Below are 57671 nucleotides of genomic sequence, written 5' to 3'. Positions count from 1 at the left end.
GGCCTTGGGAAAAGGCTTGCTGCCCCAAGACGGCTCGCCGCCGCGGCTGTCCGGATAGATCCAGATCTGGAAGATGCGGGTGGCGACAGGCTCCAGGTTGTATTCGGAATGGACGATGCCGCTGCCGGCGCTCATCACCTGCACGTCGCCGGCCTCGGTGCGGCCGCGGTTGCCCAGGTTGTCCTGGTGGCTGATCGCGCCCTCGCGGACATAGGTGATGATCTCCATGTCGGCGTGCGGATGCGGTGCGAAGCCGCTGCCGGCGGCGATGGTGTCGTCGTTCCACACCCGCAGCGCGCCCCAGTGCATGCGCGCCGGATCGCGGTAGTCGGCGAAGGAGAAATGGTGCTTGGCGTCCAGCCATCCGTGTTGGGCTGCGCCCAAGCTGGCGAAGGGGCGGCGTTCGATCATGTCGGTCTCCTGAAATGGATACGCACACTATAAGCAGCCGGGAGTAGGATTAAAATGGAATAGATTGAATAGCATCATTTCTATTTTTATCATGATCAATGCGCCATCCTGGCAGTTGACTGATAGAATCGGCGCGTATCTCCTCTCCCTATTCCGGCATGCACATGAAGCGACTCCCCGATCTGGAAGCCTGGGCCATCTTCGCCAAAGTGGCCGAATGCGGCTCCTTCGCCCGCGCGGCGGCCGAACTGGCGCTGTCCCAGGGCACCGTGTCCAAGGCGGTGACCCGGCTGGAAGCGCGGATGAAAACCACGCTGCTGCACCGCACCTCGCGCCGGCTGGCGCTGACGGCGGCCGGCGACGCCGCGCTGGAGCGCGCGGCGCGCATCCTGGCGGAAGGCGAGGCGGTGGAGGCAGACGTCGCGGAACAATCCGGCAGCCTGCGCGGCAGGGTGCGCGTCGCCGCGCCGATGTCCTTCGGCATCTCCCACCTGGCGCCGCTGCTGCCGGAGTTCATGGCGCGTCATCCCGAGGTGGAGCTCGATTTTCACTTCAGCGACGAACAGGTGGACCTGGTGGCGCAGCGGATGGACCTGGCCCTGCGCATCGCCTCGCCGGCCGACTCCAGCCTGCTGGCCCGGCGGCTGTGCGCGGTGCGCATCCTGCTGGTCGGCGCGCCCGGGTATTTCGAGCGCCATGGCAGACCGGAGCACCCGAGCGAGCTGGCCCACCACCGCGCCTTGCAGTACAGCAACGCGCCAGGCCGCCACTGGCGTTTCCGGCATGCGGAAGAGGGGGAGTTCGCGCTGGAGGCGCCGTCGCCGCTGCGCGTCAACAACGCCGAGGCGCTGACCCCGGCGCTGAGGGCCGGCCTGGGACTGGCGCTGCAGCCGGAATTCCTGGTCTGGGAAGACCTGCGGGCGGGTCGGCTGGAAACGGCGATGGCGGGTTGGGAAGTCGATCCGATCGCGCTCTACATCCTGACGCCGCCCGGACGCGGCCGGCCGGCGCGGGTGCAGGCGCTGATAGCCTATCTGGCGGAAAAACTGGCCGGCGCGCCCTGGGTGCGGGCGGAAGACCCCACCGGCTGACAGGCAAAAAAGCCCCGCTCAAGGCGGGGCGGATATGCCGAGACGGTGGCCTTACAGATCGTCGGCGGTGAAGAACAGCGGAATGCCGTCGCGGCTTTCCGGCTGCAATTCGGGCAACACGTGCACATCGCGCACGTGGCACTCGCGCATCAGCTCGCGGAAGTTCTCCTCGATCAGCTTGACGTTGTCCAGCGAGGCCAGCGGCCAGACGAAGCCTTCCCAGTTGCGATCGTCGCCTTTGGCCGACAGGGTGAAGTGCAACTCGCCGTTGTCGTGGGCGGACAGGATGGCCACCGGCTCCTTGTCCAGCTCGCGCAGGCGGCGGATCTGGCTGCTGGCGAACACCTGCAGCGCCACCTCGAAGCGGGCAAAATTGCCGGCCACCAGCGCCTGCATCGCCGGCAGCGGCGCGCGGGCGATGGGGAACAGCGTCACGCCGTCGGTCTTCAGCTGCTCGCCCAGGAACTTCATCAGCGGCATGCCCCAGGCGCCGACCGAGCCGCCCAGCCTCACCGGCGGCTCTTCGCCGTCCCGCAACGTCGCCACGCCCAGCAGGTAGCGCAGGAACACGCCCTCCTCCTTCACCGTGACCGGCGCCGGCTGGTTCGGCAGATCGGCGCGCGCGCCGCCCTGCCGCGACATCCGATACAACTTGGCGGCGTCCAGGCCGGTCAGGCTGTCCGGATGCAGCAGCACGCCGGACAATGCCGCGTCGCCGCCGGCGGAAAACACGCCATGCCGGCGCAGCAGCTCGTTCAGGCCGTCGACGTCGGCGATTTCGGCCGGCAGCGTCGCCTGCTCGCGGCTGCCCGCCACCAGCACCAGCGGCAGCGCGAACAAGGCCGCGTCGGCATCCCCGCCCTCGACGGTCTGGCGCAAGGCATCCCACACCACCTGATAGCAGGCTTGAGACGGCACCATCGCCAGCGCGACGGAAATGGACAGCAATTCGCCGCGTTGCAGCATCTCGTCCATCGCGCCCGCCAGCGCCTGCCGCCACATCTCGCGGTCGTCCGCGCTCGGCGCGTCCAGCGCCGACTGGGCATGATGGATCAGGCGATTGGTCAGGGAAACCTGCGGGTGATACTGGCGCGGATCGGGAAGAATATGGCGGACGGCGTCCATGGTGCTGACATCCTGCAACTATCGAAAACGCCTATTGTGGCACAGCCGCCACGTTCCTGCCTGCCGTAAAACCTATTATGCCGACGCGCTGAAGCCCAGGAAAATCAAGCATTCCGGCAGGCAATGTATCAAGGAGCGACAAAAACTTACATTTCTCGACATTTTCGAAAACGCACATGTTGACACTCGGTACCGCAATCCGGATAATCCGTTCTCTTTGAGATGCAGCAATTGCTTCTTGATAGTTTCTCCTCTATTTCTCCTTTGTAGACTTGGCGCGGGCCGCAAGGCACCGCGCATTTTTTTTATCCTCCCCGTCCCCTGCCTCTGCAAAAATATTAAAAATCATTGCGATACGGACATTTCGTCACATTGGCGCCGTTCTTATCTGCGCCCATCCACCGCGCGTCATGCAGCATGGCGCAGCGAGAGGCTTGCTCTGCTCAGCAGTCTATCAAAATGCCAATGGATTTTATGTGAAAATATATGCATGCCATATGCATTTAACAGATATTTCACTTTCGAAACAAAACGAACCTTAAACGGGGAGTATTGTTCGATTCCTCACGAAACGAACCGAACAATTTGGAGAAAAGGCATGGCGGGAAATCAAGGAACTGACTCTGCGCCGCTTGACGAGTTCCCTACTGTCTGACAACGCAGGCATATGCTAACAGGATCGCGCTGCGGCATTGTGACAATAATCAATACCCAATCACTTTAGCCTATCCCAGCCAACCTTCACCCAAGACTGGAACCGTCTGTCGGCCATCCGGTCTCACCGGTTCCCGTCTCTCCCCCACCGCGCCTCATGCCGATACACAGTCTTTCCCTCGCCGGTTTTCGCTCGATCCGCAAGCTCACGCTTGAGCTGGACGCGCTCAACGTCGTCGTCGGCGCCAATGGCTGCGGCAAGTCCAATCTGTACAAATCCATACAGTTGCTGCATGCGGCTGCAGAAGGCGGGCTGTCCGCCGCGCTGGCCGCGGAAGGCGGCGCGCAGAAAGCGATGTGGGCGGGCGGCACCCGGCGCGGCGACAAAGCCCGCGTGCCGAAGCGGATGATCCTGTCCGCGCGCCTGGACGACTACGACTACGAGCTGCAACTGGGCTATCCCGAACCCAGCTGCAGCCTGTTCGCGCTGGATCCGCTGGTGAAAGAGGAAAGCCTGTGGCTGGCCGGACATGGCCGGCGGCCGTCGACGCTGCTGCTGGAGCGCCGCAACCAGGCCGCCTTTCTCTGCGGCGTGGAAGGCGAGCGCAACAGCTACCCCGCCAGCCTGCGCGCCGAGGAATCCCTCTTCGGCCAATTGGCCGAGCCGCACCGCTACCCGGAACTGTCTCAGGTCCGCGAAACCTTGCGCAACTGGCGCTTCTACCACGAGTTCGCCATCTGGCCCGGCTCGCCGCTGCGCGCGCCCCAGGTGGGCATACGCTCGCCGGTGCTGGCGCATGACGGCGCCAACTTGGCCGCCGCATTCCAGACCATTGTCGAAATCGGCGACCACGAACTGCTGCATAGCGTGCTGACGGACGCCTTCCCCGACAGCCGCTTCCTGGTGGACGCCCAGCAGGGACGATTCCAGATGCTGATGCGGCGCGACGGCCTGCTGCGGCCGCTGGAGGCCGCCGAGCTGTCCGACGGCACGCTGCGTTTCCTGTGCCTGGCGGTGGCGCTGCTCAGCCCGCGGCCGCCCGCCTTCATGGCGCTGAACGAGCCGGAGAACAGCCTGCACCCCGCGCTGCTGCCTGCGCTGGCAAGGCTGATCGCCGAGGCCAGCCGCCACAGCCAGCTGTGGGTAACCAGCCACTCGCCGGAATTGGCGGAACGGATCCGCCGCCACCGGCCGCTGAAAACCTTCCAGCTCTCCCTACGGGACGGCGAAACCGTGCTGCAGGACGACTGACGCGTCCGAGCCCCCAAGCCGCCGCCAGGCGGCTTTTTTGCGTGCGCTCCCGGGACAAAATTCGCCGAATTCCCGCCATATGACGATGCCGCATCAGGATATGCGGGGAACTCCGCCAGCGGGGAGTCAGTCCTATCCTCGTCTTGTTTATTTTATTTAACACTATGTATAAAAAATTCTTCTCTCCATTGATCGTCGCCTGGCTGGTGCTGCTGGCGGCCATCGTCTGTGAAATCGTCGGCACCTCCTTCATGGCGGTCGCCGCCCGCAGCGGCGGCTATCTGGGCTATGTCTGGATGTCGCTGGCGCTGGCGCTGTCCTACTACCTGCTGTCTCTCGCCCTGCGCGCGATTTCGGTCGGCGTCGCCTACGCGGTGTGGGAAGGTTTGGGCCTGGTCGGCCTGACCGCGGTCAGCGTCTTGCTGTTCGGCGAAAAGCTGGTGCCGCAGGAAATCGTCGGCCTCGGCCTCGCCTTGCTGGGCCTGGTCTGCGTGACGATGGGCGAAACCCATGATGAGGAGGCCGCGGCATGAAAACCGTTTACCTGCTGTTCGTGCTGGCTTCCGCACTGATAGAAGTGGGCGCCAACCTGATGCTGGAAAAATCCGACGGCTTCCGCCGCCGCGCCTGGGGCGTCGGCGCCATCCTGCTGGTGTGGCTGGCCTTCGCACTGCTGGGCCAGGCGGTAAAGGGCATGGACCTGGCCATCGCCTACGCCTTGTGGGGTTCCATCGGCATTCTCGGCACCGCCATCGGCGGCCGCCTGCTGTACAAGCAAAAACTGAAACCCATCGGCTGGGCCGGCATCGGCATCGTCGCGGCGGCGGTGGTGACCTTGTCCACCGTGTAAATCAGTCAGGCCCGAAAATTCCACCGTCCCGGCCGGAACCGCGGCGAAATTTTCAGGCCCGCCTGGAAACTGGAAACATGAAGAAGGGGAGGCGCTCGGCCTCCCCTTCCTATTCGGTGCGTCGCCCCTACGGGGTGACGGCACCCTACCTCGGATTATTTGCGTTCCACTTGCGACACATCGCGCACCGCGCCGGTGTCGGCGCTGGTGGTCATCGCCGCGTAGGCGCGCAGCGCCGGGCTGACCACCCGTTCGCGGCCCAGCGGTTTCCAGGCGTCGCGGCCTTTCGCCTCCATCGCCGCGCGGCGCTTGGCCAACTCCTCATCGGAAACGGCCAGATGGATGCGGCGGTTAGGGATGTCGATCTCCACCGTGTCGCCCTCTTGCGCCAGACCGATCGCGCCGCCCTCGGCCGCCTCCGGCGAGGCGTGGCCGATGGACAGGCCGGAGGTGCCGCCGGAGAAGCGGCCGTCGGTCAGCAAGGCGCAGGCCTTGCCCAGCCCCTTGGACTTCAGATACGAAGTCGGGTACAGCATCTCCTGCATGCCTGGTCCGCCCTTCGGTCCCTCGTAGCGGATGATGACGATGTCGCCGGCGACGATCTGGTCGGCGAGGATGCCTTCCACCGCCGCGTCCTGGCTTTCGAAGATGCGGGCGCGGCCGGTGAATTTCAGTATCGATTCGTCAACGCCGGCTGTCTTCACGATGCAGCCGCGCTCGGCGATATTGCCATACAGCACCGCCAGGCCGCCGTCCTGCGAATAGGCGTGCGCCTGGTCGCGGATGCAGCCGTCGGCGCGGTCGTCGTCCAGCGTCGGGTAGCGCATGCTCTGGCTGAAGGCGATGGTGGTGGCCACGCCGCCCGGCGCCGCGCGGAACAGGCGGTGCGGCTCGCTGCCTTCGCCGTGGCGCATCACGTCCCACTGCTCGATGGCTGCCCCCAGGCTGGGGCTGTGCACGGTGGCGACGTCGCGGTGGATCAGGCCGGCGCGGTCCAGCTCGGCCAGGATGCCGATCACGCCGCCGGCGCGGTGCACGTCCTCCATATGGTATTTTTGCGTCGCCGGCGCCACCTTGGACAGGCAGGGCACGCCGCGGCTGATGCGGTCGATGTCGGCCATCTTGAAGTCCACGCCGGCCTCGCTGGCGGCGGCCAACAGGTGCAGCACGGTATTGGTGGAGCCGCCCATCGCCACGTCCAGGCTCATCGCGTTCTCGAAGGCCTGTTTGGTGGCGATGCCGCGCGGCAGGATGGAATAGTCCTCGCCCTCGTAATGGCGCTTGGCCAATTCGACGATCAGGCGGCCGGCCTTGAGGAACAATTCTTTCCGGTCCGCGTGGGTGGCCACCAGGCTGCCGTTGCCGGGCAGGCTGAGGCCCAGCGCCTCGGTCAGGCAATTCATCGAGTTCGCGGTGAACATGCCGGAGCAGGAGCCGCAGGTCGGACAGGCTGAGCGCTCGACGCGGTCGACGTCGGCGTCGGACACCGCGCTGTTGGCGGCCTCCACCATCGCGTCCACCAGGTCCAGCTTGCGCACTTCGTTGCCCCACTGCACCTTGCCGGCCTCCATCGGCCCGCCGGAGACGAACACCACCGGAATGTTGAGCCGCATCGCCGCCATCAGCATGCCGGGGGTGATCTTGTCGCAGTTGGAGATGCACACCAGCGCGTCGGCGCAGTGGGCGTTGACCATGTACTCGACGCTGTCGGCGATCAGGTCGCGGGAAGGCAGGCTGTACAGCATGCCGCCGTGGCCCATCGCGATGCCGTCGTCGATGGCGATGGTGTTGAATTCCTTGGCGACGCCGCCGGCTTTTTCGATCTCGCGCGCCACCAGCTGGCCCATGTTCTGCAGGTGCACGTGGCCGGGCACGAACTGGGTGAAGGAGTTGGCGATGGCGATGATGGGCTTGCCGAAGTCGGCGTCGGTCATCCCGGTGGCGCGCCATAGCGCGCGGGCACCCGCCATGTTGCGGCCGGCGGTGGAAGTGCGGGAGCGGTATTGAGGCATGATGCTTCCTTGATCTGTAAACAAAACCGGTCGCCGTTCCGTCACGCCGGCAGGGTAAGCTGGCGGCGGCTGATCCGCGGGTGCCGGGTGGACCAACCAGGATGCCGTGTCGCCGCGGGTGGGCGGCGCGACGGCGGGGAACGCTTTCCGTATAATCTCGTCACATTTCTTTTACCGCAAACGCACATCACTGACAAATGCTGATTCATCCTCAGTTCGATCCGGTGGCCATCCACCTGGGCCCGCTGGCCGTTCACTGGTACGGCCTGATGTACCTGCTGGGCTTCGCCCTGTTCCTCACCATGGGCAAGTACCGCCTGAAAAACGGCAACGACGTGCTCACCGTGCCGCAGCTGGACGACATGCTGATGTACGGCGCGGTCGGCGTGGTGGTCGGCGGCCGCCTGGGCGAGGTGCTGTTCTACCAGCCCGGCTACTATTTCAGCCATCCGCTGGAAATCTTCATGGTGTGGAAAGGCGGCATGTCCTTCCACGGCGGCTTCCTCGGCGTGCTGATCGCGGTGGCGATCTACGGCCGCAAGGTGGGCCGCGGCTTCTGGCAGCTGACCGACTTCGTCGCGCCGCTGGTGCCGCTGGGCCTGGCGGCCGGCCGCGTCGGCAACTTCATCAACGGCGAACTGTGGGGCCGCGTGGCCAGCCCGGAGCTGCCGTGGGCGATGCTGTTCCCGCAGGCGCGGATGGAGGACATCGCCGAGGCCCAGCAATCGGCCGACCTGATGAATATGCTGATGCAGTACGGCGGCCTGCTGCGCCATCCGTCGCAGCTGTACGAGTTCGCGCTGGAAGGCATCGTGCTGTTCGGCGCGCTGTGGATCTACAGCGCCAAGCCGCGCGCCACCGGCAAGGTGTCGGCGCTGTTCCTGATCGGCTACGGCCTGGCCCGCTTCGTCAGCGAGTACTTCCGCAATCCGGACGCCGGCATCTTCGGCAAGTCCGACGTGATCAGCATGGGGCAGTGGCTGAGCCTGCCGATGATCGTGATCGGCGTCGCGCTGCTGGTCTTCTTCGGCCGGCGCAAACAGGGCTGAGCGGTTTGAACGCGAAAGGCCGGGGCATCCCGGCCTTTTTTGCGCCCGAAAAATGCAACACACCAGCTTTAAAACAAATTCCGGAATATATAACTAATTTTTTATAATTTCTGGATATTAATTGATTCGGGTAAGATGGCGGCAATCAGCTTCACATCGGCAAACAACTCTACAAGGCTCGCCATGAAAAAGACCATTGCCCTCGCACTCGCCGTTGCCCTGACTTCCACCGCCGCCTTGGCCGACCGCCTGGACGACATCAAGAAAGCCGGCGTGCTGCGCGTCGCCGCCTTCGACAGCAATCCGCCGTTCGGCTTCCTGGACGCCAAGACCCGCCAGATTTCCGGCCTGGACGTCGACGTGGCCCAGCACATCGCCAAGAAGCTGGGCGTGAAGCTGCAATTGATCCCGACCAACCCGGCCAACCGCGTGCCGCTCTTGGTGTCCGGCAAGGCCGACATCGTCGCCGCCAACTTCACCGTCACCGACGAGCGCAAGAAGCAGGTGGACTTCAGCCTGCCCTACTTCGCCTCCGGCCAGCAGTTCATCGTCCGCAAGGGCGCGCTGCAGAAGCCGGAACAGCTGGCCGGCCTGCGCGTGGGCGTCGACAAGGGCACCACCCAGGAAGTGTATCTGCGCGAGAAGTACCCGAAGACCACCGTCGTCGCCTATGACGACACCCCGCTGGCCTTCACCGCGCTGCGCAACGGCAACGTCCAGGCCATCACCCAGGACGGCTCCAAGCTGGCCGCGCTGCTGGCCAATGCGCCGGACAAGGCCAAGTACGAGCTGGCGCCGTTCACGCTGACCCGAGAATTCCAGGCCATCGGCCTGCCGAAGGGCGAAGCCCGGCTGACCAAGGTGGTCAACGAGACGCTGCGCGAGCTGGAAAAGAGCGGCGACGCGGCCAGGATCTACGACCGCTGGTTCGGCCCCAAGACCAAGGCGCCGCTGCCGCGCGACTTCAAGATCGGCGACGCGGCCTGATCCCAGGCTGGTCCCCGTCCGCAACCGCCGGCTCCCCCGGCGGTTTTGCCGTTTCATGTCGCAGAAAGAAAACCGCATGACCCCACCCGCCTGGCTCGGCCACAACTGGCTGGAGCCGCACTATCTCATCTGGCTGGGCAAGGGCGCGCTGCTGACCGGCTGGCTGTCGCTGCTGGTCATCGCCGCCGCCAGCCTGCTCGGCATCGCCCTGACCGCGCTGCTGGACGGCGGCCCGCGGCCGCTGCGGCTGGCGACGCGGCTATTCGTCGGCCTGCACCGCAACACGCCGCTGATGGTGCAGCTCTTGCTGTGGTATTTCGGCGTGTCCGGCCTGCTGCCGGACGAGGCGAAAATCTGGCTGAACACCCCACGCGCGCTGATGCTGCCCTTCGATCTGGCCCTGCCCTGGCCGTCGTTCGAATTCCTGGCCGCCTTCACCGCGCTGACGCTGTACAGCGCCGCCTTCATCAGCGGCGAGCTGCAGGCCGGGCTGAACGCGGTGCCCAAAGGCCAGCGGCTGGCGGCGCGCGCGCTGGGCATGAGCGGCTGGCAGGTCTTGCGCCTGGTGGTGCTGCCGCAGGCCTGGCAGCTGGTTAAGCGGCCGCTGGTCGGCCAGTACACCGCCATCGTCAAGAACACCTCGCTGACCATGGCCATCGGCCTGGCGGAGCTCTCTTACGCGTCGCGCCAGGTGGAGACCGAAACGCTGCTGGCCTTCCAGTCCTTCGCCGCCGCCACCGCGCTCTACCTGGCGCTGGTGCTGATCACCCAATTGCTGGCCCAGCGGCCGGAGCCGGCCTGGAGGACGATGCGATGATGCCTGCGGTGATACAGGACAACCTCGACTACCTGCTGTGGGGCAATCTGGCCGGCGGCGAGCCCGGCGGCCTGCTGCTGACGCTGCTGCTGAGCCTGGCCGCGGCGCTGCTGGCTAGCCTTCTGGGGCTGGCGCTGGGCATCGCCCAGCTGATGGGCGGCGCGGCGCTCAGGCGCATGCTGACGGCCATCACCGCGGTGCTGCGCGCGATCCCGGTGCTGATGCTGATCTTCTGGTGCTATTTCCTGCTGCCGCTGCTGTTCGGCGTCGACATCCCCGGCCTGCTGACGGTGATCCTGGCGCTGGCGCTGATCCACTCCGCCTATCTGGGCCAGGCGGTGCTGGCCGGCCTGACGGCCGTCGGCCGCGGCCAGTGGCACGCCGGGCTGGCGCTAGGCTTCTCGCGCTGGCAGACGCTGCGCTGGCTGATTCTGCCGCAGGCGCTGCGCATCATGCTGCCCTCCTTCATCAACCAGTGGGTGTCGCTGCTGAAGGACAGCTCGCTGGCCTACATCGTCGGCGTCGCCGAGTTCACCTTCGTCGCCACCCAGGTCAACAACCGCGAGCAGGTGTATCCGCTGGAAATCTTCAGCGCCATCGCCATCGGCTACCTGCTGCTGTGCGGCCTGCTGCAGCTGGCCGGCCATCTGGCGGAACGCCGCTGGCGGCGGACAGCCTGATCACAGTTCGCGGCCGCCGCTGGCGATCGCCCGCTGGTACCAGAAGAAGCTGTCCTTGCGCACGCGGCGCAGATCGCGGGCGTCGGTCTCATCGCGGTTGACGTAGACGAAGCCGTAGCGCTTCTGGTAGCCGTTGAGCCAGCTGAGGATGTCGGTGAACGACCAGGCGCAGAAGCCCAGCAACGCCACCCCGTCGCTGATCGCCTCGCGGCAGGCATGGAGATGGCTGCGCAGGTAGGCGATGCGGTAGTCGTCGCGCACCCGGTCGCCATCCTCCAGCCGGTCGAACTCGCCCAGGCCGTTCTCGGTGATCAGCACCGGCAGCCCGTAGCGGCTGGTCAGGCGGCGCAAGGCGATGCGCAGACCGGCGGGATCGATCGCCCAGTCCCAATTGGAGGTTTCCAGCGCCGGATTCGGCGCGGTGCGGTACAGGCCGGGCACGCCGCTGGCCGGCGTGCTGCCCTTCTGCCCGGTGGTGTTGATTCGCTGCATGCCGACGCCGTCCGGCGGATTGTGGGCGTAGCTCAAGGTGTAATAGTAATTGAGTCCGATGAAATCGGGCCTCGCCGCCGCCAGCGCCTCGATGTCGCCCGGCCGGATGTCCGGCGCCTCGCCCCGCTCCCGCAGCCAGGCCAGCGCGATCTGCGGATAGCGGCCGCGGCAGTAGACGTCCAGCCACCAGTGGTTGGTGAACTCCTCGGCGTTGTCGAAGGCCAGCATGTCCGCCGGGGCGCAGGAGGCCGGATAGGCCGGAGAATAGGCGAAGCTGGGCCCGATGCGGCCATCCGGCACCCATTGCCGGAACAGCCGGATCGCCCGCGCGTTGGCCAGGAAGGCGATGTGGTTGGCGGCGTAAAAGCGCTTGCGGTCGGCCGCCGCCGGCGGATGCGTCGCCAGCAGGTAGGCATTGCTCAGATTGTAGTTCTGCTCGTTCAGCGACACCCAGGTCTTCACCCGGTCGCCGTAGCGGCGGAACAGCAGCGCGCAGTAGTCGCCGAAGTCGTCGACGATGCGCCTGTCTTCCCAGCCGCCGTATTCGTCCTGCAGCGCCTGCGGCATGTCCCAGTGGTACAGCGTCAGCACCGGCTCGATGCCGCGCGCCAGCAGCGCGTCGATCAACCTGTCGTAAAAGGCGAGGCCGGCCTCGTTCGGCTCGCCGCGCCCCCGCGGCAGCACGCGCGGCCAGCTGACCGAGAAACGATAGGCGGTCAGGCCCATCTCGGCCATCAGCGCCACGTCCTCCTCCATCCGGTGATAGTGGTCTACCGCCACGTCGCCGTTGCTGCCCTGAAAGGTGCGGCCCGGCTCGCGGACGAAGACGTCCCACACCGACGGCCCCTTGCCGTCGGCGTCGAAGGCGCCTTCCACCTGGTAGGCGGCGGAGGCGGCGCCCCACAGGAAATCATCGGGGAAAGGCTTGAGGCTGGGGTGATGCATGCTGGTCTCCGGTGAAAACGGCTATGCCCTGTTGGTCGGCGCGGCGGCCGGCAAGTTCGGCGATGATGCGGCATCGCGCCGCCGGCGGGAAAGCCCGCCGGTCAAATCCCGGCGCAAACGCGCCGGCCGCTTCAAGCCGCCTGGGTTTTCCGTTATCGTGTGGCGCTCCACCACCCGCCATGCGCGCCATGATTCCACACGACACCGTACGCGACCGCGGCTTCTGGCGCATTCTGCTGGTTTTCCTGAAGCTCGGCCTGACCTCGTTCGGCGGCCCGGTCGCCCACCTCGGCTACTTCCGCGCCGAATTCGTCGAGCGCCGACGCTGGCTGCCGGAGCGCGATTACGCCGACCTGGTGGCGCTGTGCCAATTCCTGCCGGGCCCGGCCAGCAGCCAGGTGGGCATGGGTTTGGGCCTGGCCCGTGGCGGGCTGCCCGGCGCGCTGGCGGCCTGGCTGGGCTTCACGCTGCCGTCTGCGCTGATCATGCTGGCGCTGGCGGCAGGCCTCTCCGGCCAGGCGCAGGCGATTCCGCCCGGTCTGCTGCACGGACTGAAGCTGGCGGCGGTCGCCGTGGTGGCGCAGGCGGTGTGGAGCATGGCGCGCCAGCTATGCCCGGACCGCCCGCGGCTGACGCTGATGGCGGCGGCCTGCTGCCTGGCCCTGCTGATCCATGCGCCCTGGCTGCCGCTGGCGGTGATCGCGCTGGCGGGCGTCGCCGGCCGTTGCTGTTTGCCCGCCGCAGCCGCGCCTCCCATCGCCGCCGACTCCGCGCTCCCGCCGTCCCGCCGCCGCGGCGCGCTGTGGCTGGCGCTGTTCTTCGCGCTGCTGGCCGGCCTGCCGCTGCTCGCCGCCATCGTTCCCGGCCGCGGCCTGGCGATGTTCGACGCCTTCTACCGCAGCGGCGCGCTGGTGTTCGGCGGCGGCCACGTGGTGCTGCCGCTGCTGGAGAACGCCGCCGTGGCCAGCGGCTGGGTGGAGAAGGATGCTTTTCTGGCCGGCTACGGCGCGGCGCAGGCGCTGCCCGGACCGCTGTTCGCCTTCGCGGCCTTTCTCGGCGCCGCCGGCGGCGGCTGGCTGGACGGCGCGCTGGCGCTGGCCGCCATCTTCCTGCCCGGCTTCCTGCTGCTGGCCGGCGCGCTGCCGTTCTGGCGCCGCTTGCGCGCCGCGCCCGGCGCCCAATCGGCGCTGGCCGGGGTCAACGCCGCGGTGGTCGGCCTGCTGCTGGCCGCGTTCTACCACCCAGTCTGGACTGAAACGGTGCGCGCGCCGGCCGATTTCGCCGCCGCGCTGCTTGCCCTGCTGGCGCTGGCCGCATGGAGGCTGCCGCCCTGGCTGGTGGTGGGCCTGTGCGCGGCGGCGGGTTGGCTGACGCGGTAAACGAAACAGCCCGCCGGGCGGCGGGCTGAGATGGCTGACGCAGCGGACGATCAGTCCAGGTATTTCTTGAAGAACCGCTCCATCGCGCCGTAGGCGGCGAAGCGGTTTTCCTCGTTGTGGAAGCCGTGGCCCTCGTTATCCTTGACGATGTACTCGACATCCACGCCGCGCTTCTTCAGCGCCTCGACGATCTGGTTGGACTCGTTGATGTTGACGCGCGGATCCTTGGCGCCCTGCAGCACCAACAGCGGCGACTGGATGCGGTCGACATGGAACACCGGCGAGCGCTCGCGCAGCAGTTCCTTGTCCTTTTCAGGATGACCCACCATCTCGTACATCGAATCCAGGAACGGCTTCCAGTACGGCGGAATGGTCTTCATGAAGGTGAACAGATTGGACACCCCGACGTAATCCACCGCGCAGCGGTACAGCTCCGGGGTCTTGGTGATGCCGGACAGCGTCGCGTAGCCGCCGTAGCTGCCGCCGTAGATGCACACTTTCTTGGGATCGGCCACGCCCTGCTTGACCAGCCAGTCCACGCCGTCGGTGACGTCGTCCTGCATCTTGCCGCCCCACTCCTTGAACGAGGCTTCCCAGAACTGGCGGCCATAGCCGGTGGAGCCGCGGAAATTCATCTGCAGCACCGCCCAGCCGCGGCTGGCGAAGAACTGCACTTCCGGATTGAAGCGCCAGCTGTCGCGATACCACGGTCCGCCGTGCGGGTTGACGATCACCGGCAGATCCTTGGCGTCCTCCTTGCCGCGCGGCAGCGTCAGGTAGCCGTTGATGGTCAGGCCGTCGCGGCTGCGGTACTGGATCGGCTTCATGCTGGCCATCTTGTCTTCCGGCAGCCAGGGCGTGATCTCGGCCAGCAGCGTCAGCTTGTCGCGCTTCTTGTCATACAGATAGCGCTTGCCCTGGGTCTTGTCGCTCCAGGCCGCCACCACGAAGCGGTCCTCGTTGCGGCTGCCGGAGGTGATGTCCACCTGGTAGCCCGGGAAATGCGCCTGCAGCCTGGCGTACAGTTCGCGCGCTTGCGGATCGAAGCACTCGCGCCCCGGCTTGTCGGTTTCGAAGCCGGCGCAAGTGATCACCTTGCGCTTGTGCGAATAGTCCAGGCTGGAGACATCGACATCCTGGCGCGCGTAGATCTCCTTCGCCTCCTTGCCGGTCTTGGGGTCGTATTCGACGATGGCGGCCTTGTCGCGCCCCAGGCTGCTGGCGGCGTAGAAACGCTGGTTGTCGAAGGTGAAGAACAGCGGCGTGAAATTCTCGCGGAAATTGGTGGTCATCAGCTTGCGGAACTTGCCGCCGGGCTGGTCGCGGTACAACACGGTGTTGTTGACGCCGTCGGTCTCGATCGCGATGCGGATATTGCCCTTGTGATCGGTGATCCAGCTGGCCACCTTGCCCGGGTTTTCCGCTTCCAGCGTCAGTTGGCCGGTTTGCAGGTCGATGCGGTAGACGTCGAAGATCTCCGGCTTGCGCTTGTTCAGGCTGATCAACAGCTGCCTGTCGTTGTCGATCAGGCCGTCGACGATCTCGGCGCGCACGCCGGGGAATGGCGTCAGGTCGCGGGTCTTGCCGCTTTTCAGATCCACGCTGTACAGGTGGAAGTTCTCGTCGCCGGCATTGTCCTTGACGTAGACCAGCCGGTCGTTGCCCTTCCAGAAATAACCGGACAGGTCGCGGTCCTTGATGGCGGTGACGCGCTTGTCGGGCTGGCCGGGGCGGCGCACCACGATGTTGCGCCTCGACTCCCACGGCGACAGGAAGGCCACGCTCCTGCCGTCCGGCGACACCGTGAAGTTGCTTTGCTCGGGATTGCGGAAAAAGTCGCGCAGCGGGATGTCCGCCGCCAGCGCGGAACCGGACAACAACGACGCCAGCAGCACAGTCAGGGTTTTCGTTTTCAACGCGGTTTCTTTCTTGGTGAGGACGTGGAATCCGGCCATCGCTGCGGCCCGGCGCCAAGCGCGGCATGCGCGCGGAAAAATCATGTTACCGCCAGGGCAATCCATCATCAACATGCGAATGGAATTTTTACTGATTAAAATTTTCATAGCAAAAACAACCACAAAAAAGCAGGAAAAACCTCCTGTTTGACAGCCATCAAGCAGGATGGATCAGGCGATCCGAAACCCGCGGCACAAGGCGTAAGCTGGCGCGATTCCAACTCCCGGAGCCTTCCATGAGCCGCCTCCTCCCTTCGCTGACTTTCCTCGCCGCCGCGCTGGCCAGCCTGCCGGCCGCCGCCGCACCGGCCGCGCCGGACTATGTCGATCCCGGCCAGTTCCTCAAGGCCGCCGGCCAGCGCGTGCTGCCCCCCGACATTCCCTGGCACGGCAAAAGCCAGCAGTTCGCCGCCGCCAAAGACGATCCGTGGGCCACGCCGCTGGAAGCCTCGGGCTTCGCCCACACGCCGCCCTACCCGGAAACGCTGGCCTATCTGCAAAAGCTGGCGGCAGCGAAGCCTGACTTGATCCAGTTGACCGAGCTGCAGGAGAAAACCGGCGAGGGCCGGCCGTTCATGATGGCGGTGGCGTCCAGCAGCGCCGACAAGTCCGCGGCCGGACTCAAGGCTTCCGGCAAGCCGACGATCTACATCGAAGCCGGCATCCACCCGGGCGAAGCCAACGGCAAGGACGCCGGCCTGATGCTGCTGCGCGACCTCACCGTCGGCGGCGCGCAACGCGCCTTGCTGGACAAGGTGAACATCCTGTTCGTTCCCACCGTCAACATCGACGGCGACGTGCGCTACGGCAAATACGGCCGCATCAACCAGAACGGTCCCGACGAGACCGGCTGGCGCGTCAACAGCCGCAACCTCAACCTGAACCGCGACTTCGCCAAGCTGGACAGCCCGGAAATCCGCAACGTGGCGCGGGTGCTGGGCCAATACCAGCCGGACTTCTTCATCGACACCCACAGCACCGACGGCGTCAATTACCAGTACGACGTCACCTACTGCAACAACGGCCAGGGCTGGTCGCCGGCCTCCAGCCGCTGGATGGACCAGGTGATGACGCCCTATGTCTACCGCCAGCTGCGCGCCTACGGCCATGAGCCCAATGTCTGCATCTCGATGAACGACAACGAGGACATCGGCAAGGGCTACTACCCCTATTACAGCGATCTGGCGCGCTTCTCCAACCAGTACGCCGACGTGCGCGGCATTCCCGCCATCCTGGTGGAGCTGCACGCGCTCAAGCCGTACAGACAGCAGGTGCTGGGCAATTACGCGCTGTACAAGGCCATCCTGGAAAGCGTGGCCGCCAATAAGGACAGCTTGCGCGCCGCCATCGCCGCAGACCGCGCGGCGCGGCCCAAGAACGTGACGCTGACCTGGAAGGCAGCCGACGGCCAGCCGCAGATGGTGGACTTCAAGGGCGTCAAGTTCGAGAAAACGCAATCGCCGATCACCGGCGACAAGATCGTGCGCTGGAGCAACCAGCCGCAGCACTACCAGATCCCGATCACGCCGCAGTCCGAGCCCGATCTGGTCGTCGCGCGGCCCAAGGCCTACGTGGTGCCGGCGCAATGGCGGGAAGTGATAGAGCGGCTGAAGGTGCACGGTATCGCCATGACCACGCTGGACAAGCCGACCGCGCTGGACGTCACCGCCTACCGGCTGGACGAGGTCAAGCTGGGCACGCCGTTCGAGCCCGACCGCGAATCCGCCGACAAGATTCCCGGTTACGAAGGCCGGCTGCTGATCAGCGGCAAGCCGGTGGCGATGCCGCGCAAGGTCACTTATCCGGCCGGCTCGGCGGTGATCGATCCCGATCAGCCTTTGGGCGCGCTGGCCATGGTGCTGCTGGAGCCGTCGAGTCCGGACTCCTTCCTGAGCTGGGGCTTCTTCAACGCCAACCTGACCTCGGCCGAAGCGCCCGAAGCCTACGTGATGGAGCCGATGGCGCGGCGGATGCTGGCGGAAAGCCCCGAACTTCGCAAAGCCTTCGCCGACAAGCTCAAGGCCGACCCCAAGTTCGCCAAGGACCGCAACGCCCGGCTCAACTGGTTCTACGAGCGCACGCCGTTCGCCGACAGCAACCGCTACCTCTACCCGGTGGGCATCATCCGCTGACGGCGTCCCGGCCGCGCCTTGGCGACGGCCGGGCCTACAATGCAAGTATGAGGCTCGGAGCCCGGCATGCGCATCAGGATGCTGGCCGCAGCCGCCGGCATCGGCCATTGCGGCCTGAGCGCCGGCTCAGGCCGCGGGCGGGACGCGCTGATGGCTTGCGGCGCGCTTGCTCGGCCGGCGCCTGCCGGGCTGGACGTCTGCCGGCGGAAAGAAGGTACACTGATCCAACTGTGATCCGGATATCTGGAGACGAGCGATGCAAGGCTACCAACTGTCTTTCTTCACCCAGCAGGGACACCGCCATCACGGCGTGCCGCTGGCGGAATGGATCCTGCAGGAAGCCCACAGGCTGGGCATAGGCGGCGCGACGCTGTTCGCCGCCAGCGAAGGCTTCGGCGGCGACCGCCGCATCCACGCCGCCCGCTTCTTCGAGCTGGCCGATCAGCCGGAAGAAGTGACGATGGCGCTCAGCGCGCAAGAGGCCGAGCTGCTGCTGGACCGGCTGCGCGGCGAGGGCGTCAAGGTGTTCTACGTGAAGACGCCGGTGGAATACGGCATGCTGGGAGAGAAGTGAGGCCGTCCCTGGCCGAGAGCCGACGGCAATGACAAAGACCGCCTCCGCCCGGCAGGGCTGCGAGACGGTCCGGACCTGGCTGCGGAAAGTCAGAATGTCACGTCGAAGCCGGCATCCGCGACGGCCGCCGCCAACTCCTCCGGCGACACGGTTTCAGCGTCGTAGGCCACGCGCGCCTGCTTGTCTTCCAGGCTCACCTGGGCATCGCTGACGCCGGCCATGCCGTTCAGCAATCCGGTCACGCTCTTCACGCAGCCGCCGCAAGTCATGCCGTCTATGTTCAAAATCAGTTCTGCCATGTTCATCTCCATCGTGGTAAGGATTGATTGCAAGCCTCAGCGCCAGCGGCGCAGCAGCAAAGAGTTGGACACCACCGACACCGAGCTCGCCGCCATCGCCGCGCCGGCGATCACCGGGTTCAGCATGCCGACGGCCGCCAGCGGGATGCCCAGCACGTTGTAAACAAAGGCGAAGGCCAGATTCTGGCGGATCTTGGCCAGGCTGGCGCGCGACAGGCGGATGGCATCCACCGCGTGCGCCAGGTCGCCGTGCATCAGCGTGATGTCGGCGGCGGCGATGGCCACATCGGAACCGGCGCCCATCGCCAGGCTGACATCGGCCGCGGCCAGCGCCGGCGCGTCGTTGACGCCGTCGCCCAGCATCGCCACCTTGCCGCCCTGCCGCTGCCAGTATTTGACCACATCGGCCTTGTCCTGCGGCTTCATGCCGGCGCGCCATTCGTCTATGCCGGCCTCGGCGGCGATGCTGCGCGCGGTGCTTTCGTGGTCACCGGTCAGCATCACCACCTTGACGCCCAGCCCCCGCAGCGCTTTCACCGCGCCCTTTGAACTGTCCCGCAGCGGATCGGCCAGCGCCAGCAGGCCCAGCGGCTGGCCGTCCAGGCTGACCGCCACCACCGTGCATCCTTCCTGCGGCCAGGCGGCCGCCTCGGCCGGCAGCTCCAGGCCTATCCAGGACGGCACGCCCACCTTGACCGTGCCCGCGCCCGGCAGCGCGGCCTCGACGCCGTTGCCGACGTCGGCGCGGAAGCGCTCGCAGGCCAGCAAGGGCAGTTCCCGTTCTTTCGCCCGCTGCAGCAAGGCGTGGGCCAGCGGATGCTCGGAGCCGGCTTCGGCGCTGGCGGCCAGCCGGATCAAGCGATTTTCGTCGCCGTCCAGCGCCAGCGCGTGGCGCAGCGTCGGCCGGCCCTCGGTCAGCGTGCCGGTCTTGTCCACCAGCAGCACGTCCACCTTGCCGGCCTGCTCCAGCGCGGCGGCGTTGCGGAACAGGACACCGCGGCGCGCGCCATTGCCCACGCCCACCATCACCGCGGTCGGCGTGGCCAGGCCCAGCGCGCACGGGCAGGCGATCACCAGCACCGCCACCGCGTGGATCAGCGCCTGCGCCCAGTCGCCGTTCAGCCAGCCGGTCAGCAGGAAAGTCAGCAGCGCCACCGCGCTGACCGCCGGCACAAATACCGCCGAGATGCGGTCCGCCAAGCGCTGGATCGGCGCCTTGCTGCCCTGGGCCGCCGCCACCATGCGCACGATCTCAGCCAACTGGGTGTCGCCGCCGACGCCGGTGGCGCGCACCTTGAGCATGCCGTCCTGGTTGCGGGTGGCGGCGTAGACCTTGTCGCCGGCCTGCTTGGCCACCGGCCGGCTCTCGCCGGTCAGCATGCTCTCGTCCAGCCAAGCCTGGCCGTCCACCACCTCGCCGTCCACCGGCAGGCTGTCGCCGTGGCGCACCACCACCACGTCGCCGCGCTGCAGCTTGTCCACCGCCACCTCGACCAGCTCGCCATCGCGCTCGACGCGGGCGGTCCTGGGCGCCAGCTTCACCAGCGCGGCGATCGCCGCCGAGGTCTTGCCCTTGGCCCTCGCCTCCAGCAGCTTGCCCAGCAACACCAGCGTGATCACCGCCGCGCTGGCCTCGAAATACACGTGCTGGTCTTCCAGACCCAGCAAGGTGACCGCCGCCGACAGCAGCCAGGCCATGCTGGTGCCCAGCGCCACCAGCACGTCCATATTGGCGACGCCGCCCCGCAGCGCCTGCCAGGCGCCGCGGTAAAAGCGCCAGCCGACGACGAACTGCACCGGCGTCGCCAGCGCCAGCTGCCACATCCTGGGCAGCCAGCCATGGTGGCCGCCGGCGAACATCGCCGCCATTTCGATCAGGAAAGGCAGCGTCAGCAGCGCCGACGCGGCGAACCACGCCAGCTCGCGGCGATAGCGCGCCGCGGCTTCGGCCTCGCCGCCGCCATCCTCGCGCAGCGAGGGCTCGAAACCGGCCTTGCGCACCGCGTCCAACACCCGGTCGCGGTCCATCAATCCGGGCAGGAAGTCCACCCGCGCCGACTCGGCGGCGAAATTGACGCTGGCCTCCACGCCGGGCAAGCGGCCCAGCGCCTTCTCCAGCCGCGCCGCGCAGGCGGCGCAGCTCATGCCGCCGATGCCCAGCTCAAGCGTCTGGCGCGGCACCTCGAAACCGCAGCGGACGATGGCGTCCACCAGTTGCTGCGGCTTGGTCTGATCCGGGTCGTAGCGCAGCTGGGCGCTTTCATTGGCGAAGCTGACCGCCGCCTCCACGCCGTCCATGCGGTTCAACTGCTTCTCGATGCGGGCCGCGCAGGCGGCGCAGCTCATGCCGGAAACCGGCAGCGTCAACAGGGCTTGTGTCATCGCATCCTCCTGCCTTCTTTATACCCCCACGGGGTATTAAACGCAAGCATGGAAAGCCCCGCGCCCCCTTTACCGGCAGTCCCGCCCGTGTTAACAAGATGGGAGACGACAACAACTAGGTAGTCCCATGCCCCTGAAACGTTATGGTGCCGACTGCGCATTGCTGGTGGTGGATGTGCAGAACAGTTTCTGTCCCGGCGGCGAACTGGCCGTGCCGGGCGGAGACGAGGTGGCGCCCTTGATCAACCACCTGTCGCTGCTGTTCGAAAACGTGGTGCTGACCCAGGACTGGCACCCGGCGGGCCATATATCGTTCGCCTCTAGCCATCCCGGCATGCAGCCCTTCCAGAGCGTGGATCTGCCCTACGGCCCGCAGACGCTGTGGCCGGACCATTGCGTCGCCGGCAGCCATGGCGCGGACTTCCACCCGGAACTGGAAACCCAGCATGCCCGGCTGATCGTGCGCAAAGGCATCCACGCCAAGGTGGACAGCTATTCCGCCTTCGTCGAGGCAGACCGCGCTGCCAGCACCGGCCTGGCCGGCTACCTGCGCGAGCTGGGCGTGAAAAAGGTGTGGCTGGCCGGCCTCGCCACCGACTTCTGCGTCGCCTGGAGCGCCATCGACGCCTGCGCCGCCGGCTTCGAAACCTTCGTGGTGGAGGATGCCTGCCGCGCGATAGACATCGACGGCTCGCTGGCAGACGCCTGGATGAAGATGCGCCAGGCCGGCGTCAAGCGGCTGCGATCCGACGAGGTGTGAAGCCGAAATAAAAACGGGGAGAATCGCTCTCCCCGTTTTCCCGTCCCGGCCGCGGGATCAGATCCAGCGCCGCTTCCAGAACCACCAACCCATGCCGGCGGAAATGCCGCCCATCGCCAGCAGCACGATGTAGTAGCCGTAGTGCCACTTCAGCTCCGGCATGTTCTCGAAATTCATGCCGTAGATGCCGGCGATCAGCGTCAGCGGCATGAAGATCATCGTGATCACGGTCAGCACCCGCATCTGCAGGTTGAGCCGGTGCGATTGGGTGGACAGGTAGAGGTCCATCATGTCGCCGACCATCTCGCGGTTCATCTCCAGCGACTCCAGCACGTGGACCACGTGGTCGTAAGCGTCGCGCAGGTAAACGCGGGTATCGTCGCCAAAGCGCTCGTCATCTCCACGGTTCAGCGACAGCAGCGCCTCGCGCAGCGGCAGCAGCGCCCGCCTGAGCTTCAGGCAATCGCGCTTCAGCCGCTGGATTTGCCGCAGCACGCCGTTGTCGCGGCCGGCCAGCAACTGGCCGTCTGCGCGCTCCACCTTGTCGTTGAACTGGCCGAGCACGCCGAAGTAGTCGTCGATGATGGCGTCCAGCAGCGAATAGGCCAGGTAGTCGGCGCCGCGCCGCCGCAACGCGCCGCGCCCCTTGCGCAGCCGCTCCCGCACCTGCTCGAACACGCCGGTGGGCTTTTCCTGGAAGGTGAGCACGAAGCCGTCGCCCAGCACCAGGTACATCTGGTCGGACTGCAGCCGCGCGCCCTGCTGGTAATCGAACACGCGGCAGGCCAGGAACAGGTAGTCGTCGTAATCTTCCAGCTTGGGCCGCTGGCGGGCGTTGAGGATGTCCTCCTGCACCAGCGGGTGCAGGCCGAAGCGTTCGCCTATCGCCTGGATGGCGGCGGCGTCGCTCAGGCCGTAGACATTGAGCCACATCACCTCGCCGCGCAGGCGGTAGGCGGCCAGGTCGGCGATCGGGAAGTCGGCCACCTCCGCCATGTCCTCCGGCCCGAAGTCGAACAGCGACAGCGCGGTGCCGGCGTGCTTGGCATCGCCCACCGACAGCAGCGTTCCCGCCTGCTCCCCCAGCGTCGGCAGCCTTTCCTTCAATTCCGGATGGCGCATCGGCAGCCTATTTCTGCACGATGTCGAGCTGGAAGCCGACATTCTTCCACTGGTTCACTTCCTGGCGGAAGCTGCTGGCGGACAGCGGATTGGCCTCCAGCCAGTCGCCGCTCAGCGACAGCGTGAAGCCGCGGGCGTGCTGCCGCAGGTCCAGTTCGTCCGGCAGGACGACGTTGATCCGGCTGCGGTAGAACAGCACGGCCAGCCGCAGCGCCACCACCGCCTGCCACAGCGCCGGCTGGCTGATGTACTGCGCCATCTTGCCCATGTCGCCGCGGTGGCCCAGCACGATGGCGGACAGCGTGGCTTGCTCGCGCTTGGAGAAGCCGGGCATGTCGGCGTTCTGCAGGATGTAGGCGGAATGCTTGTGATAGGCGGTGTGGGCGATGGTCAGGCCGATCTCGTGCAGCTTGGCCGCCCAGGACAGGCGCTTCAGCATGTCCTGGTCGACGTCTTCGCCGGCCAGCATCCGGTACAGGCGTTCGGCCAGCAGGTTGACGCGCTCGGCCTGCTGGGTATCGGCGTGGTAGCGGCGCTTGAACAGCGCCACCGTGCTGTCGCGCATGTCCTTCTCGCGCTGGCGGCCCAGCAGGTCGTAGAGCACGCCGTCGCGCAGCGCGCCCTCGGTGACGATCATCTTCTCGATTTCCAGCTCTTCGAACACCGCGATCATGATGGCGAGGCCGCCGGCCAGCACCGGCGCGCGGTCGGCCTTGAGGCCGTTGACCTTGATCGAGTCGATATTGCCTTGCTTGATCAGCACTTCGCGCAGCTGCTCCATGCCCGCCAGCGTGATGTCCGCCCGGCTCCAGTCGTTGATCTCCAGCACGTCGCGCAGCGAGCGCGCGGTGCCGGAAGTGCCGACGGCGAGCTGCCACTCGCTGGGACGGTACTCGTGGCGGATGCGCTGGATCTCGTTGCGGGCCGCCATGGTGGCGTCGCGGAAGTTGCCGCGGGTCAGCTTGCCCTCCGGGAAGAAGCGCAGCGTGTAGCTGACGCAGCCGAGCGGCAGGCTCTCGGTGACCAGCGCCTTGTAATGGCTGCCGATGATGAATTCGGTGGAGCCGCCGCCGATATCCACCACCATCCGGCGCTCCTTGGTGTCCGGCAGCGAGTGGGCGGCGCCCAGGTAGATCAGCCGCGCCTCTTCGCGGCCGGCGATCACCTCGATCGGGAAGCCCAGCCTCTCCTCGGCCTCGGCGATGAAGGCCGGCGCGTTCTTCGCCACGCGCAGGGTATTGGTGCCGACCACCCGCACCTGGGCCGGCACGAAGCCGCGCAGCCGCTCGCCGAAGCGGGCCAGGCAGGCCAGCGCGCGCGCTTGGGTGTCGTCATCCAGGTGTTTGTCGGCGGTGAGGCCGGCGCCCAGGCGCACGGTCTCCTTCATCACGTCCAGGGCGTACAGCTGGTCATCCACCACGCGGGACACTTGCAGCCGGAAGCTGTTGGAACCCAGGTCTATAGTGGCCAGCACGGTGTGCGGGGGCGTGGCGTGTGTCAAGGACACCCCTTTTCTTGTTCGGTTGCGCCCGCGGGGCCGCCTCGGGGCGAACATCGCCCGGCGCGCCCGGCAAGCAAAATGGCGGTAACCGCGAGATGTTACCGCCATTTTGCACTCAGCGTCATGTCCGGACCGCGCCGCTCAGCGTCCCATGGTTTCCCGCTTGATGTCTTCCAGCGTGGTGTGGCGGATGTCCTTGCCCTTGACCAGGTAGACCACGTATTCGGAGATGTTCTTCGAGTGGTCGCCGATGCGTTCTATCGCCTTGGAGATGAACAGCGTGTCGATGGACATGCTGATGGTGCGCGGGTCTTCCATCATGAAGGTGATCAGCTGGCGCAGCTCGGACGCGAAATTCTCGTCCAGGCGCTGATCCTCCTCGGCCAGCTCCAGCGCGGCGCTGGTGTCCAGCCGGGCGAAGGCGTCCAGCGCGCGGCGCAGCATCGCCAGCGCCACGTCGGCCATCTTCTCGATCTCGCGGAAACGCGGCATCTGGAAGCGCTCCGACTGGTGGATGGTCTTGCCCATGCGCGCGATCTTGGCCGCCTCGTCGCCGATGCGCTCCAGGTCGGTGATGATCTTGATCACGGTGAAGACGATGCGCAGGTCGCTGGCCGCCGGCTGGCGGCGGGCGATGATGTGCAGGCAGTCGTCGTCGATGCCGACTTCCATCGCGTTGACCAGCGCGTCCTCGGCCATCACCTTGTCCAGGCGCGGCACGTCGCCGGCCATCAGGGCGTCGATGGCGGACAGGATCTGTTGCTCCACCAGCCCGCCCATCTGCAGCACGCGGGTACGGATGGTTTCCAGCTCCAGGTCGAACTGCTTGGAAATGTGTTCTGCCATGATTAGCCTCGGGTCAAGCAGGAAAGGGGGAATTGTAAGACAGTCAGATGACAGCTCCGTGACATGCCATCTTCGGCAGCCGGCCGCCACCCGGCGGCCGGATCGGTTTCATCCGCTCAGCGCAGCACTTCCACGCCGTCCTGCTTGCCCAGCAGCAGCACGTCGGCGCGGCGGCGGGCGAACAGGCCGCAGGTGACGACGCCGGCGATGTGGTTGATGGTTTCCTCCAGCTCCACCGGCTTCATGATCTGCAGGCCGTGCACGTCCAGAATCACGTTGCCGTTGTCGGTGGTCACGCCCTGGCGCAGCTCCGGGTGGCCGCCCAGCTTCACCAGCTCGCGCGCGACGTAGCTGCGCGCCATCGGGATCACCTCGATCGGCAGCGGGAAGGCGCCCAGCATGGTCACGTACTTCTTCTCGTCGGCGATGCAGATGAACTCGTCGGCGACGCCGGCGACGATCTTCTCGCGCGTCAGCGCCGCGCCGCCGCCCTTGATCATGTGCAGGTGGTGGTTGATCTCGTCGGCGCCGTCGATGTAGACCGACAGTTTCTCCACTTCGTTCAGATCGAACACCTGGATATGATGGGCCTTCAGGCGGGCGGTGGAAGCCTCCGAGCTGGACACAGCGCCCTTGATGCGACCCTTGATGCCGGCCAGTTCCTCGATGAACAGGTTGACGGTGCTGCCGGTGCCCACGCCGATGATGGCGTCTTCCGGCACGAATTCCAGCGCCTTCTTGGCGACGGCGAGTTTCAGTTGATCCTGGGTCAGCATGATGAGGCCTCCTGGTTGGTGTTGTGCCGCCCATGCCCGGCATGAGCGAGGATGCGCGATTATCCCACAAGCGGACTTGGCCGGCATGATGCCTGGCCGCTTGTTCTAAGGTCTTTCAACGCCGCCGCTCGAACCGCGGGCGCGGGCGGCGGCATCGGCGGCAGGCAATGCTCTAGGCCTGGGCCAGCAGGCAGACGGCCTGGGCCTCTATCGCCTCGCAGCGTCCCAGGTACCCCAGCTTCTCGTTGGTCTTGCCCTTGACGTTGACCGCCCCGACATCCAGCCCCAGGTCGGCGGCGATGTTGGCGCGCATCGCGTCGATGTGAGGCGCCAGCTTGGGCCGCTGCGCGATCAGCGTGCTGTCGACGTTGACCGGACGCCAGCCGGCGGCGCGCACCCGCGCGGCCGCCTCGCGCAGCAGCGCGCGGCTGTCCGCCCCCTTGAACTCGGCGGCGGTGTCCGGGAAATGGCGGCCGATGTCGCCCAGCGCCGCCGCGCCCAACAGCGCGTCGGTGATCGCGTGCAGCAGCGCGTCGGCGTCGGAATGGCCGAGCAGGCCCTTGTCGTGCGGAATGTCCACCCCGCCCAGGATCAGCGGCCGGCCTTCCACCAGCTGGTGCACGTCGTAGCCTTGTCCGATGCGAAACATGTTCTTCCTTGCCTGATTCAGTATTCGTCGCGCGCGGCCAGGATGGCCCGGGCCAGCGCCAGATCGCGCGGATAGGTGATCTTGAAGTTCTGCGCGTCGCCCTCCACCAGCAGCGGTTTCACGCCCAGCCGCTCGACGGCGGACGCCTCGTCGGTGATGTCCTCGGCCGCCGCGCTGGACAACGCCCTGGCCAGCAGGCCGGCGCGGAACATCTGCGGCGTCTGCGCCAGCCACAGGCCGTTGCGCGGCACGGTGGCCGCGACGTGGCCGTCGATGTCGGCGCGCTTGACGGTGTCCGGCACCGGCAGCGCCAGCAAGCCGCCGACCGCGTGGCCGGACAGCGCGGCGATCAGGCGCTCGACGGCGGCCACCGACAGGCAGCAGCGAGCGGCGTCGTGGACCAGCACCCAGTCGTCGTCGGCGCAGGCCAGCGCGGCCAAGCCGCTCGCCACGCTCTGGGCGCGGCTGGCGCCGCCGACGCGATGGACCGACAGCTTGGGCAAGTCCCATGCGAAATCGTCGAACCACTCGTCCTGCGGCGAAATCACCACCGCCACTTCGTCCACATCGGGCACCGCCGCCACCGTGGCCAGCGTGTGCCACATCAGCGGCTTGCCATTCAATTGCAGATACTGCTTGGGGCTGGGCGCGCCGAAACGGCTGCCGGAGCCGGCCGCCGGCACCAGCGCGATCATTCTGGCCATCGCCTCAGCCCTCCGCCTGCGCCGGCGACGCCAGCCCGCGCCAGACGCAGATGCCCTTGACCGCCTTGTCCAGCACGTCAAGATAGGCTTGGTGCTCGGCCTCTTCGGCCTCGCTGGCGGCCAGCACCTTCAGCGGCTTGCGCTCGAACTGGATGGCCCCGGCGTCGCCGCCCGGCAGCTCCACCTCGATGTCCATCGCCAGGCTTTCCTGCCCGCGCGTCATCCATAGATACACTTCGGACAGCAGCTCGCAGTCCACCAGCGCGCCGTGCAGCGTCCGGTTGGAACGGTCGATCTCGAAGCGGTCGCACAAGGCGTCCAGGCTGTTGCGCTTGCCGGGGAACATGTCGCGCGCCTCGGCCAGCGTGTCGATCACGCTGGCGCACAGCTTGCCCACCGGCTCGATGCCGGCCTTGGCGAACTCGGCGTTGAGGAAGCCGACGTCGAAGGGCGCGTTGTGAATGATCAGCTCGGCGTCGCGCAGGAAGTCCGCGATCTCGTGCGCCACCTTGGCGAACACAGGCTTGCCCGCCAGAAACTCCAGCGAAATGCCGTGCACGCGCTGGGCCTCCGGGTCGATCTCGCGTTCCGGATGTATATAAAGATGCAGGTGTTTGCCGGTCAGCTTGCGGCCGACCATCTCCAGGCCGGCGAATTCAATGATGCGGTGGCCTTGCTGCGGATCGAGACCGGTGGTTTCGGTATCGAGAATAATCTGTCTCATGCTGCGTCCTGCCCGCGGCGCCGTATCGACGGCGCCGCGGCGTGTCTACTGTTCAGACCGACTCCACGCCCTTGTTGGCGAGCTGGTCGGCCCTCTCGTTGAATTCATGGCCGGCATGGCCCTTGACCCAGCGCCATTCCACGTCCAGATGTCGGTTGCGCTCGGCGTCCAGCTGCTGCCACAAATCGGCGTTCTTGACCGGCTCCTTGGCCGCGGTTTTCCAGCCGCGCGCCTTCCAGCCGTGTATCCATTCGGAAATGCCCTTCTGCACGTACTGGGAGTCGGTGTAGACCACCACCTTGCACGGCCGGTTCAACGCGGCCAGCGCCCGGATCACGGCCATGATCTCCATGCGGTTGTTGGTGGTGCCCCGCTCGCCGCCGAACAACTCCTTCTCCTTGCCCTTGTAGCGCATCAGCGCGCCCCAGCCCCCGGGCCCCGGGTTGCCCTTGCAGGCGCCGTCGGTATAGATCTCGACTCTGTCTTCTGTCGTCATGCTGTCTCGTTCATTGGCAGGACGATGCGCCGTCCCGCTCGGTGGTTTCCGGCCGCTTGTGCGTGTGCTGGCGCTCATTGCCCGCCACCACGCCCAGCGCGCCCTTTTTCTTGCCCTGCTGCTTCCAGTTGGGCGTGATCAGCCGCATGCCGCGCTGCCGCTTGACCGCTTCTATGCCGTACACCCCGCCCGCCAGCGGCCACCAGCGCTCGCCGGCGTCTTCCATGAAGCCGCAGCGGCCCAGCCAGTCCTGGCGGGAAAACGGCGGCGCGTACGCCATGAAGGCGCTGTCGTCCAGCTCCAGCTCCAGCAGCGCCAGCCAGTCCTTGATCCGCAGCTGGGTGAAGAAGCTGCCGTTCCACGGCGCCGACTCCTTGCCCTGGATCAGCCGGCGCACGCCCCACAGCGACAAGGGATTGAAGCCGGTCAGGATCAGGCGCCCTTCCGGCATCAGCACGCGGTCCGCTTCGCGCAATACCTGGTGCGGCTGAGTGGTAAAATCCAGCACATGAGGCATCACCAGCAAATCCAGGCTGCGGGTCTCGAACGGCAGGAAAGCGGGATCGCAGCGCACGTCGACCTCGCCGGACTCGGCCACCCGGCACTGCCAGGGGATGCGGTTGCCGCGCAGGCAATCCATCTCCGGCAACCCGACCTGCACCGCGTGGTAGCCGAAGGCATCGGCCACCGCGCGCTCGAAATACGCCTGCTCGCGTTCAAGCAGGTAGCGTCCGAGCTCGGTGCCGGTCAGCCAGGCGCCAAACGAATTTTTCATGGGGGAAAGCCTTATGGCAGCCATGTTTAGCATCGCCCCGGTTGGGGCATTCACTGACAATTATATCTGGGTTTTGCGCGAGGGCGCGCGCGCCGTCGCCGTCGACCCGGGCGAAGCCGCGCCGCTGCTGCGCCATCTGGAGCAGGAACAGCTGCGGCTGGAAGCCGTTCTGATCACCCACCATCACGCCGACCACTGCGGCGGACTGGCGGATGTGCTGCGCGCCTGGCCGGGCATCCCGGTCTACGGCCCGGCCGGCCTTCCCGGCGTCAGCCATCCGGTGATGGAAGGCGATGCCGTCTCTCTGAGCATGGGACGGGCCGAAGTGCTGGAAGTGCCCGGCCATACGCTGGACCATCTTGCATACCTGCTGGAAGACGCGCTGTTTTGCGGGGACACCCTGTTCGCGGCCGGCTGCGGCAGGCTATTCGAGGGGACGCCGGGACAGATGCTGGCCTCGCTGAAAAAGCTGGCCGGATTGCCGCCCAACACCAAGGTTTACCCGGCCCACGAATACACGCTGTCGAATCTGCGCTTCGCGCTGGCTGCCGATCAGCATAATCCGATACTCGCGATGCGCCACAGCCGCGACAGCGCGCTGCGGGATCGCGGACTGCCGACGCTGCCCAGCACCATCGCGCTGGAAACCGCCAGCAACCCCTTCTTGCGCAGCGGCGAGCCGGCGCTGCGCGAAGCGCTGCGGCGGCGCGGCGGGCAGCCCGGCGACAGCGAGGAAACCTGCTTCGCGCTGCTGAGGGAATGGAAGAACGATTTCCGTTGAAAGGCATGCCGGATACGTAAGTTTTCGCAGTCCGCCCGCCAGGCCCTTCACTTGCTCGTGAAATGAGCTATAAGCAATGAAAGCGCATGAAATGATTTGGCTTTTTCGATTGACACCCCCCTGGCGCATGTTTAGCATCAGCCGGAATCAGAATTACGGGCCCGTCTGAATGAAACGCTTCACTCCATTGGCACTTGCCGTGTCGCTCGCATTGCCGTTCGCATCGTCGGTCCTGGCCGGCGCCGCGCCGTCTTCCGGCGTGGACGAGGCGATGGCCGCCGGCCTCGACATGATGCTGCTGAACTCCAGCCTGCTGCGCAACGGCGACGACGTCTGGAAGCGCGCCCGCGAAGGCTTTCAGCTGGACGAGGTCAACGCCGACACGGTCCGTCGCCAGGAGCGCTTTTACGCCAGCCGGCCCGAATATTTCAAACGCACGCTGGACCGCAGCCGCAAATACCTGTTCCACATCATGAACGAAGTGGAGCGGCGCGGCATGCCGACCGAGATCGCGCTGTTGCCGATGGTGGAAAGCGCCTTCGTCCCCACCGCCAACTCCCGCGTCGGCGCCGCCGGCCTGTGGCAGTTCATGCCGGCCACCGGCCGCCATTACGGGCTGGAGCAAACCTGGTGGTACGACGGCCGCCGCGACGTCACGGACGCCACCCGCGCCGCGCTGGATTATCTGCAGAACCTGTACGCCCAGTTCGGCGACTGGAACCTGGCGCTGGCCGCGTACAACTGGGGCGAGGGCAACCTGGCCCGCGCGATCGCCAAGGCCCAGGCCAGCGGCATCGAACCCACTTATGAAAACATCCGCCTGCCGAACGAGACCCGCAACTACGTGCCCAAGCTGCTGGCGGTGCGCAACATCCTGCTGAATCCGGAAAAGTTCGGCGTCCACCTCGACAAATTCCCCAACAAGCCCTACTTCGTCGCCGTCTCCACCGGCAAGCACATGAACATCGACATCGCCGCCAAGCTGGCTGGCATCTCGGTGGCGGAATTCAAGGAATTGAATCCGGCGTTCAATCTGCCGGTATTCGCCTACAAGGCCGGCCGCCAGATGCTGCTGCCGGCGTCCAAGGTCGACAAGTTTCAGGCCAATCTGGACAAGTGGAGCAAACCGCTGCTGACTTGGGAAGTTTACATGCCCAAGAGCGACGAGAGCGTCGGAGCCGTCGCCGGCGACCACGGCATGAGCGCGGGCCAGCTGCTCGCGGCCAACCGCATCAGCGGCGGCACGCTGAAGGCCGGCCAGCCGGTGCTGGTGGCGATGAACAAGCCGCTGAACGACGGACAATCTTTCGAATCGGTCGACACCCCGATAGGCGACGCCCCGGCCAACGCCGGCGCGACGATGATCGCGCAAGCCGAACCCGCGCCGATATCCGCGCCCGCGGCCCAGCCGGCCATGACGCAGCTGGCGCTGGCCGCAACCGCGCAGACGACCGCTCCGGCGCAAAACAATGCCGCGACCGCCTCTCCGGCCGCCATAGTCGCCTCCGCGCAGCCCCAGGTCGCGCCGCAGCCCGCCGCAGACGCAGGCCTCGCCGCCAGGCAAGCCGTGCTGCTGGCCAGTTCGGCAAGCAGCGCCGAAGACAATGCGGCCGCCAGATCCCTTGCCACCCGCGATCTCGGCAGCTACACCGTCGCCAGCGGCGACACGCTGTACAGCATCGCCCGCCGCAGCAACCTCAGCATCGACGACCTGAGAACGCTGAACCAGCTGGACGGCAATCTGGTCCAGGTGGGCCAGAAGCTGAAGCTGAAGGCCGACGGCGCGGCCGACAACCTCGTCGCCAGCAACGGCGGCGATGGCGCCGATCCCGCGCTGGTCAAGGTATCCGAGACCCGCCCGGCAGCCAGCCACGCCCGCCGCAGCAAAGAATACGTGGTCCAGCGCGGCGACACCCTGTTCAGCATCGCCCGCCGTTTCGGCGTCACCCACAACGATATCCAGCGCATCAACGGCAGCCGGCACCCCAGCCACCTGCAACCAGGCCAAAAGGTCAAGATCGTCGGCCTGTAAGCGCAGACTCCCGCATGAAAACGGCCCGGAACTCCGGGCCGTTTCTGATTGGATGATCAGGTTTTCCTCGGCGCGCCGCGCATCCGCCGCACCAGGCTGCGCGCCGGCGGCGGCGCGGCGATCAGTTGCGGCAGGATGTCCTGCAACTGGCCGCGCAGCTCCTCCACCGTCAACGACAACTCCGCCACCAGCCAGTGGCAATGCGTGGGCTCGCGCATCCGCGCCGGATTGTCGGCGGCCGGCAAGGAATCGGCCAGCAGCTGCGGCTGGTTGAAACGCAGCGCATGGGCCGCGCGCAGCAGCGTGCGGACGATGGCGCGCCGCGGCGAGCGATCCTCCGCCAATGCAGGCGTGGACGCGGACACCTCGTCCATCCGGTCGAGCAGGGTCCAGATGCTGCGCTGGCAGCGCTGCACCTGATCCAGCTGGCGATGCGTCAGCGCCGACTCCTGCGTCACCGCGGGCAACAGTCCTCGCAGCCGGACCAGGCGGCTGTTGAACTGGTCCAGCGCCGCATCGCCCTCCACCGGCAAGCGCCGCGCGATGCGGCTATACAGCAGCGCCGCCTCGCGCAGATTGTCCGCCAGCAGGAAGCGCCAGCTGTCCAACGCCCGCAGCGGCAGGGTGGCGGCGGCGACCATGCCGATCAGCGAGCCGATCAATACATTGCAGCTGCGCCACAAAGCCTCGTTGATCGGCTCGTCTCCCAGGCCGCCCACGATCACCAGCGTGATGCCGGTAAGCAAGGCCAGATAACCGCCGCGCCCTTGGGCGTGCCAACTGCTTAGCGCCACCACCAGCAGCATCCAGGCGTAGCAAAGATAGGGCGATACGCCATGCAGCAGGATGGCCGCCAGCCCCGCCAGCGCGCCCAGCAGCGAGCCGCCCATCCGTTCCAGCGCCTTGCGCCTCACCCCGCCCCAGTGCGGCACGCCGCCCAGCACGATCAATATCGTCACCAGCATCCAGCCGCCATGGGGAATGCCGCTGGCCAGCACCAGCGCCAACCCGAACAGGAAAGCCAACGCCACTCTCAGCACGTGCACCTGGCGCGCGTAGCGGTTCAAATAATAGGGCACCACCAGAACCCGCCACGGATGCTGCCACCTCCCGCCCATCGCCCTACTCCGGATTCCGGCTGTCCAGCCAGATGGTGACCGGCCCGTCATTGACCAGGCTGACCCGCATGTCCGCGCCGAACACCCCGGTTGGGACGGTCTTGCCCAGCGCGGCGGACAGCTCCGCGACGAAGCGGTCGAACAAAGGCCTCGAGATTTCGCCGCGCGCGGCGCGCGAATACGATGGGCGGTTGCCCTTCTTCACGCTGGCGTGCAGCGTGAACTGGCTGACCGCCAGCGCCTCGCCGCCGCAATCGATCAGGCTGCGGTTCATCACCCCGGCCTCGTCGTTGAAGATGCGCAGCTGGCTGATCTTGCGCACCAGCCAGCCGATGTCGTCCGGGCCGTCCGACTCCTCGATCCCCACCAGCAGCAGCGCGCCCGCGCCGATCTCTCCGCTGGTTTGTCCATCCACCGTCACCGCCGCCTGGCTCACTCTCTGCACCAACACCCGCATGCCTGCATTCCTCTTCGCGATACTGGTTTCATTCTACCCATTCCTTCGCGACGGACGCGAGCCGCCGCGCGCGGGTACAATAGCGCCAGTTCAAGAAAAGGAATCGCCGCATGTTGATGGTCATCTCGCCGGCCAAGACGCTGGATTACCAAACGCCTCCCGCCGTCGATCAATACAGCCAGCCCGACCTGCTGGACCACAGCGCCGAACTGATAGACGTTCTGCGCCAGAAAAGCCCGCTGGACATCGCCAAGCTGATGGACATCAGCGACGCGCTGGCCAATCTCAACGTCGGCCGCTACGCCGACTGGCAGCGGCCGTTCACCCAGAACAATGCCAAGCAGGCGGTATATGCCTTCATGGGCGATGTCTACGAAGGCCTGGACGCCTCCACGCTGGGCCGCCCGGCCATCGGCTATCTGCAAGAGCGGCTGCGCATCCTGTCCGGACTCTACGGCGTGCTGCGCCCGTTGGACCTGATGCAGGCCTACCGGCTGGAAATGGGCACCCGGCTGGCGAATGGCCGCGGCAAGAACCTCTACGAATTCTGGGGCGAAACCGTCACCGCCAAGCTCAACGAGCAACTGGAGGCGCTGGGCCAGCGCACGCTGGTGAACCTGGCATCGGACGAGTACTTCAAATCCGTGAAGCGCAAGGCGCTCAATGCCGCCATCGTCACGCCGGTGTTCCAGGACAGGAAGAACGGCCAGTACAAGATCATCAGCTTCTACGCCAAGCGCGCGCGCGGACTGATGGCGCGCTGGGCGGCGGAGCGCGGCGTCGCCGACCCTGACCAGCTGCGAGGTTTCGACAGCGAAGGCTACGCCTTCGATGCCTCGGCCTCGGACGAATTGACCTGGGTGTTCCGCCGCGACCGGGAATAGGCTGGCCGGAACGGTCCCCCGCCTTTAAGATCGTGCCTTTTCCCGACAGGACAAAGGCATGATCACCACCCGTCTTGCCACGCCGGCCGACACCGCCGCGCTGGCCGAACTGCTCTATCAGATTGACCTGCACTACTTCGGCCCCGGGCGGGCCTGCCGCCAGGCCTCCGCTCGCTACGCGGCGGACAAGCTGTTCCAGCCTCACTGCGGCGTGCAAATCATGCTGGCGGAACGCGAAGGCGTCACCATCGGACTCGCCACGTTCTCGCTGCTGTATCCGGCGCCGGACTACGGCGGCCAACTGTTCATGAAAGACTTGTTCACCCATCCGGAAGCGCGCGGCAGCGGCGCCGGCAAGGCCTTGATGAAAGCGCTCGCGTGCCATGCGTTGAAGCACGGCTGCCAGCGGCTGGATTGGACTGCGGAACGGGGCAATGCGGATGCGGTGGCGTTCTATCGCCGAATCGGCGCCGGCATCGTGGAAGACAAGATCTATTACCGTTTCAGCGGCGAGGCCTTGAAGGACTTTGCAGGGCGATGAGACGTGGAAAGCAAAAAACCGAGGCTAGGCCTCGGTTTTTTGACTGTTGGTTGCGGGGGCAGGATTCGAACCTACGACCTTCGGGTTATGAGTCCGGGAAACCATAGGATGAATCGGCAGGGTTAGAGATTGACAGAGAAGGCAACATATTGTTTTAAAAAAAGAAAAGTTGAAATCATCTCGTTGACAGGCAGGAACCTGCATGGATGCCTTTCCAGGCGACGTCCCCCCGGTATTGAGTAGCACGTGACTTTAGAGTCCAATCAACCACACACGGAGATTGGATATGAAGAAACGATTCACCGAAGAACAGATCATCGGCTTCCTGCGCGAAGCCGACGCGGGAATGCCCATTGCCGAACTGTGCCGCAAGCACGCCTTCTCGGAAGCCAGCTATTACCTCTGGCGCAACAAATTCGGCGGAATGAATGTCTCGGAGGCCAAGCGTCTCAAGGAGCTGGAGACAGAGAATGCGCGCCTGAAAAAACTCTTGGCCGAGACCATGCTCGAGAACGAGATTGCCAAAGAAGCCCTGAGAAAAAAGTGGTGAGCGCACCGTCACGGCGGGAGCTGGTGCGCCATCTGGTGGGCAAAGGGCTCAGCGAGCGCAAATCGCTGCGCCTGGCCGGCATGAGTCCCAGTTCATTCCGCTATCAGCCCGCCACCGATCGCAATGCCGTCTTGAAAGCGAAGATCATCGCGCTTGCGCAACGGCACCGACGCTACGGCGCCGGCATGATCTATTTGAAACTGCGGCAGAGCGGCATGGTGGTCAATCACAAGCGGGTGGATCGGCTCTATGCTGAGGCCGGTCTGCAAATTCGCCGGCGCAAGCGCAAGAAAATCCCTGTGGCCGACCGTCACCCACTGGCCCGTCCTTTGGCCGCCAATCAGGTCTGGTCGATGGACTTTGTGTTCGACCGAACGGCAGAGGGGCGGGTCATCAAAAATCTGACGGTAGTCGATGATGCCACGCATGAGGCAGTCGCCATTGTTCCGGAACGTGCGATGGGAGGTCTGCATCTGACCCGCGTCCTCGACCAGCTGGCGCAGACACGTGGCTTGCCCAAAGCCATCCGGACCGATAACGGCAAGGAATTCTGCAGCCGAGCGATGTTGACCTGGGCACACGCTCGTGGGGTGCAGCTCTTTCTGATCGAGCCAGGCAAGCCGAATCAGAACGCTTACATCGAATCATTTAACGGGCGCTTCCGGGATGAGTGCCTGAACGAACACTGGTTCACCAGCCTGCGCCATGCCCAGGTCGTCATCGAAGCCTGGCGTAGGGAATACAACAACGAAAGGCCCAAGAAAGCACTGGGTGGTTTGACGCCAGCTGCCTATGCCGAATCACTTGCAGAGAAATCAGGTCAATTAAGCCCGGACTCTAAAGCTCTCTGCTACTGAAAGTGGGGGGACGTCGCCTCAACACGAAATTTCGCATCTGGCGCTATGCTTTCAAATGCCTCGCTCCATTTCATTCCAAATTGGATTTTGGAAATTATCACTTCTGAAGTATTGCATATATCTTTCTCGTAGCCCCACTGCTCTTCCAGCTGGTCAATTTCACTTATTATTCCCAATAGCCTATCAACGTATTCTGAGTTTAATTTTCTTTCGTTCCTGATACAAATCTCATATTCCAAGAATGTTTTAATTTCATTCTTAACCCAAAAATCCTCGCCCGAGGGAACAACTTTCTCAGCACAATCAGACACAACTGTCAACCCCACCTGTTTTGAAATAAATGCTGGGGCTGCTCAAATCCCCTCGCACCACCATCATTCGTCGCCATGCACTACAGAGCATCACAGCTCCCGGTGCATGTGCGAAACCCAGGTGTCGCACCGAGCTCAAGCTCTCCCAGCCTCCATGCCCTTCACGAGCTGGATGCAGCATATACCATCAACAAGGGGATAATCATGACTTACCCAACTAAAAGCAAATACACAGTCCGTCCTACCCTTTCTACCGACGAGTTCGCCGAAGCTGTTGGCTTGAAACCCCAGAGCATCCGCAAGTCATACTCACGCAAGGGACACGCTCTCGGAATCCGACCAATCAAGTTACCCAACGGCAAGCTGCGCTGGCCATTGGACCATATCGAACAACTGATTCCGGGAGCACAGCAATGAAGCCTTTCCGCCAACAGAGCCCATTCCCCGTTCACGCTTTGCCACGTACCCTGCAACGTGCGGTATTAGACGTGCATCAGCAGATTCAGTCCCCACTTTCCATGGTGGCTACGTTTGCCATTTCCGTCGCATCAGAAGCGGTACACGGCAATGCCGTACTGCAGTTGCCGGATGGCCAACGCAGCCTGTTATCCAACTGGACATTGGTCATCGCCGAGAGCGGTACAGGGAAGACACCAACGATGGAAAAGCTCCGGCTACCAATCATTCAGTTCGAAGCGGAGAAACAGCATCAGCATGAGATGCAACTCAGGCAATACAAAGCTGAGTACGGAAGCTGGAAAGCAATAAAAGATGCCCTTGTCTCCCAGCTTCAAAGGGATGTACGCAACGAAGTGGACAAGACAGCAAGTCAAAAGCGACTCGATGTGCATATTCTCAATGAGCCACGACCACCACGCTTGGTCAAGCTCACCTATTCAGATGCAACACCACAGGCTTTCTTCAGTGGACTATTCGAAAACTGGCCATGCGCCACCTTAACCAGTGATGAGGCCTCCATCTTCTTCAATGGAGCAATGTCTCAAAGCTTGGCACAGCTAAATCAGAGATGGGAAGCTGGCCCGTTATCCATTGACCGCCGTAGCAATACAAAACAGATATACGTGCAAGACCCGAGAGTGATGTTAAATTTAGCCATACAGCCCTCCCCCTTCGATAGATACTGGACACGCAGTGGAAATGAGGCACGGGATCTTGGATTCTTCGCTAGGCTATTAGTCTGCCGCCCTGACAATAATGAAGAGAATTATACTATTGACGGCTACAATCACAACCCAGATGGATTAAATAACTTCCATTACCGAATCAATGAATTATTGGATCAATCAGTATCAAATCAAGGCACGAGAAATAATGGAAGCATAACAATCACATTTAACCATGAAGCTCAACACCATGCCAACGAATACCTTGCCCTAATAAAGCTTCACAGTCAAGCGGGAGGAAAACTAGCCGGCATTAAAGATTATGCAGCAAAAATGAATCGGCACTTCGCCAGACTTGCTGGCGTGTTTGAATATTTCGAAACAGGCTCAACTCAAATTAGTTTAAGCACAGCAAATTGTGCCTCACAAGTTTGCAGCTGGTATGCCAATGAGTATATCCGCCTTTTTCAAGAAGACACTTTTCATCGTATGAAAAGCGATTCCGATACTATATTGAATTGGATTCAACGCAAAAGGTATCGATACATTAAAAAGAATGACATCAGAAAATATAGCCCAATTCGAGATAAGGAAAGGATAAACAAAGCATTGGACAAACTTGCTTACGATGGGGCAATTTCAATATTTCGATATACAAAAAACATGGGTCGTAGATGTACTACCTTATCAAGAATTTAATTCCTTTCAACTTGAAGCCGATATTTCAGATCCTTATGGACGCTAAATTCAATCCACTCTAGAAACAGTATTTACCCACGATAGTCTGACTATCAAAACGAACAACCACAACATGGCCAGCTGAAGCTGGCCATTTATTTTATTTCACTAATTACATATGCGAAAACATATAGTTAAAGGGTGCTAATTTCATATCCAAAACAACATCAGCAAAAAACGTTCTGTGTCTTATAAAAAAATAGATCTAATCAACTAAAATCTCCACAAACATACCCCCCCTCCTAGCCGTACCTCACACGACCATCGTCCATTTCTAGCTAGAACCTCCAGTCACAAGGCGAGTCTTGCACCATCAAATACAGCTCAAAAGTGCAAAGTGCAGCAAAGAGCGCATGGGCACATTCGCCAAGCCCCATCACAGAACTCCTTCCCATGTTCTTGTTGCCACCACATCCATTCAGACTATTCCCCAAAAAACCACATTTGATCGAATGCCCATTAAGGGGATTCGTGTTGACCAAGCACAGACAGCCCTTGACCACTACCCTAATAAATCATTTACTAACTCCAACTTCACCAGATTCGGAAGAGGAGTTCACATCCTGCCGCTTTTAATCGGCAAAATTAATCACTTAACGGTAAATTTCATAACCTTTTAGCCAAAATATCTCTGCACATTTAATAAGCAGGAAAACATTAACAAATCCACATGGAATGGAGGTATTTTACCCCGAATACCCCTAGTTTCCGAGCTATTTCCACCCCCAATAGAAACCGGTATATATTTATTATTGCATTTAAATGCCAGTAGTAGTTAATGCATTCAATACTAGCAATAGTAATGAATTAGATTTATTAGAAGTCACAGAGCAGTTACTTAACACATGAGGTTAATCTAGTTCTATCACCAGATTAAAATCCATCTTCGCCATTAATCGATCAGCCATGCCACTCATTGCTTAGGCAGTAGCAGCAGGCCAAATCAACCCATCAAACCAAATCTCAGTGCAGGACTGAGCCTATACCGTACCGCAGGTACTATTGGCTTATTCAACCAACCATTCCCCTATCCAAAATTACATCACCCGAGTTATTGCTATGATGAACCAACACCAATCCACTACTGAGCCTATCATTAACCTGCATCCACTGATAGCAAATCTGAAACAGCATGGCTATAAACGTGTGCTAGCAATCCGTGTAGACCTAAGCATGAGAGAAGAGCATCAGTTGAGCTGCAGCTCCATGGAGTTCAACGAATACAAAAATAGACTATGGAACAACAGACGGCATAATAAAATATTCCAACACTGTATTGGATGGGTCTGGAAGATCGAATTTACCAATAAGTGCAATTATCACTGCCACTGTTTATTTCTATACGATGCAGATGCTGTTCGATCTGATATTTACTACGCTGATAAAATCGGAAAGTACTGGGTGAATAGCATCACCAAAGGGAAAGGTACTTACCACAACTGCAATCGCAACAAAGCCAAATATATGCACCTTGGCATTGGCAAGATTCACCTAACCGATTATGAAGAGCTAGCTAATCTAAACGATGCCGTAATTTTTTACTTGATCAAAGAGGATCATTTAATTCGAGATGCAGTGTATCAAGATGGTGCTGCCATCGGATTATCAGCCAGAAACTTCCGCACCAGTGGATATAGCAACAATTTCAGCTAAACAAGACACGCCTTACTACTTGACTTGCTCAGCACGCTTCGATTTAATAGCATCATTACCCTAAGGAGTTAATGATGGATTATCAATCGCTAAGCTTAACCGAACTGCAAGATTTGCTCGTACAGATCCAAGCAGAGATCAATCAACGTGAGAAGGCTGAAAAGGCAGAAGCGAAGAGCAAGATCCTTGAGCTGGCTAAAGCTCATGGTCTGTCTTTGGATGACCTGTTCACACAGGCTGAGAGCAAGGTTAAGAAGCCAGTAGAGGCGAAATACCGCCACCCTGCTGATGCTTCACAAACGTGGTCTGGACGCGGCCGTAAACCGCTGTGGCTGCAAGCACTGCTAGACCAAGGCAAGACCTTGGAAGAGCTAGCCATTTAATATTCACTCGCAGATAGTCTTTCGTATCCAATGGCTTACCAACTCAACACCTGATTAAGCCACTGGATACGAAGCCATGCTACTGTAATAGTAAATTCTTGATTATATACTCTTCAGCCAGGTTAATTATGCACTCCGCATGACTGGTAAGTTTCAAAGAAGATTTAGACATATACCTAATGAACCGCCATGGCTACAAGAAAAAGCCTAGTCATTTAGGAATAGGACCAACTATATCAGCCACAAGAAAAGCATTTGATCTTTACCTCTGATTTAAGCCCATTCGCTGGAACAACACTCATGTAATAGCAAGAATTGAGTTTGACAAAACTAGAACTGGCAATGGCACATCTTTGTTAGGGGCGCTAACTATACTTTCTGAGAAATATCACTATGCCAGCATAGGAATTGAAGCAGCACTTACAGAGGAAATTGTAAGTTTCGCTAAAAAATTTGGCTTTTCGAAAATTCAAAACAAGAATGATGATTGGTTAATTCCGACAACTACTCTAAAAGAAAATCTAGAATAAAATTTTTCATAAAACTTCGATGCTTGTTAAGAAAAACGTCCTCAGTCAAGAGAACGTTTTTCCAACACACTCATAAACTCGCTGAGTAGCCTAGTTTATTTATCACTTTTATAAATTACAATTTGTGCTTTTCTCTCCATTCATCAGTCCATGCAAACAATTCCAAATGATGAACTTGTTTACAGTTTGAGTTGTATTCAGACTCCAACATCGAGGTGGTCAATTCATAACCTGCCCAATCTGCTGATCTAAAATGTTCATGATCACTCTGATCTGCAAGTAGCTTGCGTTGCAAATTTATAATTGCATCTTGCAAAATAATCAACCCTTGTAAATTTGCATGCATATGGACTGAATCACCAGTTTCACTAGAGCATATGCTTAGCAAAGGCATCACTTTTCCCATAATTTTCTCTTCAAAATAAAGGTGAAAGATAAATTAAAATTACTTGCCAATTTATTAACTTACTTCGGTGTAATATTTCCATTAGGAAAAATTTCCCACTGCACAATATCTCTACTCATCAAATTTCCGCGATGCCAAATCGGCTCGGAATGATCAAGAGCAAGACGCTCTCTTTATCTAGAATTGCTGAAATGTCTCCCTCCATACACCTTCCCTCTCAAGTTTCTCTAAATCATAGCAGTAAATAAAATGCCCTCAATTATTGAGGGCATTGCATAGATACTGCAATAAAGGAGTATTAAACTTAGTCTATCGAGCTTGTTATATTTGCATTTTCGCTATCATGCTTACTATTTGGCGGATACATACATTCATGCCAGTAGTACTGATTTTCACGTAGCCAAGCAAATTTTTTTCTTCTTTCAGCTAAGAGTCTAATTGGGGTTAAGTCAATTTGGTAACGCCAAAGGAGGGCGATAAATTCAAATACTTTCTCCTTGCTGAAGCGATTCAAATTGATATCAAACGCTAACCCTCGCCCAATACCTTTTACATTCTCGATACAATCAATATCATCCAAGCCTTGGAAGAATCGACGCTCATCACCATGCGAATAGAACGATGTTAACTGAATCTCCATCTTCATCTAAACCTCCTTATATTTAGCGCCGCCTTCCACCGGGGTATACATTATCATACCCGCCTCCAGGTTTTTGAACATCCCAGTGTGGCCCTCCATGCGCATCACCAGTTGAGCCAGAACTCGGTCCCGTAGGAACCCAGACATTTCCATCAGCATCTATCCAGCCAGAACCTCGACCATTCGGTGCACGCCCCCAAGTTGGTGCTCCCTTCTTAGGTTCGCAAAATCCTTCCGTACGCCCTGGCTTTCCAGGAGCCTTTGCTCCATTAGGATCAGTAGCATCTTTAGGTGGCTTATTATAAATATTATTATTTAGCCAACTATTAATTTGCTGAGATAACGATGGGGGATTAAGACCATAATCATCTTCATTACCACTCCTTCCCGGTAAGGTAGGAAAAGGAATCGGTAATGGTATAGGACCAGGTAATACTGTCTCCATACCTGATGGGTCAATAGCGTTAGTCGGATTGCCATTTACATATCCGTACGTAGACCACTGACCGCCCAACAACCCGAACGGATCACTCTGTACATAACGTCCCACAGCAGGATCATAATCCCGCCAGCCGTTGTACATCCTCCCAGTCTCAGTATCATAGTACTGTCCAGGATACCTCAGATTAAAGACAAATGCGTTGCCCGTATTCGATGGGTCCTGATTTGGCCGTTCATTACCGTATGCATCTCCCTCCCATCGCCAGACTTCTACATTGTTGCTATCCACCACTTCTCGCGGCGTTCCAAGCTGGTCATTCTGGACATAGTAAATTGTCGGCGCTGGAGCAGCTACTACGTTTGCATTAAGCAGTAGTCCTGCACTCAATAACACCCCCAGAACCAGCCACCGCTTGATAAGTTTATGCATTGCTATCTCCTCAGTATTTCAGCACCGATACAACCTCATCTCCCAACCACACATACTCCATTTGTGGCTGTCCCATCAGACTGTACTCACCCAGCAGATGCCCCCACTGGTCGTATATGTAGCGCGTGCTGTTTTTCACCATGCGCTGTCCACTGGCACTGTAGAGATAGGTTGTTGCATCACCGTGTACGGTCTTACTTAACCGTCCTGCGCCGTTATACGTATCGCTCCGGCTGCCATCATTGCTTTGGCTGCCATCGGCTAGATAGCTGTATTGCTGACTCCCGACCTGCTGTAAGCGGTTACTACTCCCCTCCATCTGTAACGCAACGGTGTTGCCATTGGTTGTGGTTTGCGTCCGATTTCCATTTATATCGTACTGATACGACCAAGATGAAGCTCCTAACGTGTGTACCTGCAGATGGTCCAGCTTGTCATAGCTGTAGCTTTGTGTCCTGGACGGGCTCAGGGCATCCGACACCTGAGTCAGCCTATCCACGGTATCGTAACTCTGTACCTTATTCATGACAGGGCTTGTGATCGAACTGACTCGGCCATCGCTGTCCTGTGTACGAACAAACACTTGTGAACCGTTATACTGATAACTGCGCACACCTCCTAACGGGAAATAGGCGATATTGCTTACTAATGGCTTATCACCCAGATCAATCTCTGTGACCACACCATTTTGATACTTGTAACTCAATTTTTGCCCTGATGGCAGTAACTGCTGCAATGCTTGGCCAGCACTGTTATAGCTGTATTGCACATTTAACCCAGGATATGTAATCCCTCCAGATGCGGGGATTGTTTGCGTCAACTGTTTAACACTTCCCTTCGCATCGTAGTCATAAACGATCGTACCACTCTCATCCGAAATTTGGCTGAGATAACCTGGTAATTTGTTGTCCCAAGCATAACTAATAGTCTGATCTGGATACGTGATCGTAGTCAGTCGGTTCAGCGCATCATATTGGTAAGTGGCAGTTACCTTTCGCGCATCCGTCATTTGAATCATACGACCTGCTGCGTCGTAAACATAGCTACTATTGCCACTATCTGGACTATTGACTTCCGTCCGATTTCCCAAGCCATCCAGTGTGTATTTTGTAGTCAGCTTCCTCGGGTCGGTGACACTGGTTAATTGATCTAGCAAGTCGTAACCGTATTGACTTACCCCACCCAATGGATCAATCTTTTTAATCAACCGATTAAGGGGGTCATACTGATTCGTTGTTACTCGATTAAGCGCATCACTAATTTGGGTCAGATTACCATTGGCATCGTATTGGTAGGTATAGCTCTGCCCAGACATCCCAATAATTTGCTGCAAGCGCCCCAGTTGATCATAAGCTCTATTTTGTTGACGAGCTAAATTACCCGATGGATCCGTAACTTTAACCTGAGTACGATTGCCTGCATTATCAAGGGTGTAACTGATTTTATTACCTTGCGTATCAGTAACGCCGGTTAAACGGTGAGCTGGATCGTACTGATAAGATAAAACTGAGCTATCTGCCAGGGTTATTTGCGTCAGATTCCCCACGCCATCATACCGATACAGCGTCTTCGACTGCGTGTCGCTTTGATTGCTCGCGGCATAAAAGTCCATTTCTACCAATCGCCCACGTAAATCATAGCTGTAACTAATCGCAACCCCAGCTGGGCTAATAACTCGACCAACCCTACCATTGGCATCATATTGATCCAACGTAGTGATTTGCCCCATCGCATTTGTGATTTGAGACAAATTACCTTTATTATCATACTCGTACTGACTCTTGGATCCAATTGGGTCTGTCATCGTCAAGATCTGGCCATAATTGTTGTAACTATATGCCCAAGTTCTCCCAGACCCCACTCCTAGTACGTTCAATCCACTACTGCCATCTGAATCACTCGTAGGCTGCACCACATAAGTGAGTAGATTACCCCCATTATCGTAAGTATAAAGTTCCAACTTTTGAGGACTTGCAATCTTGAGAGGCAGAGCCAACGATGGATGCCACTGCGTGGAAATCGTTCGAGCTTGAGGAGTACCATATGCCTCCACTCGTTGCGTCTCTAGATTACGAGCTAAATCGTACTGGTAAATAGTTTTATTTCCATTAAAATCAATTTTGGAAATAATATTTGCTTGATTGTCATATGAAACAGAGGTGTTAGATGAAGCGCAACCTGACCCACTCGGCTGATTCGTTCCCGTAGGCAGATTTCGACCATTCACCGTTACAAAGTTATAGGACCGTGTAGCATTTAATGGATCTTTGACTGAGGTATTGGTAGAAGAGGAATATGTCAGCGTATAGCTCGCAACGCCTCCTGCTAATGCATTACTAGTTGCTCGACCAACATCGTCGTACGCCCAACTGACATAATTCGTGCCATTCTCATCCACTATGCCAGTAAGCAAATTGGCATAAAGCGCATGTTGATAAAGGTATTGCACTGACTTACCATCTGCATAGGTTACCAATGCAAGATTATTATTGTCATCGTAAGCATATTTTATAACATTGCCTGCAGGATCAGTCATGCTTGCAATATGATTGTTTGAATCATACGCCAGCTTAATTGCATTCCCCCAAGAGTCAGCAATATTGATCAGATTAAGCCCTACAGAGTCATAAGAAAGATTAATCACCTGGCCGTTAGCGTGTTGTACCTGAAGGAGCTTACCAGTAGCACTATATGTCTCAGAAGAACCATCCGACGACAGTTGATATATCCACCCAGTAATTTGACCGAGTTCATTCTTTTTTGATATCAACGTATCCGTAATATTAGAAGATCCAGCCCAGCCTTGCGCTCCACTATTGAAGGTTAACAAAGCACCATCTGATCGTAAAACATTAGCGATTTTACCATCAGCACTAACAGTGATCGACTTGTCGTACTCATGCAACCAGTTAGGCCCTAAACCTGATATCGTACCACCCAACGAATTATATCTTCGAGTAAAGGATAGATGGTTATTCTGCCAATCAGAAACTTCGAGAAACGTATTGCCTGTCGTGTAATTAATGGGGTCTGCTGCGAATGTACTGGTGTCGCAGCTATTCTTGCCCTGTGGTTTCCCGCTATTGGCAGGCTGAGGGGTTGGATAATGATAATGGCACAAATTGTCGATATAAAGATATGAAGGTGATGGGCAATAAGGCCAGCCAACTAGATCTGCACTCCCCCAGCCTGCATTTCTATTGCAGGTTGATGGTGGAGTCCACCAGTAGTTATTTCCCCATTGGTCTTTCTGTGAAGTGCACCATGCAGCTGCATCACCAGAATTTGTAAAAGATTGACTTGTGATGAGAGGAGCAAACGAATATCTTGTCAGTGGCTTATAGGAACCTTCCCCTGAAAAGGCAGGTGCAGCAATAGCAGTCAAAACAAAAAAACTAATGGCTTTCATGTCTTACTCCTAAACTAGCAAAGGTTATAATAAATCTACATTCAAAAAACAGCCAGTGCTCTGCCCTTTTATAACTCCAGCTTCATCCTATAAATTGGCCGCATAACTGTTAGTATAAAACCACACCATCAAATCCTTTCACTTACATGAAAATCCTACAAATCAGCTCAAAAATATTATTTATATTTTCAGTGTGTAAGATTTGACGAATATGTTTTAACATTTTCATGCTGCCCAATTAAACATGAACAATGTCACTACTTTACTCACGAAAGTAAATGGTCTGGCAGAATAACGCAAAGGATTAAATAGAAGGCAATGGTCATTCACTGCCGGGTAGATAGCTCAGAAATATGAGGACTCAGCGTAGAGAATGCTGAAGAGATTCACTGCCGGATGGCCGCTAAGGTGTGATAATGTTACCATGAACATGAAATTAATACTCACTGTTGGATAGACAGCGAGATGTTTCACAGACTGGACGCGGTCGTAAGCCTCTATGGGTGCAAGAACTGCTGGACCAAGGCAAGACACTGGAAGAAATCACGATCTAACTTCACGTAACTCATGCCAGTACTTTCTTTGAGGAAATGCAGATGTCGATATTTAAATCGTACAATAGCTTATCTCTGGAAAGAAAGCTTGGAATTTGGGGATCAATTGCATCCATTATAGGTTTAATTCTATATTTCTGGCCGACATCCCCTGCTACCAAGTTGGCTCAAACAGCAACAGGTAGCGGGGCAACTCAAATTGGAACTGTTTCGGGTAATGTAACAGTAAACCAACCGTATCCTCAACTAGGAGACCCAGTCGATCTGGCCCGCAATGAACGTATGGCTACACAAAGCATGCGTGCCATTGCTCGAGATAGAATTCCATACAAGCCCCCCTACCCTGAGGATTGGATTGAGGCTGAAAAATACTATGAAACTGCAAAATACCAATTTGATAGCAAAGATTACGTGAGTGCCGCCAAAAACTACAAGCATGCATTTGATGCATATGCTGACATTATTGCCAAAAGCAATGATAAATAGCCAAATTAACTCATAAGTTCTGCTGCAGAAAAACAATAATTTCACTCGAATGGGATTATTGTTTTTTTATTATTGTGCATTGCCATCGCAAAATCCTATATCGCAAGCCTCATTCTGTTGCGAAGGAATGAGACCAAGCAGGATTAACCAGGCTCATATTTGAGCCTTTTTTTATAGCGCTTACCAATCCGCTCAATGATGTCGCATTGCTTGCACCAATGTCCTCGTATCGCACTGTTAGGGGTGGCCATCCAGTGATGGCCACGATGGCAGATCCAAGCCAGCTTGTGGTGAGTATTGATATATTCAGAAGACAGGCAGGCTCCACCACGGGCCTTGGCTAGCGCTTGCATGGAAGCGATGGAGTGACGCCGTCGCCGCCCATGGCAACGAGGACAACCAGTCGTTATCCGAAGCGCACTGGGCGTAGCCATCCACTCATGGCCATGCTCACAGCGCCAGTGAAGAGGCGTACAACTACTGATGTAATGTTCAGACAGGCAAGTCCAACCCTGCAGGCTCGCCCAGCCTTGCCACTGCTGTAATTTTTTTGCCCTTCGCCCATTGCAGACCGAGCAAAAGTAGCCTTTGACCAGCTTGCTGGCGGTACGGGTGAAGATATGGCCATCAGCGCAGCGAAACAGCAGCGGGATGCGACTATGGCGATAGATGTCTGACAAGCACTCACCACCCCAAGCCAAAGCCACGTTACGCACCACCGCCAGCTTGTCTTCGGCGGTTGAGGACGCGGCGTGAAACCAGGCGCCAATTGCATCGTTGACTGTTATGGGCCAGTCATTAGACGGGGATGGTAGCTTCTCTTGTTTCATACGGGAAATAAAATGCCAGCCTACCCCGCAGGCAGGCTGGCATGTCAGAAGAACACGCAACGGTGATGATCATGCATCCTCTGGAAGCGGGACATCCAGTCTGGCTGACCCTGCTTGGCTATTCATTCTTCACGGGCTGTGATCGGCGCGATGACGATCAGCCCTGCGCTTCTTTCTCGTAGCTTTGCAGTGTCCACGTTACCGCAGCCTCCAATTGATCAGGCTTGCCGCGTAGGCGATCCAGCCAGCTCAGCCGTTGCGACACCGGGATGGCGGGGAAGCGCTCCCCCGCGATGAAATTCCGACTCACGCTGCTGGCCATGCCGTGAGCCGACAGCTCCGCGCACCATGATCCGCTCTGCGGGCAGACCGCATGGCTCTGCGCCACGTAGCCCAGCTTGATCTTGGGCGGCGTCTGCGGCTTGGGCAATTCGACCTTGGGCAGTCCGGTGGCCGGGTCCAGGTTCTTGGCCTTGGCCAGTTTCACCACCAGCTTTTCGTCGGGCTTGGCCGGGGCGGCATTGGCCTTCCATTCTTTTTCCCACTCGAACGTGCCATCCCATGGCGGCAATTTGGCCGGCGGCAGCGGCACGATCTTGTCGATGTCGGGCACCTTAGGGTTGCGGCCATCGTAGCGTTTCAACAAGGTCCAGATTGCTTCGTAGCGTTTCACGCGTTCGGGGTCGGGTTTGAGGGCCAAGTTATACAACTGACTCTTGCCTTTTTCTGCATCAAAGGCTTCCTGCAGTCCCAGTGCGCTAGCAGAATGCCCAGCCTTGACCGCCAGTTGGTAAGCATACAGAGCATCTGGGTAATGCTTGTCACCTTGCAAATCCACCCCCAAGTTATCAGCCGCTTCGGCGTGGCCTTGTTCTGCGGCGCAACGCAGCATCTGCCGCCCGATCTCGGGCGCCAGTTCGGGTGTGTTCAGCAGACCACCCACATAGGCTTGGGCATCCGCACTGCCCAGGTCCGCCGCCTTGCGGAAATACATCAGCGCCTTCTCGTTGTCCTGATCATAGCCATAGCCGATTTGCAGGTAGTGGCCGGTCAGGTAATAGCCATTGGGGATATTGTCCGCCACCAGTTGTTCGTTCAGATCCAGCACTTCATTGACGGCATCGGGAGAGGCCACCTCGCCCTTGCCCACCATCCGTTGCAAGTTGTTGTTGGCCTTGTAGTGGCCGTGGGCGGCAGCGATGCGGTACAGCCGTCCGGCCTCGGGCAACAGCTCCGGCTTGTATTGCAGCTGCAGCCAACGAGCGTATTGGAACAGTTTGTCCGCTTCCGGGTTCAACTTGGGCAAATGATCGGCTTCATGCACGCAGCTGAAGGCCAGCTTGGCCTGCACGGCTTTGAGGTCGGGTTGGTGTTCCATCGGGGTGTCCTTGTGGCCGCAAGCAGCCAACAGCAAAGGTAAGACAAGCCAGGCAAGACGCATTGTTTAGTCCAAGTCCTTGGTGCTACTGGTGTCGTTGCTGAATTTGACCAGCGGAGCAATCGGCGCTCGCTTGCTTTGCCGATTCTTTTGATTAGCTTTCATAATTCGCTCCCATCGGTCATAAACATCAGCAAGCGGTTGTGGCTTGCTGGCATCCGCCGTATTGCCCTGGCCCACGGTATGCATATTCCACAGGTGCTGCCGCGCCGCGCGGGTGATATCCGGCTGGCAGTGGCAGACATTGATCTCGCTGTCGCACACCATGCTGCGCAGATTGATGTTGGCCGAACCTAGAGTCATGAAGGTGTCGTCTATCATCATCAACTTGGCGTGGATATAGACATATTGCCAGGGCTGCCCCTGCTGGTAGCCAGTCATGGAAACCAGCGAGCAGACATGGGTCTTCAGGCCGGGAATATCGCCGTCGACGAACTTACCCTGGTTGGCCTCGGCCTGCTCCTGCTTCAACGCGGCCAGTTTCTTGCGCCGTTCCGGCAGATCGCTCAACGGCTTGCTGGTACGCTTGGCGTTCTGGTTTTCCCCGATCTGCACTTCCCGCTCCGCCTGCTTGACCTGTTCATTGATGCTGCTGCGCGCCAGCGTCGGCATCTGACTGCGCTTGCCCAGGGCATCCAGCATCTTGTAGGTGTTCTTGACCCCCAGGCCCATGCCTTCCGCATTGTCATTGGTCACGACCATCAAGTACACGGGGCCATGCTGGCCGGGATCGCGGCCAAAGGCCAACTGGTTCTTGACCGCCTGCTTGGTGGCTTCGGCAAAGTTCACCCAGCGGAAATACTGGTTTTCGATATAGATGTACTGGCAGGCATGATTGACGGCATTCAGGTACAGGTGCTTGATATCCTGCACCGTGAGCTCGTCCTTCACCTTGCCCTTGGGCCGGGTCTGGCTTTGCGTGCGGGCAATCTGCGCCATGGCCCGTGAGCCCAGGTTGGGCCTGGGCGTGAAATGCTTCAACTCCAGGTGCGCACGCTTACCAGTCAGATTCTCGCCGGTCGCCTTGTCCCAGCCCGCCACGAAATTATGGTTGACGTGCACCAGCACCGGGCCGGTCAGCCGACTGGAAATGTCATGCCGGGCGGTCGCGCCGTTGCGGCCCAGATGCGGCTCCTGTTGCACGTAGTGGTGGTCGTCCCGGTCCCAGTAGGCATCCAGCATGTTGTGCCCCATGACAAAGCCCAAGGCGCTCTCCGGATGCTCATAATCGATCAGCACGGTTTTTTGGTGATGACTGGGGAATTTGGACGTGGCGGCCGCATGCATTGTTGATGCGCCATTGCGTACCAGATTCGGCAAGATGTAGGCGTTCTTGTCGATGTCGTCGAAATGCCGCGTGCGGAACTGGATGTTTTTATTCGCGCGAATGTCCTGATGCCAGCCGATATCGTAGCACTCCTGCAGGAAGTTCTCGTTATCGCCGCGCTTCACGTTATAACCGGGGTTCATCACCTCAGGGATCTGAGAAATCGGGTCATTCCAGGTCAGGATCCGGACCTTGACGCCCTCCAGCGACTTCATTTCCAGCAGCTCGCCTATGGGCATGATCTTGTCTTTGGGATGCAGCTTGCGCCGGGTGAATGGCAGCTTCCCCGCCATGTCATCGGCGATTTTGTCGATGTTATCTGCGGTCAGCGGCGGCAACTGGGGTTGCTGCAAATAGTACTGGATCGGCGGCGCGCCTGCGCCGCGCTTGAAATACATCGAGGGCTGAAAGCCCCAGCAGACGATGTCCACACTGTGCTTGGCGGCCAGAATCGCATCGTATATGGCACCAAAGGCGCGCTCGCCATTAATCAGTGGCTCGAAGGTGGCATTCACCTCATGAAACTCGGGCTTGTAGCCGACAGGATGGTCATCGGCCAAGAACCAGGGCGTGGAAGTGCGGGTGGTCTGATGCTGGGATGGATCAACATTGTGCTGACGCGGTTTATGCTTGGCCAAAGGCTGACTCATGCCTGTTCTCCCTTGCCGCCGAAAAAGTCTTGATACTGATCCAGCTTGTCGGATTGTTCGCCATGGTTGATGCCGCCATTGGCCAATTCGTCATGCGGCGGCTTGGCATACGACGGCACCATGTTGAAATGGCGCTTGATGCCATTGGCCAGCTCCAGCGTGTATTTCTGGGTCAGCACATTATGCTCGACCGGGAGGTGCCCGGTCTCATCCAATACCCCCTGCTTGATCATCGCACCGTCGGCATACAGCTTGAAGGGCATGCCGGGGACGGCATGGTCGCCCTCGACAAAGCTGTGATTCACTTTCAAGCCAATGTTCTGCTTTGGGATGTTTTTCGGGAAGGCCGGATGCGCCACGGTCATCTTGTCGGGTCCGCTCAGGTTATGTTGAGCGCCTTTCACACTGACGGTGCCAGGGCAATGCACCTCGATATTACCGCCCGCGAGACGGATGTAGGCACCGCCGCCCACATTGAGCAGGATTTCCTCCTTGGCCGCGATGGTGATGCTGTCCTTGCAGGAAGTGATGGTGACATCCTTGTCCGCCGTCCACTCCATCGCATCGCTTTGCGCCAGAATCTGCACTTTGCCCTTGGCGGCAATCAGCTTCATCGCCGTATTGTCCTTGATACCCGCCACGAACAAACTGATGTGCTTGCCGACATTGTGGACCCAGCGCCGCCCCGTGGTGTGATTGGCGTCGCGCTGGACCACCAGATTCAAGTTGGCACCCGCCGCCAGCGTTTGGCTCTGTTCCGTCACGCTGGCGATGCCTGCCGGGCCAGATAGCACCAATTGCGGCTGTTGGCCGGCTTGGCCTTTCGCGGTCTTGCCATCCTTGTCGGTGTTGCTGCCGGCCTCCCACGCCGCCAGGGCATCCAATTGATGCTGCATGTGGCCCTTGGCCTTCTTGCCGGCCTTGGCATTGTCCTCTCCGATGCCGTCCGGCCCGGTTTCCATGGTATCGGCGAGCTGGCCAGTGGCGGTCTCGGCCAGCGCCTGGCTCAGCGCGACGGCCGACTGCAGCTGGCTTTGCGCATGCTCGCGCGCCAGCTGTTTGCCGGATGCGCCATTCTGCGCCTCAGTGGACAGCAACAGGCCGTGTGCGGCGCGGATGGCACCGTGCTGGTCAGTGCGCAGTTCGAAGCCTTCGCCGCGCGGCTGTGCCTTGCCGTTGCTTCTGGGGTGGGTCAGGAAGCCCTGGTTGAGCTGAGTCTTGCCTAGTTCACTGGATAGCTTGGCACGCACCTCACCAGGGGTGTCATCGAACAACAGTTCGTTGTAAGCACCGCCTTGATGCTCCTTGGACTTGATGCCGGATAGCGTCTTGTTGGCTGGGAGCGCGCCGGCGCCGCTGAAGTCCGGTGGCGGATGGCTGCCGTTGTACAGCACGCCAGTAATCAAAGGGCGGTCGATATCGCCCTCGATGAAGTTAACCAGCACTTCCTGGCCGATGCGCGGGATGAACTGGTGACCCCATGCCGCGCCAGCGGAGGGCATGGCCACGCGCAGCCAGCAGGAGGACTTGTCGTCCATGCCTGCGCCGATGGTGGGATGCTCCTCTTGGCGCTGCCAATGGAATTGCACTTTGACGCGGCCTTGCTCATCGGTATGCACTTCTTCGCCGGCCGGCCCCACCACGGTGGCGGTTTGGGCTCCCTGGCTAGTGGGCTTGGCGTGCGCGGTGCCGGCATAGGCCGGGGTCAGCGGGATGCCGCGGCGCTGGGCCTGGATCGAGGTCGTGAACGGGGCCGCATCCTGCTCCGCGCCGATATGCTGCGCCAAGTCGGTCGGCAGGTTGTTGCGCGCCTGGAAGCTTTGTCCGGTGACGACAAATTCGCGGCTTGCGGGTGCATCGCTATCGTGAGCAGGATGTTCGTCCAGACGGAACCATTCGCCCGGCAATAGGCCACGCACCGAGCCCGTGCCGCTGAAAGACTTCGCTTGAAGGTCATTGGCCTGCTGCCGTAGCGCGGCGTATTGGCCCAGTTGCTCCTCATCACCGGCGTAATACAGGCCTGGCGCGTCGTAGTGCCTCAGGCTGCTTTGCAAAGACTGGCCGGCTTGTCCTTGGTCGATACGGCTTTGGTCGCCGCTCTGCAGGGCGTAGACCGATTTGTAGTCGTAGCTGGCCAGCGCAGTGCCGCCCGGCACAATCTGGCGCGCGGCTTCCCAGCCGGTAAGACCATCCTCTTCTTCGCTGGCATCGCTGCGGTGGAAGCGCACCCGTTCCAGTTTGGAGCCCGGCAGGCTGTGGGCATCGTCAAAGATGGCCAATTCCACTTGCGGTCCGTCATCATCCAAATGGAGGAAGCGCCAGGCGTAACCTTCCTCGTGGATCAGCCTGACGATGAAATCGAAATCGCTCTCGCGATATTGCAGCGTGTAGCTGCGGGGCTGGGCGGGTTTGACCTGGATCCCCAGCGTCTGCACACGGGCGAAGGCTGGATTGGCGGCTTGATGCTCTCCGATGATTTGCTTGACGATGTCTGGAACCGACAAATCCTGGAATACGCGGGAAGTTCTGCGATGGCGCAGCAGTGCAAAAGGTGGCTCGATGGTCAGCTCATACTTCGCAAAGCCCCCATCCGATCCCGCCAGCTTGGCCTGACTGACTACGCCGCAACGGATGGTTTCGTCTCCATCTGCGTCCTGGATACCGATACGAGCGGGCTGGCCCAACAGAGTTTTGAGCTCGATATTGCCATCCGGTGACAGGCAAGTCAGCGTATAACGGTAAGATCGAGAGATGCCTTCTTCACCATCCAGGCTCAGCGGCAGCAGTTGTTCAGATGCGATATGACCACCGCCAAACTCCAGCGAGATCAACCGTTGTTCTTGACTAAAAGCGGAGGCAAAACTGGCTAGCAATGCGTTCAGATCCATCAGGAATCCAAATATAAATACCCTCCAGCGAGGGTATGTCATTGAACTAAAAAGAAGATTAAGAATGTTATGAAAATACCAGACCACCTACAAGGCAACCTAGCCGGAAAGCTGAATAACCTACACCAAAGTACAGGTTAAAAACAATGCGCCCCCAATAGCGGCTCTGAAAATAGTCTATGGAAACACCATCACAGCACTTGTATAAGTCCCCATTTCAGTCAGCAAAACACCGTCACGCTCTCGGCCAGCATGGATGCAGGTCATCAGCTAATCCACATCGTGATAGGCCCAGATCCGCATGCTAATCAACGCCGCCATGTTGTTTCAGTCCACGCGCCCACATGGGCGCGACCACAGCTAGGCGCGACTGCTCCCTCCCTCCAACTGTTTCAATCCACTCGCCCGCATGGCGCACGACCTCAAAACTATTGCTCGGTCTATGCATGCAGATGTTTCAATCCACGCACCCGCGTGGGGCGCGACTCCCTCTATTGAAGCAGTAAAAGCCCTTGATGGGTTTCAATCCACGCGCCCGCGTTGGGCGCGACGGCATTTTGGGCGCGCAGTATCTGGAAGCCTGGTTGTTTCAATCCACGCGCCCGCGTTGGGCGCGACTCGACCAGATGGCGGTGATCGGTGCCGCCGCGGCGTTTCAATCCACGCGCCCGCGTTGGGCGCGACTCTCCGCTTCTACGTCCTGCATGTTGTACACGCAGTTTCAATCCACGCGCCCGCGTTGGGCGCGACCACCGGTTTTAGCGCGCGGCACAAATTCGACGATGTTTCAATCCACGCGCCCGCGTTGGGCGCGACGCGGCCAAGGTGGAAGCCCAGGCCGTAGCGTTCATGTTTCAATCCACGCGCCCGTGTTGGGCGCGACGCGCAACCGCGTCCAGGGCATCACCAAGCTGTCCGTTTCAATCCACGCGCCCGCGTTGGGCGCGACTTGCTGCGCATCGGTGATGAGCTGGGGGCGTCAGTTTCAATCCACGCGCCCGCGTTGGGCGCGACGCCATGGCATCCAAGCCCGACGCCGGCGTGTCGAGTTTCAATCCACGCGCCCGCGTTGGGCGCGACGTACGGTGCCGAGCAGCATCAAGGAGTGAGACGATGTTTCAATCCACGCGCCCGCGTTGGGCGCGACGATCTCGCCGCGCTCTTCATCGCTGGCGAAATCATTGTTTCAATCCACGCGCCCGCGTTGGGCGCGACGATCTCGCCGCGCTCTTCATCGCTGGCGAAATCATTGTTTCAATCCACGCGCCCGCGTTGGGCGCGACGGGATATATAGCTCGCCGTGATAGCGCATGCATCGGTTTCAATCCACGCGCCCGCGTTGGGCGCGACAGAGGCGCAACACAGAAGCGGCGGCGTTGAAGGGTTTCAATCCACGCGCCCGCGTTGGGCGCGACCCGGCGGCAGCGACGGCGCAGCGCCGCCGGTGGTGTTTCAATCCACGCGCCCGCGTTGGGCGCGACCCCGGCAGGCTCCGCTCACCAACGGAGAGGCGGGAGTTTCAATCCACGCGCCCGCGTTGGGCGCGACGCGGTGGCAGCAGTGGTTCGGACAACACGGGTACGTTTCAATCCACGCGCCCGCGTTGGGCGCGACTATGCCAGTTCGCTGGTATAGTCGGCCTCAACTTATGTTTCAATCCACGCGCCCGCGTTGGGCGCGACCCGGGATGTAGACCTCGGCCAGGTCGGTGTTGAAGTTTCAATCCACGCGCCCGCGTTGGGCGCGACCAGGTCGCCAGCTTGCAGCGGCACCGGAGCATAAGTTTCAATCCACGCGCCCGCGTTGGGCGCGACCTCTCGCCGGGGATGACGATTAGCGTCGTTGACAAGTTTCAATCCACGCGCCCGCGTTGGGCGCGACATCTTCGCCGGCAAGCGCGCCCAGGAAGCAGCCGTTTCAATCCACGCGCCCGCGTTGGGCGCGACTCAATATTACGACCGCACATGTCAGCATACGAGCAGTTTCAATCCACGCGCCCGCGTTGGGCGCGACGCGCCCGCGTTGGGCGCGACGCGCGTGGACGGCTTTGGCTTGCGCGACCAGAAGGTTTCAATCCACGCGCCCGCGTTGGGCGCGACTGGGTACTACAAACCATTTGTTTCCAATGGTATTTTCAACCGAAAAACGCGAACCTGATCAGCGAGGCAGATTTCCAAGCCCTACCCACCGGGCTCAAGGAGAATGATGCAGGCGGCGCGGGGCCTCCCCCGCCCACGCGAACCTGCTAGGGATTCGGCTGCCACTTCCGGTTCGCGCCAGGCATCCGCGCTTAAAAAACCAGCGGACCTTGCAGGTCCAACACGGGCTTGGCGCCGACGTGCTCGACTTTCTGCTTCCAGTTGCCGCCTAGATAGTAGAAGCGCAGGCTGTCCTGCTTGGGGTCGATCAACGCGCACAGCTTGTCACGCAGCAATACCCATTGCGCCGGCTCCACTTCGATTTCGAACACCGAGTACTGGGCGCGCTGGCCAAAATTGCGGCATGCCCTCGCCACCTTGCGCAAGCGAACGGCACCCTCCTTATCCTGGGTGCGGACGTCGTAACTGACCAGCACCATCATTTTCCGGTCCTCCTATTTCCACAAGAATGGCGGATAAGCGTCCAGATCGCCGCGCAAATGCCTGGCCAGCAATTGGGCCTGTATGGCTGGAAACAGGCCCAGTTCGACCTTTTCATCCAGATAGGCATGCAGCAGGCTGTCCCGCTTCCGCTCCTGGTAAGCCACCAGCACTGTTTTGCGCGCCTCGTCGCTC

At 60.5% G+C, this 57671-nt stretch carries 52 protein-coding genes, 1 pseudogene and 1 CRISPR repeat array (2 of these 54 cut by a window edge); of the genes and pseudogenes, 25 read left to right on the top strand and 28 right to left on the bottom strand.

Features of this window, described 5'->3' with window-relative positions; genetic code table 11:
- Positions 1–411, bottom strand: the 5' portion of a protein-coding gene (locus CV_RS06215; RefSeq protein ID WP_011134837.1) for a pirin family protein. 291 nt of this gene lie to the left of the window's left edge; the window shows 411 of its 702 coding nt (coding positions 1–411); it begins with the start codon at positions 409–411; its stop codon lies beyond the left edge, outside the window.
- 164 nt (positions 412–575) lie between these two features.
- Here CV_RS06215 and CV_RS06210 point away from each other — a divergent pair, with 164 nt between their 5' ends.
- The gene (locus tag CV_RS06210; RefSeq protein ID WP_011134836.1) at positions 576–1502 is read left to right on the top strand and encodes a LysR family transcriptional regulator; all 927 of its coding nucleotides are present in this window, start codon (positions 576–578) and stop codon (positions 1500–1502) included.
- A gap of 51 nt (positions 1503–1553) precedes the next feature.
- Here CV_RS06210 and CV_RS06205 read toward each other — a convergent pair whose 3' ends face one another.
- Positions 1554–2627: a hypothetical protein gene (locus tag CV_RS06205; RefSeq protein WP_011134835.1), complete on the bottom strand. Its 1074-nt coding sequence runs from the start codon at positions 2625–2627 to the stop codon at positions 1554–1556.
- 811 nt (positions 2628–3438) lie between these two features.
- Between CV_RS06205 and CV_RS06200 the strand changes: the two genes are divergently transcribed.
- The 3 genes from CV_RS06200 (at position 3439) to CV_RS06190 (ending at position 5383) form a co-directional block, all read left to right on the top strand.
- Positions 3439–4533 (top strand): AAA family ATPase, encoded by a 1095-nt coding sequence (locus tag CV_RS06200; RefSeq protein WP_011134834.1) that lies wholly within the window; start codon positions 3439–3441, stop codon positions 4531–4533.
- Between the two features lie 164 nt (positions 4534–4697).
- Complete coding sequence (locus CV_RS06195; protein WP_043595642.1) at positions 4698–5066, top strand: SMR family transporter; 369 nt, start codon at positions 4698–4700, stop codon at positions 5064–5066.
- Positions 5063–5383 (top strand): SMR family transporter, encoded by a 321-nt coding sequence (locus tag CV_RS06190; RefSeq protein WP_011134832.1) that lies wholly within the window; start codon positions 5063–5065, stop codon positions 5381–5383. Before CV_RS06195 ends, CV_RS06190 begins: the two co-directional genes overlap by 4 nt.
- 155 nt (positions 5384–5538) lie before the next feature.
- On the opposite strand, the gene ilvD is transcribed toward CV_RS06190, so the two are convergent.
- Positions 5539–7395: a dihydroxy-acid dehydratase gene (gene ilvD, locus CV_RS06185; protein ID WP_011134831.1), complete on the bottom strand. Its 1857-nt coding sequence runs from the start codon at positions 7393–7395 to the stop codon at positions 5539–5541.
- A gap of 197 nt (positions 7396–7592) precedes the next feature.
- Between ilvD and lgt the strand changes: the two genes are divergently transcribed.
- The 4 genes from lgt to CV_RS06165 all read left to right on the top strand — a co-directional run bounded on the left by lgt (position 7593) and on the right by CV_RS06165 (position 10928).
- Positions 7593–8444, top strand: a complete 852-nt coding sequence (lgt, locus tag CV_RS06180) for a prolipoprotein diacylglyceryl transferase (protein WP_011134830.1) — start codon at positions 7593–7595, stop codon at positions 8442–8444.
- Between the two features lie 183 nt (positions 8445–8627).
- A complete protein-coding gene (locus CV_RS06175) occupies positions 8628–9431 on the top strand; it encodes an ABC transporter substrate-binding protein (protein WP_043595639.1) in 804 nt (267 codons plus the stop codon).
- 76 nt (positions 9432–9507) lie between these two features.
- Positions 9508–10248 (top strand): amino acid ABC transporter permease, encoded by a 741-nt coding sequence (locus CV_RS06170; protein ID WP_011134828.1) that lies wholly within the window; start codon positions 9508–9510, stop codon positions 10246–10248.
- A complete protein-coding gene (locus CV_RS06165) occupies positions 10245–10928 on the top strand; it encodes an amino acid ABC transporter permease (protein ID WP_011134827.1) in 684 nt (227 codons plus the stop codon). Before CV_RS06170 ends, CV_RS06165 begins: the two co-directional genes overlap by 4 nt.
- Here CV_RS06165 and CV_RS06160 read toward each other — a convergent pair whose 3' ends face one another.
- Positions 10929–12365, bottom strand: coding sequence for a glycoside hydrolase family 1 protein (locus CV_RS06160; RefSeq protein WP_011134826.1), 1437 nt, complete (start codon positions 12363–12365; stop codon positions 10929–10931).
- A 191-nt stretch (positions 12366–12556) separates the two neighbouring features.
- Here CV_RS06160 and chrA point away from each other — a divergent pair, with 191 nt between their 5' ends.
- Complete coding sequence (gene chrA / locus CV_RS06155; protein ID WP_370448051.1) at positions 12557–13744, top strand: chromate efflux transporter; 1188 nt, start codon at positions 12557–12559, stop codon at positions 13742–13744.
- Positions 13745–13794: 50 nt separating this feature from the next.
- Here the strand turns inward: chrA and CV_RS06150 are convergent, their stop codons facing one another.
- Positions 13795–15660 (bottom strand): S9 family peptidase, encoded by a 1866-nt coding sequence (locus CV_RS06150; RefSeq protein WP_043597493.1) that lies wholly within the window; start codon positions 15658–15660, stop codon positions 13795–13797.
- A 275-nt stretch (positions 15661–15935) separates the two neighbouring features.
- Here CV_RS06150 and CV_RS06145 point away from each other — a divergent pair, with 275 nt between their 5' ends.
- From CV_RS06145 to CV_RS06140, 3 genes are all read left to right on the top strand, one after another.
- A complete protein-coding gene (locus tag CV_RS06145) occupies positions 15936–17831 on the top strand; it encodes a M14 family metallopeptidase (protein WP_011134823.1) in 1896 nt (631 codons plus the stop codon).
- A gap of 66 nt (positions 17832–17897) precedes the next feature.
- Complete coding sequence (locus CV_RS23775) at positions 17898–18065, top strand: hypothetical protein (protein ID WP_155416938.1); 168 nt, start codon at positions 17898–17900, stop codon at positions 18063–18065.
- Positions 18066–18087: 22 nt separating this feature from the next.
- Positions 18088–18405, top strand: coding sequence for a DUF190 domain-containing protein (locus tag CV_RS06140; protein ID WP_011134821.1), 318 nt, complete (start codon positions 18088–18090; stop codon positions 18403–18405).
- An 89-nt stretch (positions 18406–18494) separates the two neighbouring features.
- Here the strand turns inward: CV_RS06140 and CV_RS06135 are convergent, their stop codons facing one another.
- Both CV_RS06135 and CV_RS06130 read right to left on the bottom strand, forming a co-directional pair.
- On the bottom strand, positions 18495–18704 hold the full coding sequence (locus CV_RS06135; protein WP_011134820.1) for a heavy-metal-associated domain-containing protein: 210 nt from the start codon (positions 18702–18704) through the stop codon (positions 18495–18497).
- Between the two features lie 36 nt (positions 18705–18740).
- The gene (locus CV_RS06130) at positions 18741–21086 is read right to left on the bottom strand and encodes a heavy metal translocating P-type ATPase (protein WP_011134819.1); all 2346 of its coding nucleotides are present in this window, start codon (positions 21084–21086) and stop codon (positions 18741–18743) included.
- A gap of 127 nt (positions 21087–21213) precedes the next feature.
- Between CV_RS06130 and pncA the strand changes: the two genes are divergently transcribed.
- Positions 21214–21846, top strand: a complete 633-nt coding sequence (gene pncA / locus CV_RS06125) for a bifunctional nicotinamidase/pyrazinamidase (RefSeq protein WP_011134818.1) — start codon at positions 21214–21216, stop codon at positions 21844–21846.
- Between the two features lie 57 nt (positions 21847–21903).
- On the opposite strand, the gene corA is transcribed toward pncA, so the two are convergent.
- The 9 genes from corA to CV_RS06080 form a co-directional block, all read right to left on the bottom strand.
- Positions 21904–22968 (bottom strand): magnesium/cobalt transporter CorA, encoded by a 1065-nt coding sequence (gene corA, locus CV_RS06120; RefSeq protein WP_043595634.1) that lies wholly within the window; start codon positions 22966–22968, stop codon positions 21904–21906.
- A 7-nt stretch (positions 22969–22975) separates the two neighbouring features.
- Positions 22976–24469 (bottom strand): exopolyphosphatase, encoded by a 1494-nt coding sequence (gene ppx / locus CV_RS06115; protein WP_011134816.1) that lies wholly within the window; start codon positions 24467–24469, stop codon positions 22976–22978.
- Positions 24470–24610: 141 nt separating this feature from the next.
- Complete coding sequence (gene phoU, locus CV_RS06110) at positions 24611–25315, bottom strand: phosphate signaling complex protein PhoU (RefSeq protein WP_011134815.1); 705 nt, start codon at positions 25313–25315, stop codon at positions 24611–24613.
- A gap of 116 nt (positions 25316–25431) precedes the next feature.
- The gene (gene rpiA, locus CV_RS06105) at positions 25432–26091 is read right to left on the bottom strand and encodes a ribose-5-phosphate isomerase RpiA (protein WP_011134814.1); all 660 of its coding nucleotides are present in this window, start codon (positions 26089–26091) and stop codon (positions 25432–25434) included.
- A gap of 172 nt (positions 26092–26263) precedes the next feature.
- The gene (ispF, locus tag CV_RS06100) at positions 26264–26740 is read right to left on the bottom strand and encodes a 2-C-methyl-D-erythritol 2,4-cyclodiphosphate synthase (protein WP_011134813.1); all 477 of its coding nucleotides are present in this window, start codon (positions 26738–26740) and stop codon (positions 26264–26266) included.
- A 17-nt stretch (positions 26741–26757) separates the two neighbouring features.
- Positions 26758–27444 carry a 2-C-methyl-D-erythritol 4-phosphate cytidylyltransferase gene (gene ispD / locus CV_RS06095; protein ID WP_043595631.1) on the bottom strand — a complete coding sequence of 229 codons (687 nt, stop codon included), beginning with the start codon at positions 27442–27444 and terminating at the stop codon, positions 26758–26760.
- 4 nt (positions 27445–27448) lie between these two features.
- Positions 27449–28168, bottom strand: coding sequence for a DNA polymerase III subunit epsilon (dnaQ, locus tag CV_RS06090; RefSeq protein WP_011134811.1), 720 nt, complete (start codon positions 28166–28168; stop codon positions 27449–27451).
- A 52-nt stretch (positions 28169–28220) separates the two neighbouring features.
- Entirely contained in the window at positions 28221–28664 is a 444-nt protein-coding gene (gene rnhA / locus CV_RS06085) for a ribonuclease HI (protein ID WP_011134810.1), read from the bottom strand.
- A 10-nt stretch (positions 28665–28674) separates the two neighbouring features.
- Complete coding sequence (locus tag CV_RS06080) at positions 28675–29439, bottom strand: class I SAM-dependent methyltransferase (RefSeq protein WP_011134809.1); 765 nt, start codon at positions 29437–29439, stop codon at positions 28675–28677.
- Between the two features lie 13 nt (positions 29440–29452).
- Here CV_RS06080 and gloB point away from each other — a divergent pair, with 13 nt between their 5' ends.
- Positions 29453–30220: a hydroxyacylglutathione hydrolase gene (gene gloB, locus CV_RS06075; protein WP_225548035.1), complete on the top strand. Its 768-nt coding sequence runs from the start codon at positions 29453–29455 to the stop codon at positions 30218–30220.
- Positions 30221–30419: 199 nt separating this feature from the next.
- Positions 30420–32252: a lytic transglycosylase gene (locus CV_RS06070; RefSeq protein WP_227590073.1), complete on the top strand. Its 1833-nt coding sequence runs from the start codon at positions 30420–30422 to the stop codon at positions 32250–32252.
- Positions 32253–32308: 56 nt separating this feature from the next.
- Here CV_RS06070 and CV_RS06065 read toward each other — a convergent pair whose 3' ends face one another.
- Positions 32309–33370 carry an FUSC family protein gene (locus CV_RS06065; RefSeq protein ID WP_011134806.1) on the bottom strand — a complete coding sequence of 354 codons (1062 nt, stop codon included), beginning with the start codon at positions 33368–33370 and terminating at the stop codon, positions 32309–32311.
- Between the two features lie 4 nt (positions 33371–33374).
- Positions 33375–33827: a D-aminoacyl-tRNA deacylase gene (gene dtd, locus CV_RS06060; RefSeq protein ID WP_011134805.1), complete on the bottom strand. Its 453-nt coding sequence runs from the start codon at positions 33825–33827 to the stop codon at positions 33375–33377.
- Between the two features lie 110 nt (positions 33828–33937).
- Here dtd and yaaA point away from each other — a divergent pair, with 110 nt between their 5' ends.
- The 8 genes and pseudogenes from yaaA (at position 33938) to CV_RS22060 (ending at position 40868) form a co-directional block, all read left to right on the top strand.
- Positions 33938–34711, top strand: coding sequence for a peroxide stress protein YaaA (gene yaaA, locus CV_RS06055; protein ID WP_011134804.1), 774 nt, complete (start codon positions 33938–33940; stop codon positions 34709–34711).
- A 58-nt stretch (positions 34712–34769) separates the two neighbouring features.
- Complete coding sequence (locus CV_RS06050; RefSeq protein ID WP_011134803.1) at positions 34770–35252, top strand: GNAT family N-acetyltransferase; 483 nt, start codon at positions 34770–34772, stop codon at positions 35250–35252.
- A gap of 286 nt (positions 35253–35538) precedes the next feature.
- Positions 35539–36659, top strand: a protein-coding gene (locus CV_RS06040; RefSeq protein ID WP_115610257.1) for an IS3 family transposase whose coding sequence is annotated in 2 segments (ribosomal slippage) — positions 35539–35797 and positions 35797–36659 — 1122 coding nt in all. Because the reading frame shifts where the segments join, the coding sequence is not laid out codon by codon here.
- Between the two features lie 515 nt (positions 36660–37174).
- On the top strand, positions 37175–37387 hold the full coding sequence (locus CV_RS22780; RefSeq protein ID WP_080508931.1) for a hypothetical protein: 213 nt from the start codon (positions 37175–37177) through the stop codon (positions 37385–37387).
- The gene (locus CV_RS22775; protein ID WP_011134801.1) at positions 37384–38793 is read left to right on the top strand and encodes a YfjI family protein; all 1410 of its coding nucleotides are present in this window, start codon (positions 37384–37386) and stop codon (positions 38791–38793) included. Before CV_RS22780 ends, CV_RS22775 begins: the two co-directional genes overlap by 4 nt.
- 1098 nt (positions 38794–39891) lie before the next feature.
- Positions 39892–40233, top strand: a pseudogene (locus tag CV_RS24385) (inovirus-type Gp2 protein); the annotation flags it as partial.
- Entirely contained in the window at positions 40234–40485 is a 252-nt protein-coding gene (locus tag CV_RS24380; protein ID WP_370448053.1) for a hypothetical protein, read from the top strand.
- A gap of 71 nt (positions 40486–40556) precedes the next feature.
- On the top strand, positions 40557–40868 hold the full coding sequence (locus tag CV_RS22060) for an H-NS family nucleoid-associated regulatory protein (RefSeq protein ID WP_227590072.1): 312 nt from the start codon (positions 40557–40559) through the stop codon (positions 40866–40868).
- Between the two features lie 645 nt (positions 40869–41513).
- Here CV_RS22060 and CV_RS22765 read toward each other — a convergent pair.
- The 4 genes from CV_RS22765 to CV_RS23375 all read right to left on the bottom strand — a co-directional run bounded on the left by CV_RS22765 (position 41514) and on the right by CV_RS23375 (position 46724).
- Positions 41514–41804, bottom strand: coding sequence for an Imm32 family immunity protein (locus CV_RS22765; RefSeq protein ID WP_011134796.1), 291 nt, complete (start codon positions 41802–41804; stop codon positions 41514–41516).
- A gap of 304 nt (positions 41805–42108) precedes the next feature.
- Complete coding sequence (locus tag CV_RS23390) at positions 42109–42450, bottom strand: hypothetical protein (RefSeq protein ID WP_011134795.1); 342 nt, start codon at positions 42448–42450, stop codon at positions 42109–42111.
- Positions 42451–42466: 16 nt separating this feature from the next.
- Entirely contained in the window at positions 42467–43315 is an 849-nt protein-coding gene (locus CV_RS24035) for a polymorphic toxin type 37 domain-containing protein (protein WP_011134794.1), read from the bottom strand.
- 10 nt (positions 43316–43325) lie between these two features.
- Entirely contained in the window at positions 43326–46724 is a 3399-nt protein-coding gene (locus CV_RS23375) for a DUF6531 domain-containing protein (protein ID WP_011134793.1), read from the bottom strand.
- Between the two features lie 449 nt (positions 46725–47173).
- Here CV_RS23375 and CV_RS24375 point away from each other — a divergent pair, with 449 nt between their 5' ends.
- A complete protein-coding gene (locus CV_RS24375) occupies positions 47174–47278 on the top strand; it encodes an H-NS family nucleoid-associated regulatory protein (protein WP_407078883.1) in 105 nt (34 codons plus the stop codon).
- 42 nt (positions 47279–47320) lie between these two features.
- Positions 47321–47764 (top strand): hypothetical protein, encoded by a 444-nt coding sequence (locus CV_RS23365; protein WP_011134792.1) that lies wholly within the window; start codon positions 47321–47323, stop codon positions 47762–47764.
- A 143-nt stretch (positions 47765–47907) separates the two neighbouring features.
- Here the strand turns inward: CV_RS23365 and CV_RS23360 are convergent, their stop codons facing one another.
- From CV_RS23360 to cas1c, 6 genes are all read right to left on the bottom strand, one after another.
- Positions 47908–48594 carry a hypothetical protein gene (locus tag CV_RS23360; protein WP_147296208.1) on the bottom strand — a complete coding sequence of 229 codons (687 nt, stop codon included), beginning with the start codon at positions 48592–48594 and terminating at the stop codon, positions 47908–47910.
- A 157-nt stretch (positions 48595–48751) separates the two neighbouring features.
- The gene (locus CV_RS06025) at positions 48752–50035 is read right to left on the bottom strand and encodes an SEL1-like repeat protein (protein WP_011134790.1); all 1284 of its coding nucleotides are present in this window, start codon (positions 50033–50035) and stop codon (positions 48752–48754) included.
- Between the two features lie 3 nt (positions 50036–50038).
- Entirely contained in the window at positions 50039–52009 is a 1971-nt protein-coding gene (locus CV_RS06020) for a phospholipase D-like domain-containing protein (protein ID WP_011134789.1), read from the bottom strand.
- Positions 52006–54897 carry a type VI secretion system Vgr family protein gene (locus CV_RS06015; RefSeq protein WP_011134788.1) on the bottom strand — a complete coding sequence of 964 codons (2892 nt, stop codon included), beginning with the start codon at positions 54895–54897 and terminating at the stop codon, positions 52006–52008. Before CV_RS06015 ends, CV_RS06020 begins: the two co-directional genes overlap by 4 nt.
- Positions 54898–55286: 389 nt before the next feature.
- A CRISPR array of direct repeats spans positions 55287–56996; the repeat unit is 32 nt; unit sequence GTTTCAATCCACGCGCCCGCGTTGGGCGCGAC.
- A gap of 191 nt (positions 56997–57187) precedes the next feature.
- A complete protein-coding gene (gene cas2, locus CV_RS06010; RefSeq protein WP_011134785.1) occupies positions 57188–57478 on the bottom strand; it encodes a CRISPR-associated endonuclease Cas2 in 291 nt (96 codons plus the stop codon).
- A gap of 12 nt (positions 57479–57490) precedes the next feature.
- Positions 57491–57671: the 3' end of a type I-C CRISPR-associated endonuclease Cas1c gene (gene cas1c / locus CV_RS06005; RefSeq protein WP_011134784.1), read on the bottom strand. Its footprint extends 860 nt past the window's final position; the window shows 181 of its 1041 coding nt (coding positions 861–1041); the start codon falls outside the window, past its right edge; the stop codon is at positions 57491–57493.

It is taken from the genome of Chromobacterium violaceum ATCC 12472 (genome assembly GCF_000007705.1).
GTDB classification, from domain to species: Bacteria; Pseudomonadota; Gammaproteobacteria; order Burkholderiales; family Chromobacteriaceae; genus Chromobacterium; species Chromobacterium violaceum.
Note: the sequence above shows the minus strand (reverse complement) of the source record. Positions and strands in the feature narration are given on the sequence as shown.

Excerpts from the sequence above, each read along its gene's own strand:
- CV_RS06210 (WP_011134836.1), top strand. The coding sequence starts at position 576 with ATGAAGCGACTCCCCGATCTGGAAGCCTGGGCCATCTTCGCCAAAGTG.
- CV_RS06205 (WP_011134835.1), bottom strand. The coding sequence starts at position 2,627 with ATGGACGCCGTCCGCCATATTCTTCCCGATCCGCGCCAGTATCACCCG.
- CV_RS06200 (WP_011134834.1), top strand. The coding sequence starts at position 3,439 with ATGCCGATACACAGTCTTTCCCTCGCCGGTTTTCGCTCGATCCGCAAG.
- CV_RS06195 (WP_043595642.1), top strand. The coding sequence starts at position 4,698 with ATGTATAAAAAATTCTTCTCTCCATTGATCGTCGCCTGGCTGGTGCTG.
- CV_RS06190 (WP_011134832.1), top strand. The coding sequence starts at position 5,063 with ATGAAAACCGTTTACCTGCTGTTCGTGCTGGCTTCCGCACTGATAGAA.
- ilvD (WP_011134831.1), bottom strand. The coding sequence starts at position 7,395 with ATGCCTCAATACCGCTCCCGCACTTCCACCGCCGGCCGCAACATGGCG.
- lgt (WP_011134830.1), top strand. The coding sequence starts at position 7,593 with ATGCTGATTCATCCTCAGTTCGATCCGGTGGCCATCCACCTGGGCCCG.
- CV_RS06175 (WP_043595639.1), top strand. The coding sequence starts at position 8,628 with ATGAAAAAGACCATTGCCCTCGCACTCGCCGTTGCCCTGACTTCCACC.
- CV_RS06170 (WP_011134828.1), top strand. The coding sequence starts at position 9,508 with ATGACCCCACCCGCCTGGCTCGGCCACAACTGGCTGGAGCCGCACTAT.
- CV_RS06165 (WP_011134827.1), top strand. The coding sequence starts at position 10,245 with ATGATGCCTGCGGTGATACAGGACAACCTCGACTACCTGCTGTGGGGC.
- CV_RS06160 (WP_011134826.1), bottom strand. The coding sequence starts at position 12,365 with ATGCATCACCCCAGCCTCAAGCCTTTCCCCGATGATTTCCTGTGGGGC.
- CV_RS06145 (WP_011134823.1), top strand. The coding sequence starts at position 15,936 with ATGAGCCGCCTCCTCCCTTCGCTGACTTTCCTCGCCGCCGCGCTGGCC.
- CV_RS23775 (WP_155416938.1), top strand. The coding sequence starts at position 17,898 with ATGCGCATCAGGATGCTGGCCGCAGCCGCCGGCATCGGCCATTGCGGC.
- CV_RS06140 (WP_011134821.1), top strand. The coding sequence starts at position 18,088 with ATGCAAGGCTACCAACTGTCTTTCTTCACCCAGCAGGGACACCGCCAT.
- CV_RS06135 (WP_011134820.1), bottom strand. The coding sequence starts at position 18,704 with ATGGCAGAACTGATTTTGAACATAGACGGCATGACTTGCGGCGGCTGC.
- CV_RS06130 (WP_011134819.1), bottom strand. The coding sequence starts at position 21,086 with ATGACACAAGCCCTGTTGACGCTGCCGGTTTCCGGCATGAGCTGCGCC.
- pncA (WP_011134818.1), top strand. The coding sequence starts at position 21,214 with ATGCCCCTGAAACGTTATGGTGCCGACTGCGCATTGCTGGTGGTGGAT.
- corA (WP_043595634.1), bottom strand. The coding sequence starts at position 22,968 with ATGCGCCATCCGGAATTGAAGGAAAGGCTGCCGACGCTGGGGGAGCAG.
- phoU (WP_011134815.1), bottom strand. The coding sequence starts at position 25,315 with ATGGCAGAACACATTTCCAAGCAGTTCGACCTGGAGCTGGAAACCATC.
- rpiA (WP_011134814.1), bottom strand. The coding sequence starts at position 26,091 with ATGCTGACCCAGGATCAACTGAAACTCGCCGTCGCCAAGAAGGCGCTG.
- ispF (WP_011134813.1), bottom strand. The coding sequence starts at position 26,740 with ATGTTTCGCATCGGACAAGGCTACGACGTGCACCAGCTGGTGGAAGGC.
- ispD (WP_043595631.1), bottom strand. The coding sequence starts at position 27,444 with ATGGCCAGAATGATCGCGCTGGTGCCGGCGGCCGGCTCCGGCAGCCGT.
- dnaQ (WP_011134811.1), bottom strand. The coding sequence starts at position 28,168 with ATGAGACAGATTATTCTCGATACCGAAACCACCGGTCTCGATCCGCAG.
- rnhA (WP_011134810.1), bottom strand. The coding sequence starts at position 28,664 with ATGACGACAGAAGACAGAGTCGAGATCTATACCGACGGCGCCTGCAAG.
- CV_RS06080 (WP_011134809.1), bottom strand. The coding sequence starts at position 29,439 with ATGAAAAATTCGTTTGGCGCCTGGCTGACCGGCACCGAGCTCGGACGC.
- gloB (WP_225548035.1), top strand. The coding sequence starts at position 29,453 with ATGGCAGCCATGTTTAGCATCGCCCCGGTTGGGGCATTCACTGACAAT.
- CV_RS06065 (WP_011134806.1), bottom strand. The coding sequence starts at position 33,370 with ATGGGCGGGAGGTGGCAGCATCCGTGGCGGGTTCTGGTGGTGCCCTAT.
- dtd (WP_011134805.1), bottom strand. The coding sequence starts at position 33,827 with ATGCGGGTGTTGGTGCAGAGAGTGAGCCAGGCGGCGGTGACGGTGGAT.
- yaaA (WP_011134804.1), top strand. The coding sequence starts at position 33,938 with ATGTTGATGGTCATCTCGCCGGCCAAGACGCTGGATTACCAAACGCCT.
- CV_RS06050 (WP_011134803.1), top strand. The coding sequence starts at position 34,770 with ATGATCACCACCCGTCTTGCCACGCCGGCCGACACCGCCGCGCTGGCC.
- CV_RS22780 (WP_080508931.1), top strand. The coding sequence starts at position 37,175 with ATGACTTACCCAACTAAAAGCAAATACACAGTCCGTCCTACCCTTTCT.
- CV_RS22775 (WP_011134801.1), top strand. The coding sequence starts at position 37,384 with ATGAAGCCTTTCCGCCAACAGAGCCCATTCCCCGTTCACGCTTTGCCA.
- CV_RS22060 (WP_227590072.1), top strand. The coding sequence starts at position 40,557 with ATGATGGATTATCAATCGCTAAGCTTAACCGAACTGCAAGATTTGCTC.
- CV_RS22765 (WP_011134796.1), bottom strand. The coding sequence starts at position 41,804 with ATGGGAAAAGTGATGCCTTTGCTAAGCATATGCTCTAGTGAAACTGGT.
- CV_RS23390 (WP_011134795.1), bottom strand. The coding sequence starts at position 42,450 with ATGAAGATGGAGATTCAGTTAACATCGTTCTATTCGCATGGTGATGAG.
- CV_RS24035 (WP_011134794.1), bottom strand. The coding sequence starts at position 43,315 with ATGCATAAACTTATCAAGCGGTGGCTGGTTCTGGGGGTGTTATTGAGT.
- CV_RS23375 (WP_011134793.1), bottom strand. The coding sequence starts at position 46,724 with ATGAAAGCCATTAGTTTTTTTGTTTTGACTGCTATTGCTGCACCTGCC.
- CV_RS23365 (WP_011134792.1), top strand. The coding sequence starts at position 47,321 with ATGTCGATATTTAAATCGTACAATAGCTTATCTCTGGAAAGAAAGCTT.
- CV_RS23360 (WP_147296208.1), bottom strand. The coding sequence starts at position 48,594 with ATGAAACAAGAGAAGCTACCATCCCCGTCTAATGACTGGCCCATAACA.
- CV_RS06025 (WP_011134790.1), bottom strand. The coding sequence starts at position 50,035 with ATGCGTCTTGCCTGGCTTGTCTTACCTTTGCTGTTGGCTGCTTGCGGC.
- CV_RS06020 (WP_011134789.1), bottom strand. The coding sequence starts at position 52,009 with ATGAGTCAGCCTTTGGCCAAGCATAAACCGCGTCAGCACAATGTTGAT.
- CV_RS06015 (WP_011134788.1), bottom strand. The coding sequence starts at position 54,897 with ATGGATCTGAACGCATTGCTAGCCAGTTTTGCCTCCGCTTTTAGTCAA.
- cas2 (WP_011134785.1), bottom strand. The coding sequence starts at position 57,478 with ATGATGGTGCTGGTCAGTTACGACGTCCGCACCCAGGATAAGGAGGGT.